Here is a 56,967-nt window from a genome sequence, read left to right on the forward strand (position 1 = left end):
GCGACCTATGTGTTCCCGCCGCGGGAGAACAACTGCCCCAACCCGGCCTGTGACAGCGACACCCTGGCGTTGGTCCCGCTGTCGCGGCGCGGCACCGTGTGGAGCTACACCGAAAACCGCTACGCACCACCCCCGCCGTATCCCTCCCCGGACCCCTTCGAACCGTTCGCCGTCGCCGCAGTCGAACTCGAAGAAGAAGGCCTCATCGTGCTCGGCAAGGTCGTCGAAGGCACCCTGGCCGCCGACCTCAAGGTCGGCATGCCCATGGAACTGACCACCATGGCCCTCTACACCGACGACGCGGGCGTCATCCGCACCACCCACGCCTGGAGGATCGCCCAATGAGTGAGCCCGTCTACATCCTCGGCGCCGGCATGCACCCCTGGGGCAAATGGGGACGCGACTTCACCGAATACGGCGTCGTCGCCGCCCGCGCCGCCCTGGCCGAAGCCGGACTGCACTGGCGCCAAGTACAACTCGTGGCCGGCGCGGACACCATCCGCAACGGCTACCCCGGCTTCGTCGCCGGCGCCACCTTCGCCCAAAAACTCGGCTGGAACGGCGTCCCGGTCACCTCCAGCTACGCCGCCTGCGCCTCCGGCTCCCAAGCCCTGCAATCAGCACGCGCCCAGATCCTGGCCGGCTTCTGCGACGTCGCCCTGGTCATCGGCGCCGACACCACCCCCAAAGGCTTCTTCGCCCCCGTCGGCGGAGAACGCAAAAACGACCCCGACTGGCAACGCTTCCACCTCATCGGCGCCACCAACACCGTCTACTTCGCCCTGCTGGCCCGCCGGCGCATGGACCTCTACGGCGCCACCGTGGACGACTTCGCCCAGGTCAAAGTCAAAAACGCCCGCCACGGCCTGAACAACCCCAACGCCCGCTACCGCAAAGAAGCCACCGTCGAAGACGTCCTGGCCTCCCCCGTAGTCTCCGACCCGCTGCGCCTGCTCGACATCTGCGCCACCAGCGACGGCGCCGCCGCACTCATCGTGGCCTCCAAATCCTTCACCGAAAAACACCTCGGCAGCCTCGCCGGTGTCCCCTCGGTACGCGCCGTCAGCCTGCAAAGCCCCCAATACCCCCAGCACCTCCCCGAACTACCCGATATCGCCACCGACTCCACCGCCGTGGTCCCCGGCCCCGAACGCGTCTTCAAAGACCAGATACTGGATGCCGCCTACGCCGAAGCCGGCATCGGACCCGAAGACCTCTCCCTGGCCGAGGTCTATGACCTGTCCACCGCCCTGGAACTCGACTGGTATGAACACCTCGGCCTGTGCGCCAAAGGCGAAGCCGAACAACTGCTGCGCTCCGGAGCCACCACCCTCGGGGGCCGCATCCCGGTCAACGCCTCCGGCGGGCTGGCCAGCTTCGGCGAAGCCATCCCCGCCCAAGCCATCGCCCAAGTCTGCGAACTCAGTTGGCAGCTCAAAGGCCAAGCCACCGGCCGCCAAGTCGAAAACGCCACCGTCGGCGTCACCGCCAACCAAGGCCTCTTCGGCCACGGATCCTCAGTCATCGTCGCGCGGTAGCGCTTGCGGGACAGGTGGTTNCTCAGTTGGCAGCTCAAAGGCCAAGCCACCGGCCGCCAAGTCGAAAACGCCACCGTCGGCGTCACCGCCAACCAAGGCCTCTTCGGCCACGGATCCTCGGTCATCGTCGCGCGGTAGCGCTTGCGGGACAGGTGGTTACGTGATCACACCGGGTCGAGCGCTGAGATCAGCCACTTTCCGTCGACCTTGGTCACGCTCACGACCACGCTGCTCGCAACAAGTGAAGGCTCAGGGCGGTCGCGACTGATCGTTTCCTGGTTGAGGAACACCAGTACTTTGGCGTTGTCGGGCTGCATCTCCATTACCGCCGAGTTCATCACCTGCGCGCTGGCCTTGATTCCTTTGTCCCGCACCGCCGGCGCCACCACATCGGTGGTGAACTTGCCGTAGTAGGTCAGGAATTCACCCGTCATCAAGGACTGCGCGCGTTCCATATCCCGGTCGAGCGTTTCGGGCGAGTAGGACAGCAGCGCGACCGTCGCCGATGACGCTTCATCCACCACAACCTGTTCAACCGCTGCACCCGTCTGCATGATCGGACGGAAGTCGTTGACGTACAGCGCCGCCGTCAGAACCGAAGCGATGAGTACCAATCCCCCGACGGCAATCCCTCTCCAGCGCACGACGACTCTCGATACGAGCGGTGCCGTATCAGCTTTCTTTCCAGCCGTTTCCGGGTCGTCGGCCACCTCAACCGTCATGTCACTGATCGTCACGGAACAAACTCCACCTTCGCCATCTTGATCTGATCACCCTCCCGCTGCAGGTCCACAGTGAGGCGCCAGCTTCTCGGTGCCTCGTCTGCGCCCGCCGCGTTGGTCACGGTGGATGAGACAGACACCAGCGCCACGGCAGAATCCACAGTGATCGACTCGACTGCCGCCGCGGTAGCGGTTGCCTTGGTGGTGACCTTGGCGTCTTTCGCCATCTTGATGAAATCGTCTGCCGCGCCTTCGAACTCCTGGCGGAACGAACCGGTCGAGTTGTCGACGATCCGCTGCACGCTTTCTTGAGGATTGTTGAAGTCGATGGACATCAGGGTCACCGCGGCCTGCCGTGCCGCGGCGACGAACTCGGCGCGGTTGCGATCGCCGGCCTGCACGTTGTGCCCCTGCTGGATCATGTATCCACTCGCGGTGAACAAGGCAACGCTGCCCAGCACAGCCAGGACGGTGGCGATCCGCGCCCATCGCAGCGTGGACAGCCGCAACCGGGCACGTGTGCGCCACGACGCGTCCGACGTGCCGCCGCGCTTATGCTGCAGCTGATCTACGCGAGCTCGCGCCTCGGCCGCCCGCCGCTCTGCTTCAACAACCTCGAGCTCGGCCTGGTCGGCCGTGAGGTCCGACGACGCTTCGGTTACCGACATACCGGCACGCTATTCCGAAGACCCGGCCGCCCCGGGGCACGTTCCCATCCAGTGGGCCACGTCACAGATCTGCCGGTCACCAGTGACGTATGGCGCAGAGTGCGCCTTTGGCGCCTTCTGCAGTCGCGACAACGACACCGTCGATCGCCAGCTCGCATCGAAACATCGGGTCCACGGGGTGCCGTCCGCTGGTGGCCGAGACCATGGCCCACCTGTCCGGATCGACCAATGCGGCTCGCAGGACCCAGGGCCGGTCGGGCCCCAGCTCGACGCTGACCTTCGGACTGAACATGTATGGGTTGTGGCTGTAGTCCGCCCAATTCGGCGGGTCGACATCGCGGAAATAGATGTCTGCAGACACTGGATTCGCGGTGGTCACGGTGTAGGTGACAGCACGAAGAGTCGGCGGGTCGGATTGGGCGGGAACGGCTGTCGCGAGCGCGGCGGCCCCGGCACACAACGCCGCGATGAATCTCCTATTCATCCCCGCGACCCCACAGTGCGCTCCCGTTCCGGGCATGGCAGCTGAGGAACAGGCCATCGGGCGCTTGCGCCACCCAGTTCTCGTAACCGGCGCAGCTGGCGCCGAGTTCCTTCACTCCGGCCATCGACGGCGAACGGAAGTATCGGGGCTCGTATCGGCGCGGTGAGCCGCAGAACACCATCCGGCCCCACGAGGTCGTTCCGAAGACGAAGGTGGCGGTGTCCGAGCAGGTCGCGCCGAGAATCACGCCGGGAGTGATACCCGGTGTGCATGTCGGACCGTCGCAGGTTGGTATGTCCGCCTGAGCCGGGGCGGACATCATCAGCCCAGCGGCCAGCGATACCGCCGCCAGCACCGCACTCTTTCGCACGTTCGGCACTCTGTCAGGAAGTGGGCAGCGTCGGACGAAGGTGGCCCACTCAGCGGACACGTTGGCGGCCGCCGTCTCGAGGCGGGTATTTACTTTGTGCGCTGCTGATTCCGGGCAGCAGGCCAGTCATAGGAGCAGGCAATGCTGCGTGTACCCGCAATCGTCCTCGCCGCCGCCATCACCGGCGCGGCGACGACGCCCACCGCACACGCCGACAATCCGGACTGGGGCCTCAACGGCACCTACACCGCGACCTCGAACGGGGAGTGGGCGCGTAAGAACGAGGTCTTTTACGACCAGGCCAGCCTACGCAGCACCTGGACAGTCGAGACTCAGTGCAGCTACCCCGGCGAGTGCACCGGCACCGTCGAAAGTGATTGGGGCTGGGCGGCGCCGATCTATCAAAAAAGCGGCGTCTGGTACGTCAAGCACACCGTCGACGGGTGGATCCCCTGCCCCGACGGCAGCACGGCACCCGGGCTGCAGGTGTTCCGCTTCAAGCCGATGACGCCCGAGGGCGCCAACTTCGATCTCACCTCGACCACTCTCGTGGGCGAGGACGTCACCACCGGGCCCAGCGGTGCCTGCGGCGTGAACAAACCGGTGTACATCAACATGCCGTTCAAGCTGGTCAAGATCACCTGACCAGCGAGATCATTTGGGCATCAACTCTTCCCAGCTCTGCGCGGCCGGCTGAACCAGATCTGGCTGGCTGTAGACCTTGCCGTCGGGGGCGGCGTACTGCCCGGTCGCAGTGTTGTAGGTCGCGAAGGCCACCGAGGGTCCGTCATCTCCTGTGGAGTGCGCGCTACTGGGAACCGCCGGTGCGGCACCTCCCTCGACAGGCGGGGGCACGACTTCGGCTGCCGCCGGTGGCGGCATCGGGGTTCCCGCCACGGGCCCGAAGATCTGCTCGTCGAGGGTGATTCGATCATCGGGGGGAACGCCCTGAGCGATCAGGCTGGGATCGATCGGGTACGGGCCGGTGGCGTGCTGACGCATGGCAAGCGGTTCATACGGGCGGTCACTCTCACAGATCTCGACCGTTGGCGCGCGCTTCCCGGGCTTGTCCATGCACGGGAAGTTCCTCGCCCCGCGCACGCCGATCGGGGAATCCTGGGGAAGCTTGCAGTACAGCCCGTCCGGGGTGTCCACATCGGTCAGGTCCGACGGCGAGCGCCACGAAGAGGGTGGCAGGAAGCCCACCGAACAGGCCGGAGGATCACCAAGGGTCAGGGTGAACTCCGACAATGCCATCCCGGTCGGGTTCTGCAGGGATGACCCGTAGGACTGGGTGGCTGCCAGATACGGCGGCAGAAGTACCAGGAGTTGCTCGATCGAGGGATGATAGGTGACGGCGATCTGGCCGACAGTGGTGAGATTGGCGAGCAGCACCGGCAGCGTCGGCTTGATCTGATTGAGCAGCCGCGACGCCTCATTCGCGGCACCCGAACCGGTCTGCAGGATTGTGCGCACTTCCTGGTCCCGGTCGGCGATCTGACCGGTGATGCCGGCCAGGCTCCGTGCCCATAACCGGATCGAATCGACCTTCTCGGCCTGACCGTCCAGCAACGGGCGGCCGTCCTCGATCAGGTCGCGGGCGTTGCCCGACGCATCGTTGAGCCCGGCCGCCAGCTCACCCGAGGCGTCGAACAGGGCGCCGAGATCATCGCCGGTTCCGTTGAGCGCCTTGAATGATTCATCGAGCAGGTCGCCGAGTTTTCCCGTCGGGACGCTGTCGACCAAGGCACTCATCTGATCGAGCATGGGCCCGACGGCTTGGGGCAGCGACGCATTCTCCACGGTGATGACCGAGCCGTCCTCCAGGTAGGGCTCGTCCTCGGTGCGGGGCACCAGATCCACGTACTGCTCACCGACGGCCGACACACTGCGGACATTGGCCTGAAGGTCGGCGGGGATCTTCGGTGACCGCTGCAGCGACATCGTCACCTCGGCGCCGGCGCGGGTGGGCCGGACCTCGGTGACCTTTCCGACCTCGACGCCCCGATAGGTCACGTTCGAGAATTGGTAGAGGCCGCCCGTCGCGGGAACCTGCAACGTGACCCCGATCCGCCCGAGACCGAGCAGCATCGGAGCCTGCAGGTAGACGAAGATCATCGTGCCGACGCCGATCACCGAGGCGATCGTGAAGATGATCAACTGGTTTCGGACGAAGCGTGTCAACATCAGTTGCCCCCTTCGATCGGCGCCATGGCATGGTCGACCGGCGCGGACTGGACCGGATCTGTCGGCGCGGCGTCGATCAGCGGCGGAATGGCGGCCACCTCGTTCGGAATCGGGGTGAAGGGCGCCGTCAGCGGATCGCGGGTATACGTCGAATACCAGGGATCGCCGGGGGCCGGAACCAGCGACGCATCAGGGTCTCCCCACCTGGTGCCCAGGAGCATCCCCTTTTTCAGTCGCGGAATCGTGAAGTCGAACACGATGAACTGATTCATGTAGTCGCCGCGGATACCGCGATCGATGAATTCCTGGGTGTAGGGGTAGGTCGGCAGGTAGGTCAGTGCCGTCGCCAGGTCGGGTCCCACATCGGCCAGTGCGCGCACCGTCGGTTCGAGGTTCCGGAGGTTGCGCACGATATCGGCCTGCGACTCGTCGATCAGTTGTGAGGCGGTATCGCTGAAGGTGCCCAGCTTCGTCAATGCACTGGTGATTCGGGGTCGCTGTTCGTTGAGTACGTCCAGTGCCGCCGGGATGCGGTTCAGTGCGTTTGTGAGCACACCACGCTGGCCGGCGAACGTCCCCGCGAGTCGATTCAGCGCCGAGATCGTCGCGATGATGTTGTCTTTCTGGCTGTCCAGCAGACCGATCACCGTGTTCATCCGGGTGAGCAGGTCGCGGATCTGGACTTGGCGGCCGTCGAGTGCAGCGTTGAAATTGCGGACGATGTCACCGATCTGAGTGAGTCCGCCACCGTTCGCCACCACCGACAGGGAGGAGAGCGTCTCTTCGGTCGAAGGGTAGGTCGACGCCCTGTTCAAAGGAATCGTGGCGCCCGGCTCCAACCGGCCCGCGGGCTCCTGGCCCAACGGCGGATCGAGCGCCAGATGCATCGACCCGAGCAGGCTCGTCTGGCCCACGGTGGCTATGGCGTTCGCCGGGACCACTGCGCCGGGCTTGACGGAGATCTCGACGTTGGCAGTCCAGTTGTCCACCGTCATCCTGCGGACCGTTCCGATGACGACATCGTCGACCATGACAGGCGAATTGGATTCAAGAGTAGCCACATTGGCGATCTGCACCCGGTAGGTCGTCGCGTCCGACGCGGTACCCACGGTGCCGGGCAAGGGCAGTGAGTTGATGCCGTCAAACGAGCACCCGGACGTCACCAGCACCGCGCAACAGGCGATCGCGGCTGACCTGCGCGTTGCCTTCGGTGTCATCACGGAGTGCCTCCTGGATGGGGTGCCGCGACGCCGGCCTCGGCGGGGAGCAGCAGTTCCGTCAGGTTGGACGCAGCAGGTGCCGGCGGCGGCACGGGCACACCGGGCGGGACGGGCGCACCCGGATAGAGCGCAGGCGTGCGGGCAGCCGGAAGTCCGTTCGGGGCATACGCGCCCGGCGGCTGCGGTGGATCGCTCCAGCCCGGCGGTGGCGGCACATCGCCGGCGCCGGTGTAGGCCGATACGGCAGGTGCTATCTCGGCCGGGAGGGGGGCTGCACCGCTACCGCCGGGCGCCAGGTTCGGATCGGAATAGATCACGTTCTTCGGCGCCGGCCCCAGATAGGCGTTGAACGGGAATGGCAGATGGTTGAAGTTCATCAGCCGCAGCGCGGGCCCCAGATACTGCGCGCAGGCCTTGCCCGACTCTGCGGCGGTGACGTTCTCGACGGCCGCGATCGCCGAACAGACCGTCGCGACGGGGTTGGAGAAGTTGTTCATCGCAAACGATCCGCGGGGGCCGCCGGAATCGGGGTTGTAGATGTTGTAGCCGTTGACCAGAGCGTTCGGCGCCGCGTGCAGAATGTTCTTGACCGCCATGCTGTTGTCGGAGAGCACCTGCGTCACATTTGCGAGACGTTCGATCTGCTCCGCGGTCTGGTCACGCGACCCGGCGACAAAGCGCTGGACTTTACCGACGGCCGTGGACAGCTCCTTGATGGCCGAATCCAGATCGCCACGACTGCCGTCGACCACACTGGTCACGTCGGCGAGACGATCCTGAAATTGCACGATCTGGGTGTTGCTGTCACGCAGGGCGGTGACGAACACCTGGAGGTTCTTGATGACATCGACGATGTCTCCGCTGCCCTCACCGAGAATTCTGCCGACATCTGACAGCTGGGTGATGGTCTCGCGCAGCCGATCCCCGTTGCCCGCCATGGCATCTGCCGTGCTGTCGATGAAGCGTCCCAACGAGGTGTCCGCTACGCCGCTGGCCGGGCCGAGTTCGGCTGCGAGCCGGGTCAGTTGCTCCTTGATGTCGTCCCACTCGACCGGGATCGCCGTGCGGTCCTCGCCGATCTCGGCACCATCTGACATGGTGGCACCGCTGGACTCCGGTGACGCGCCGTAGGCGGGTGTCAGCTGCACATAACGGGCAGAGACGAGGTTGGGCGCCACGATGATGGCGTTGGCGTCCGCCGGCACCGGGACATCGCGGTCGACCTTCAGCGTGACCCGGGTCCGGGTGCCCAGCGGTTCGATCGCGTCGATGGTGCCGACGCGGACGCCGACGACACGGACCTCATCGCCGGGGTAGATGGCGGTCGCGGACGTGAAGTAGGCAGTGATCGTCTTCGGGCTCAGGAACTGCCGATAGGCAACGAAGCCGAGGCCGGCTACCAGGGTCGCGACAATCGCGACGACGGTCACCTTTCTGGTCCGCGGACCGAGAGCCATCATCGCGAACCTCCGGGGATGCCGTTGTAGGGGAACGGGAATTCCGCGCGGGGGCCGGCGTTGTCCGGTGGTTGCCCCGCGTCGACACCGCGACGGAACCCGAGTGCGTAGTCGAGAAACGGCTGAATAGCCGGTCCCGGCAGCAGGTTGGATGCGAAACCGTAGTAGTAGAACCCGTTGTTGACCGCTTCACCCTGGGTCAGCTGGTACTTGGCCAGGCCGTTGAGCGATTTGGTCAGATTGTCCCGATTGCGTTCGAGCACCTCCGAGACACGGTTGAGCTGTTCGAGGGTCGGTGCAAGTTCCTGCTCGTTCTCGTCGACCAGGGCGGATAACTGCTGAGCCACTGCTGTGGTGTTGGCGAGCAGGTTGACGATCGCGTACCGACGATCCTGCAGCACGCCGAGCAGATCGTTGGCGTTCAGTAGCAAGCTGTTCACCTGTTGACTTCGTTCCGAGAGTATTCCGGTGACATCGGCAGCGGTGGAGAGCAGACCGCTCAGCGACTCGTTGCGGCTGTTCAGCGATTTCGACAGCCGGCTCACACCGTCGAACGTCGGGCCCAGCTGCGGCGCAAGACGTTCGACGGTCTCCGACAGCACATCCAGCGATTGGTTGATGGCAGCAGTATCGGTCTCGGCGGTATTGGCGGTGAACTCATTGAGCGCCTCCGTCAACGAGTACGGAGACGACGTGCGCGCCAACGGAATCACTCCGAGGGCCCGCATGCGGTCGTTGCCACGCGGCTCGACCACCAATACCCGCTCGCCGAGCAATGTGCCGATGCCGATCTGCGCGATGGTGTCTGTGCCGAGTCGAACCTTGCTGTTGACGGCGAAGGTCACCAACGCCGCTCCCTTGTCGAGTTCGACATCGGACACGGTGCCGACGGTGACACCGGAGATCTTGACGTTGTTACCGGCGGTCAGTCCGCCTGCTTCGGCGAAGACGGCCTGGTACCGAACCGAGGTGGCCATGGCCACCAACTGCTGGGGCTGTAACCCAACAGCGATGATCAGCACGATCAGCACCAGTCCGATGAATCCTGAACGCACCAGGGATGATTGACGATATTTCAGCATCAGGGTTCCCCGCACCTTCCGGTGTTCTGGATGACCCATGGGAAGTGGGCTGTACGTCCCTGCAGATCGGACACTCGAATCGAGATTCCACAGAGATAGAGATTCAGCCAGCTCCCATAGGAGCCGAGCCGGACCAGTTTCCGGTAGTTCTGCGGGGTCTTCTGCAGGACGAGGTCGAGACGGGCCAGGTCGGTGTCGTTGGCCAGCAGCGGGGCAAGTCGGGTGAGCTGGTCCACGGTGCCCGACAACGGCGGGCGCGCCTCGGTGAGCAGGCCTGCCAGCGAGGCTGTCCCGTTGTCCAGTGCGGTGACGGCCTCACCGATCGGGTCGCGCTCCTGCGCGAGGCCCGTGACCAGACGCTCCAGCCCGTCCACCGCGCCGGAGAACTTCTCGCCGTCCTTGGACAGCACGGTCAGTGTGTCATTGAGATTGTCGATGAGGCTCTCCACGGTCTGCCCGTTGTCGGCCAACGCGTTGGTGAATGACGATGTCCGAGCGAATAACGACTCCAGGTCACCGCCCTGGCCCTGCAGGATCTGGATCAGCGAACTGGTCAGCGCATTGACATCGTCGGGGTTGAGTCCTTGGATGACCGGTTTGAGACCGCCGAGCAGAAGATCGAGGTTCAGCGCCGGTTCGGTCTGATCGACCCCGAATCGCGTGCCGGGTGGCCGGATTCTGGTCGATCCAGGTTGATCGAGGAGTTCCAGGTAACGGTCACCGACCAGGTTCAGATAGCGCACGGCCACCTTGGTGTTCTCGGTGAGGCGGATGTTGTCATCCGCGTCGAAAGCGACCAGGACAGTGTTGTCCGACTGCAGGTCGACATCTTGCACCGTGCCTACCCGAATCCCGGAGATCCGCACCGAGTCACCGGATTTGAGGCTCGATGCATCCCGGAACAGAGCCGAGTAGCCCACGGTGGATCCTGATCGATATTGACTGAAGATGGCGAAGAGCCCTGCGGTCAACACGACCATCGTGAGGGCGAATGCTCCGAACTTGATTGCCGTCCTGGTCATTGCACTCATCCGGGTTGTCCGACCTGCGCGGAGTTGCGGGGAGGCCCGTCAATCGGGCCGAACAGTGCCTGTTTGAGGCCGTCGGAGTTCAGCAGGATCCCTTCATTGCCGTACTGGGCAGGGTTGGCGTTGACATCGGCGATCACGAACGGCGGGCTCTTCTGGAAGGGCACCTTGGGGAGGTCGGTGCACTGCGGTCCGCCGGTGGCCGCCACCTTGGGCAGGTTCTGCGGATAGCGGTAGCGTTCCTGACCGAGGACGATCGTCTGGAGGAGCACGCCACCGGGCAACGGCGTACCTGGTGCTTTGGCCAACTGCACCGCGCCGCCGAGCCCGCAGGTCAACGCCGGGTTGTATTCGTTGGTCAAATCGGTGGTCGGGACGAGCAGGTGCATGACGTCGGTGATCGCCTGTCGGTTGACACCGACCACTTCGGTCCCGGTGTCGGCCAGGCCGATGACGCTCACCAGCAGCGCGTCGAGGTTTTGCCGTTCGTCGACCAGCGTGTCGCTCATCTGCGTTGCGGCGTCGACGGTGGTGATCAGATCAGGGGATGCATCGGCGTAGGCGGTGATGACCTCGGGTGCCGTGCCGATCTCGTGCTCCATGGTCGGCAGACTCGGGTCGATCTTGGCGAGAAACCCGTCGAAATCCGCCAGCATCTGGCCGATCTGGTCGCCCCGGCCGTCCAGCGCGGTGGCCAATGCACCCAGGGTCTCGTTGAGTTTGGTGGGTTCGATCTTCTTCAATACGGTCGACAGCTGTTCGAAGACCGTGTTGATCTCGACGGTGACATGGCCGGCGTCGAGCACTTGTCCAGGACGCAGCGCCTGCGCCGAGGGGTCTGGCGGAGACACCAGTTCCACGAATTTCGAGCCGAAGACCGTGGTGGACGAAATGTCCACCCGAACGTTGGCGGGGATGATCTCCATATACGACGGATCCATGGCCAGGTGCAGCGCGGCACGGCCGTCGTTGAGAGATTCGATCGATTGAACCGAACCTACCTGCGCACCATTGAGTTTGACCTTGGCATCGGCGTTCATCACCAGACCCGCGCGTTCGGACAGCACGGTGACCGGAACCGTCGTGGTGAAGCTCCCCCGGAACAATCCGACCGAGAGTGCGACGACAGCCAGGCCCACGCCCACCGTCACCAGGCCCACGAGGGGACGTCTGACTTTCGAACTGATCGCCATCTGCGTTCCGCCCTATCCCGACAGGTTGAAGTTGCCGTGGGAGCCGTAGATCGACAGGGACACCAGCAATGTCACGGAGATCACGACGATCAGGGATGTTCGGACGGCGTTGCCCACTGCGACGCCGACACCGGAAGGTCCACCGCTGGCGAAGTACCCGAAGTAGGTGTGCACCAGCAGCACCGCGATCGCCATCAGGATCGCCTGCAGGAAAGACCACAGCAGATCAACCGGGTTGAGGAACGTCGAAAAATAGTGGTTGTACAGGCCCGCCGACTGCCCGAACAACCCCACCGTGGTCAGCTTGCTGGCCATGAACGACAGAATCACCGCGATCGAGTAGAGCGGCGTGATGGCGATCATGCCGGCGATGATGCGGGTGCTCACCAGGTACTCGACGGGACGAATTGCCATGGCATCCAATGCGTCGATCTCTTCATTGATCCGCATGGCACCCAATTGGGCCGTGACGCCGGCGCCGAATGTGGCAGCCAGGCCGATGCCGGCGACGACGGGCGCCGAGATCCGGACGTTGATGAATGCCGCCAGGAATCCGGTCAGAGCTTCGATCCCGATGTCACCCAACGAGCTGTAGCCCTGCACGGCCAGGGTGCCGCCGGCGGCCAGGGTGAGGAACCCGACGATCACCACCGTCCCGCCGATCATCGCCAGCGTGCCTGCGCCCATGCTGATCTCGGCAACGAGACGGATGACCTCACGCCGGTAATGGACAACTGCATGCGGCACACCGGCCAGCGAGCGGCCGTAGAACATCGTGTGATCACCGATTCTCCCCAGGGTGCTCACGGGTCTGTTCAGTTCCCGCGCAAGGTGCGGGCGGAGCGTTCGTGTGGGGGTCATCGGCTAGTCCGATGTCATCTGGATGCCGATGGCCGTGACCAGAACATTCACCACGAACAGCGCCATGAAGGCGTACACCACGGTCTCGTTGACGGCGTTCCCCACTGCTTTCGCTCCCCCGCCACTGATCATCAGACCGCGGTAGCAGGCCACCAGGCCGGCGATCAGCCCGAACAACCCGGCCTTCACGCACGAGATGATCACCTCGGGTACACCTGTCAGCAGCGTGATGCCGGCAGCGAACGCACCCGGGTTGACGCCCTGGATGAAGATGGAGAAGACGTAGCCACCCAGGATTCCGATGATGACGACGAGACTGTTGAGCAGCAGCGCCACCAGTCCCGAGGCGAGCATCCGGGGTGTGACCAAACGCTGCACGGGGTTGATGCCCAGCACCTCCATGGCATCGATCTCCTCGCGCACCGTTCGCGATCCGAGGTCGGCGCACATCGCCGTCGCGCCGGCACCGGCGACGATCAGCACGGTGACCATGGGTCCCACCTGGGTGACGGCGCCAAAAGCCGCACCCGCTCCCGACAGGTCCGCCGCTCCCAATTCGCGCAACAGGATGTTCAGCGTGAAGCTGACCAGCACGGTGAACGGAACCGCGACGAGGATTGTCGGCATCAACGACACCCGGGCCACGAACCAGGACTGCTCCAGGAATTCCCGGCCCTGAAAAGGGCGCTGGAACAGAAACTTGACGGCATCGGCGGACATGGCCAGCAGACCGCCGATGGCGCGCATCGGTCCCGGAGCGCCCGCTCTGAAGACCGGCAATCCGGAGGACCAGCGGTCCTGAGTCTTGCTCACCATGTACCGAAGGACCCTCCACGACTGGCTCTGACGAACCTCACAAGCGACCTGTCGGCACGCTGACCACAGAACGGTGACAGCCATGCATGATGTGGGACACACCGCGTCCCATCCACCGGGAACCATCACACCGGCCGAGGCCAGTTGCACGGGAACGTGATTCCTGTCGATACGTGTAAGCGTTCATCCACCCGCAAGGAGCTGTGCTGTGTCTGTATCCACCCCACCGTCGCCCGACCTCTCGCGTTATGCCGAGCGGCGCGTCCTGATCACCGGTGGCGGTTCGGGTATCGGTCAGGCGTGCGTGCTGCGGATCCTCGCCGAGGGTGGCCGCGTGGTCGCCGCCGATATCAGTGCAGAGGGCTTGAGCGACACCATCGACAAAGCGGGCGGATCTGCGGCGCGGCTTTCGCCTCTGGTGATGGATATCGGCGACGAAGCATCGGTGCGGACCGGCGTCGCGGAGGCGATCTCGGTTCTCGGCGGACTGGATACTGTTGTCAACGCGGCAGGCATCCTGCGGTCATCGCACCTTGCAGAGACCACGCTCGCAGACTTCGAGCAGGTGCTCCGCGTCAATCTCGTCGGGACTTTCCTGGTCACGCGAGAGGCCCTCGGGGCGTTGCGGACGGGCAACGGCCCGGCAGTGGTCAACTTCAGTTCGACCTCAGCCCACTTCGCGCACCCGTACATGGCGGCCTATGCGGCTTCCAAAGGCGGCGTGCTGTCGATGACGCACGCCTGGGCATCGGAGTTCGCCAAGGCCGGCATTCGGTTCAATTGCGTTCAGCCCGGATCGATCTCATCCGGGATGACTGACGGCACGGGTGCCGCGAGGCAGAGTATCGGCCCTGGTCTGCCCGAGGACGCCGACTTCGGCCTGTTCGGCAAGGTCGCACCGATGTTGCCGCTGGCCGACGGCGCAATCTTTGCCAAGCCGGATGCAGTCGCCGGAGTCGTGGCGATGTTGGGAAGCGACGATGCGTACTTCATCACGGGCACGGAGGTCCGGATCGACGGCGGATCGCACATGTAGCGCGCCTGTTTCGGACGGCGTCGCGAGGAAAGGGATCGGTATGAAGGTCGCGAGAATGGTGTACGTATGTGCTGCGCTGGCGGTGGCCACCCTGGTGGGTCCGCCCGCAAGCCAGGCAGAGGCGTTCTTCGCCAACTATCAACTGATCATTCCGGAGCGATACGATTTTCACACGTGGACCTGGGCAATTACACACTGCATCCCAGCTGCGGAGAATTGCGCCACTGTCAACGCGATCCCGATGCCGGTCGCCAAGGCGTTCGAGTACATCGGCGATGCCCGATTGGCCGACGGCCGGTACACGCTGACCGTCGACGTCCCGGACGGATTACGTTGCGGCAACCTGTATTACGGTCCGGTCGTCCCCACGCGGGATGTCTACTTCTGGGATGCGGTGACGCTACAGGGCATCCTCACATCGTCATTCGCGGAGGGCTGCGACGGGGCGCCGGGTGGCCCGTTCACCTACCCGTTCTCACTGGTGCGGCTGTGACGACGGACAACGTCCATTCACCGGAACATGCAGTGCACTAAGTCGTTTCAACACTTCATTGTGGTGGTGATCACACCTCACACTGAAGGGTCCTCGATGATGCCACGAGCCATATCCACTCAGACGCAGACCGAAGGTAGAACGACACGGTCGCAACAGATGTCGCGCATCACCAAGACCACCGCTCGGGTCGGTGGATACGGGGGCGCCGCGGTGTCCGCGTGGCTGGTAGCCGCGGTGGCCACCGGATACGGCATCTCTGCCGCCGACGACTCGTCGTCGGCTACATCCTCCGACAACACGTCAGCCTCCTCGACCGCCGAGCCGGCGCCATCGGCGACCAGCACCACCCAGCGGAGCGGGCCGAAGCGGCCCATGACGGCTTCGACTCGAAAGACGCACCCCAGGTCGGCGACGACGGGCTCACCATCATCGCGGACCGGCGTCGCCGCATCGGTGACGAGCCTGCAGGAGCCAGCCGACTCGGAGCCGAACCCGGCGCCGGCCGGCGATCCGGTCACTTCGTCGGCCTCGCCGGTCACCGGCAGGACTGAGCCCGCCACGTCTCGGCGGTCAGCGATGACGGCCCGTTCCTCGGCGGCCGCCGGAGCTGCACGCCGCCTGACCGCGGTTCCGACTCCTTCGGCACCGCTGGAGAGCAACACGAGCGCCATCACCACCTCGGTCGCAACCTCCCCCGGGTCGCCCGCGGCCCAGTCGACAGCTCCTGTCGCGTTGTCCACCACCACGACAACGAAACTCGCGCTGCCCGCGGCGCTCCCGACATCGGGACCGCTGGCCATCATCAACAAGATGGTGACCGGATTCTTCAACGCGGTCCTGGGCCCCGTCATCGGTTCGTCGCCGACGACCCCGTCCGGGCAATCGCCGTTCGCCTGGGCCCTGTTGGCCTTCGTGCGGCGCGGATTCTTGAACAAATCACCGGTCATCACGTCCGTGCAGATCGGCGAGCAGAGCGCCACCGGTGTCATCACCGGCAACATCGACGCCGTCGATCCCGATGAACTCGGCAAGACGGTCCAGATTCGCTCGAGCGTCTATGCCGGGGCCGCCGTACCGACCGACTGCGGCTGCGCGCCGGAACCCGGCCTGATCGGACTGTCGTTCACCAACCCGGCGATCCTCGGCGGAGCGCCGGGCGACAACTGGCATGCTCCAGCCGCGGTGGACAATACCTGCGCTTACCTGAACCCCGAGGACTACAGCGTCGCCTTCTACCGCGGAACCGAGACGGGTGAGGTGACCATCGACGGCCTCGGAACCGGTGTTGTCGCCCTCAGATTCGAGGGCACGCTGCTGGAAGGCGGCGCAAGCGAGCAGTCTTTCGCGACATTGGTGCCAGAACTCGGTACAGGCGACCTCAGGGGCGTGACCGGAACAGTGACCAGCGTGAGCAGCTTCAACCCTGACGGCTCACTCAACGGCGTACTCACCGGGACCGTTGTCCGGCCCGAGGTGCGCTATATCGTCGTCGGATCGCCCACACACGGGACGGTGACAGTCGACGAGCTCACCGGATCGTTCACCTACACGCCCGATTCCGAGTTCGCCGCGCAGGGCGGGACGGATTCGTTCAAGGTGGTGGCGACCGACAATCGGCTCAACCTGCTGAAGTTGTTCACGCCCCACAACGGCGATCCCGTGAAGACGATCAATCTCAACGTCGTCGGCACCGTGGTCTGAGCTGTCGCCACCTGGGCCAGTGCTCGGTGGCGACGGTGTTCTCATGTCGAAAATGCAGAACCACCCACAGCGAATTGCCAGTGCCGCGTTCTAGCGTCGGCGCGATGAGCGAGGGGCAAGCGCCACGACCGGCCCTGCGTCCGATCCTGCTCGGAGTTCTGCTCGATATCGGGCCGCCGCTGGGCGCCTACTACGGTCTGCGTGCCGCGGGGTTGTCCGATTACATCGCACTGCTGACCGCGACGGTGCTGGCCGGGATCAAGGTGAGCGTCGACGCCATCAGAGCCCGCCGGCTCGACCCGTTCGCCGGCTACCTGATGCTCAACTTCGGCCTGAGTCTGGCGGTGGGACTGGTGACGTCCGACGCCCGGATGCTGATGGTGGGCGACACGCTGGTCGGCGGGATCGGCGCGTTGATCTTCCTGGGCAGCTGTGTCGTCGGTAGGCCGCTCACCCAGGTGGTGGCCGAACGCCTGCACGGCGCACCGGAACCCGGCGAGCAGGACTTCACCCGCCGCGTCCACATTCTGCTCTCAGCGATGTGGGGAGTCGGCCTGCTGTTCGGCATGTTAGTCAGTCTGGCGATCATCTTTTCGCTGTCCGTGGACGTCGGGAAGGGCGTGAACACCGTGGTGTCCCTGGCGTTGACCGGGTTGCTGATCCTGGCGACGGCGGTGGTGGCCAGGCGGGCGCAGGCGATGCGGACGACTCTTGAGGAACAAAAGACCGCCCCCCTGAGTTGAGTGCATCAGAATCAACTTTGGAGGATTGATGTCTGAACCCATCTCCGTCCCGGTCTTGTTCGTCAGCGAGCCCATCCTGCTGCCTGGAATGGTGGTGCCCATCGAGCTCGACGACGCCGCCCGGGCCGCGGTCGACGCTGCCCAGTCCAGCGACTCGGGCCAGCTGCTGATCGCCCCTCGCCTGGACGACCGGTACCCCACCTATGGTGTGCTCGCCTCGATCGTGCAGGTCGGGCGCATTCCCGGCGGTGGCGCGGCCGCCGTCGTCAAGGGCGAACGACGCGCCCACATCGGCACCGGGACCACCGGACCGGGTGCGGCGCTCTGGGTCGAGGTCACCGAGGTGGCCGACGCCGAGTCGACCGAGGAAACCCGCGCACTGGCCGCCGAGTACAAGAAGCTGCTGCTGGCGATGCTGCAGCGGCGCGAGGCCTGGCAGATCGTCGACGTGGTCAACAAGATCACCGACCCGTCCGCCGTGGCCGACACCGCCGGCTACGCGTCGTACCTCACCGATGTGCAGAAGCGTGAACTGCTGGAGACCGAGGACGTGTCGCAGCGGCTGCGCCAGCTCATCGAATGGACCGGCGAGCACCTGGCCGAGGTCGAGGTCAACGACAAGATCGCTGAGGACGTCCGTTCCGGTATGGACAAGCAGCAGAAGGAATTCCTGCTGCGCCAGCAACTCGCCGCAATCCGCAAGGAACTGGGCGAGGGTGAACCGGAAGGGTCGGACGACTACCGGGCCCGCGTCGAGGCGGCCGACCTTCCCGAGAAGGTCCGCGAGGCTGCCCTGCGTGAGGTCGGCAAGCTGGAACGCTCCAGCGACCAGAGCCCCGAGGGCGGCTGGATCCGTACCTGGCTGGACACCGTCCTGGAGCTGCCGTGGAACGTCACCACCGAGGACTCGGCCGATCTGAAGGCGGCCCGCGAGATCCTGGATGCCGATCACCACGGGCTGGACGACGTCAAGGACCGCATCGTCGAGTACCTGGCCGTGCGGGCCCGACGGGCGCAGCGCAACATGTCGGTCGTCGGCGGCCGCGGCTCCGGCGCCGTCATGGTGCTCGCCGGTCCGCCCGGTGTCGGTAAGACCTCGCTGGGTGAATCGGTGGCACGGGCTTTGGGCCGCAAGTTCGTTCGCGTCGCCCTCGGCGGTGTGCGCGACGAGGCCGAGATCCGCGGTCACCGGCGCACCTACGTCGGCGCGCTGCCCGGCCGTATCGTGCGGGCCATCGGCGAGGCGGGTTCGATGAACCCCGTCGTGCTGCTCGACGAGATCGACAAGGTCGGCTCGGACTACCGCGGCGACCCGTCGTCGGCCCTGCTCGAGGTGCTGGACCCGGCGCAGAACCACACGTTCCGGGACCACTACCTGGAGCTGGATCTGGACCTCAGCGATGTGGTGTTCCTGGCGACGGCCAACGTCATCGAGAACATCCCGTCGGCGCTGCTGGACCGGATGGAACTGATCCAGATCGACGGCTACACCGAGGACGACAAGGTGGCCATCGCGCGGGATTACCTGCTGCCCAGGCAGGCCGAACGGGCGGCGCTGACCTCTGACGAGGTGACGCTGACCGATGCGGCACTGCGCAAGATCGCCGCGGACTACACCCGCGAACCGGGCGTGCGGCAGTTCGAGCGGTTGCTGGCCAAGGCGTTGCGCAAGGTCACCACGAAGCTGGCTTCGTCGACCGAGGCGTTGACCATCGATGAGCCCGATCTCGTTGAGTACCTGGGCCGTCCGCGGTTCACGCCGGACTCCGACGAGCGCACCGCGGTGCCGGGCGTGGCGACCGGACTGGCCGTGACCGGGCTGGGTGGCGACGTGCTCTACATCGAGGCCGGGGCCGTGGATGCCGAACCGGGGTTGAAGCTGACCGGCCAGCTGGGCGATGTCATGAAGGAGTCCGCGCAGATCGCGCTGTCCTACGTGCGGGCCCACGCCGAGCAGTTGGGTGTCGACCCGAAGGCCCTGGACCGCCAGATCCACGTGCACGTGCCCGCGGGTGCCATCCCCAAGGACGGTCCGTCGGCCGGCGTCACCATGGTGACGGCCCTGGTCTCGATGGCCACCGGGCGACAGGTCCGCGGTGACGTCGGCATGACCGGTGAGGTCACGCTGAACGGCCGGGTGCTGCCGATTGGCGGGGTCAAGCAGAAGTTGCTTGCCGCGCAACGGGCAGGGCTGAAGACGGTGTTCATCCCGCAGCGCAACGAACCGGACCTCGACGAAGTCCCGGCCGAGGTGCTGAAGGCCCTGGAGGTCAGGCCGATGACCGATGTCGCCGAGATCGTCGCGCTGGCACTGGAGCCGGCGGCTGAAGCGGCGACCGTCGCCGCCTGACAACCAAATACCGCGAGCAGACACAAATGGCCCCAGATCCAGTGGATTTGTGGGCCATTTGTGTCTGCTCGCGCAGAGAAAGGTGACGCCCGATGCCACGACGCGGTGAACGGCTGCGCAAGCTCGGTTTCCTGACCATCGGCCGTTTCGACGCCGACAATCCACGGCCCGGCATCGAGGAGACCCTGCAGGTCATCGAGCACGCCGAGGACCTCGGCTTCGACAGCGTGTGGCTGCGATGCCGGCATCTGCAGCCGGGCATCTCCTCGCCGGTGACCATCATGGCCGCCGCCACGCAGCGCACCTCGCGCATCGAGCTCGGCACCGCGGTGATTCCGCTGGGCCTGGAGAACCCGCTGCGGCTGGCCGAGGACCTCGCCACCGTCGACCTGCTCTCCGGCGGGCGGATCAATCCCGGCGTATCGGTGGGCACCCCGATGCTCTACGACCACTACAAGACCGCCCTGTACCCCGACACGCACATGAGCGAGGACTTCTCCAAGGAGCGGGTGTCCCGGCTGCTGCGCGCCCTGCGCGGCGAACCGGTCAGCGACTTCGAAGGCACCGTCGGTATCGAGCAGTTCACCAACCGGGTCCAGCCGCACTCCCCCGGGCTGGCCGGACGCCTCTGGTACGGCGGCGGACGGGAGTCGGCGGTCTGGGCCGGCCGGCAGGGCATCAACTATCTGACCAGTTCGGTGGTCAGCACGGAGGGCACCGAATCCCGCGATTTCGCCACCATTCAAGCCGAGCAGATCGACGCCTACCGCGCCAGCCATCCCGACCCCGAAAAGGCGCGGGTGTCACAGGGTTTGGTGGTCATCCCGACCGATTCGGCCAGCAACGACCAGGTGCAGCGCTACCGCGACTACGCCGCGAGCCGGTTCGAGCGGACCACGACACCCCAGGGTCCCCGCGGCATGATGTTCTCCCCCGATTACGTCGGCCCCTCCGACGAACTCGCCGACCAGCTGTTCGCGCACGCCGGTTTCCAGCGCGCCGACGAGATCACCTTCGCGTTGCCATTCACGTTCGCCGCCGAGGACTACACGCAGATCATCGGCGATATGGCCGCCCGACTCGGACCCGCCCTGGGGTGGGCTCCTACCGTGTGAACATGGCCGACAAGACCCATCACTACGAACTCGACATCACCTGGACCGGCAATACCGGCTCCGGCACCAGCGGCTACCGCGACTACGAACGCGCCCACGACATCAGCGCACCGGGCAAACCCACGATCCCCGGCACCGCCGACCCCGCGTTCCGGGGCGTGCCCGAGCGCTGGAACCCCGAGGAGCTCCTGGTGGCGTCGCTGTCGCAGTGCCACATGCTGTGGGTCCTGGCGTTGTGCGCCCAGGCCGGTGTCACGGTGACCGGCTACACCGACCAGCCGTCGGGCACCATGGCCCAGACCGCTGACGGCGGAGGCTATTTCACCGAAGTCGTGCTGCGCCCGACCGTGCACATCACCGATGCGCACCAGGCCGAGACACTCACCGAGATCCACGAACGCGCGCACGAACTCTGTTTCATCGCCAACTCGGTCAATTTCGAGGTCCGCTGTCAACCGCGGGTCGTCGCCCAGGTCTGAGAGTCGGCCACCGCCTAAACTCGACTGACCAGCGACCCGGGGAGCCCGATGACCGACTTCAACACCGCCAAGCGCCGCGTCGTGCACGCGGTGCAGCGCCGCGTCGTCAACCCGATCGGGCGCAAGCTGCCCGTCACCATGCTGGAGACAACGGGCCGCAAATCCGGTCTGCCACGGCGCACCGCGGTCGGCGGACGGGTCATCGACGGCCAGTTCTGGATGGTATCCGAGCACGGTGAGCACTCGCACTACGTGCAGAACATCAAGGCCAATCCGGCTGTCCGGGTACGTATCCGCGGACGGTGGCGCACCGGCACCGCGCACCTGCTGCCCTCCGATGACCCCATTGCCCGGCTGGCCCATCTGCCCCAGCTCAACAGCTCCATGGTCCGGGTGATGGGCAGCGACCTGCTCACCGTTCGCGTCGATCTGGACTAGGCCGATGGCCTACGACGAAGACCTCGCCGAGCGGATCCGGGAACTGCTCGCGACCACCGCCGGCATCGACGAGAAACGCATGTTCGGCGGTCTGGCCTTCCTCGTGCACGGGCATATGGCCGTCTGCGTGTCCGGCCACGGGGGTCTGATGGTGCGCGTGCCAGCCGAGGAGACCGCCGCGCTTCTCACCCGCGCGCACGTCGAACCGATGGTGATGGCGGGCAGGGAAACTCGTGGCTGGATCCGGGTCGCGGCGGCCGGTGTGACCACCAAACGCCAACTACAGCCGTGGGTGACCCGCGGCCTCGGGTACGCATCGGGCCTGCCGCCCAAGTAGGACCGGTTAGCCCTCGAAGCCCCGGGGTATGCCCACCCCATGGCAGGCTCCTCCACATCGATCAGCCGCCTGCTCAAGCAGGCGGGCACCACCTACGCCGACGAGGCCGGCATCACGCTGGACAACAAACCCAAACCGCTGTTCCAGCTGCTGAACCTGACCATGCTGGCCAGCAAGCCCATCGCCGCTTCGGTCGCGGTGGCCGCGGCACGCGAACTGTTCGGCAGCGGACTTCGCACGCCCGCAGACGTGCTGCGCGCCGACCGGCCGACCATGATCAAGGCCTTCGGCCGTGCCGGTTACGCCCGGTACGACGAGAGCTCGGCGACCCGGCTCACCGAAATCGCCACCGCGGTGCAGGACCGCTACTCCGGTGACCTGCGCAATCTGGCCGACGAGGCGGGGCACGACGTCCGCGCCGCTGCTCGGGCCCTGCAACAATTCGACGGTATCGGCCCCACCGGAGCCGATATCTTCCTGCGGGAAGCGCAGAACGTGTGGCCCTGGGCGCAACCGTATTTCGACAAGCGGGCGCTGAAGACCGCACGCGAGCTGGGATTGCCCGGCGAACCCGACGAGTTGCTCGCGCTGTCCAAGGGAAGGCCGGCCGAACTGGCCGCCGCACTGGTGCGCGTCTCTCTCGACGACGAACTACGCGAACAGGTGTCCGCGTAAACCCTTGACCAGGGTCGTCGCAGCGCCCGCAGTGTCGTCGTCAGCCCAGCGTGGCGGTGCCGTCGGCGTGCACGGTGACCTTGGCACCGGCGATGTCCTCGGCGACGCTGGCCGCGGCCTCGGAGCGGTCGTTGAGTACCGCCAGGGCACGGGTGTCCGCCGGTGTCCAGACCGCCAGGTAGGCCTTTTCCGGCGCCCCTTCGCGGTCGAACGGTGTCGTCCAGGTTTCGACGGTGCCGACACCTTCCCATTCGACCTCGGCGGCGCGGGTCGGTTCGGCGTCGACGCTGGATTGCACGTCTTCCCAACGGAACCCGTCGGTGGGCGGCTGGGTGCCGTAGACGCCGAAGCTGTGTTTGGTGAGGTAACCGCCGTTGGCCGTGATCAGGCCGACCGCCCCGGGCGCCGCGGTCAGACGCTCGGCCATGGTGGCGATGGAATGGGTGACGTAGTTGTTCCACGGTCCGCCGGCGAAGGTCAGGCCACCGGTCACGGTCAGCGGGCGCTGCGGATCATCGAGTGCCAGGCCGAGTTCGTTGGCCGCCACCTGCACCGCGGACGGGAAGCACGAGTAGACGTCGACCAGACCGATGTCGTCGACGCCCAGCCCGGCGAGTTCCAGTGCCCGCTTGCCGCCGATGCGGATGGCCGGCGACCCGTGGAACTCGGCGCGGTGGCTGATCTCGTAGGTGTCGTGTGCGTCGGTGCCCGCGTACGGGAAAACCCAACGCTCCTGCGGGATCTGAAGATAGGTGGCCTTCTCCGCCGACATCAGGATCAGGGCCGCGCCCTGATCGACCATGTTGTTGGAGTTCATCAGCTTGGTGTACGGGGCGCTGATCATCCGGTTCTTCGGCCCGGGCTGAGCGATCTCCTCGGCGGTGAGCGCCTCCTGGTTCCAGGCGTGCGGATTGCCGGTGGCGACCGCGCTGAACCGGGACCACAGCGCACCGATGCGCTGCTGGTGGTCCTGCGGGGTGGCGCCCGCCGCGATCCGTAACGCCTGCTCGAACATCGGGTACACGAACGCCGGTCGGTCCAGATGGATGCGCAGCTCGCCCGGTCCGGCCAGCTGGAATTCGTCGTCGGAACCGGGCGCCGGCGGAACCGACTCGTCCTGCTTGGTACCGACCAGCTTCTCACCGCGCGCACGCAGCCGGGTGCGCGAGCGCCACGTCTCGCCGCCGCTGATGAGCACCACATCGTTGCGGCCCTGCTGGATATCCAGGCAGGCCTGGTTCACCAGCGACTGCGGCACGTTGCCGCCGATCGGTGTGTACCGGGTGGCCGCGTCCTGGGCGCCGATGCGCTGCGCGAGCAGCAGACCCGGATCGCGGTAGCGCCAGGACAGCAGGTTGACCACGCGCACCGAGTCCACGGCGGCGAGCACCCGGGGGTCGGCGGCGGCGCGGGCGGCGGCCTCCATCAGATCCACGGGTTCGGTCGTCGAACTCTCGTCGCGCTGGTTGACCTGTCCGTACCCGACGAGCACCGGGGTTCTGGGGTCGATGGTCACTGTGTGGTCCTCTCCACGAGCGTGCGGAAACTTGGTGTCGCGCGCGGCGTGTCAGGCAACAGACACGCACGCTCGCGCCGGGTCAGGCCGGTCCGACCCGGTAGATCGATTTGAGCGTCTGATAGGCGGCCAGCCCCTCGGGGCCGAGTTCGCGGCCCAGTCCGCTGGCCTTCACGCCACCGAACGGGGCGTTGACATCCAACTGGTATTCGTTGACGCCGATCGTGCCGGTGTGCACGGCGCGGGCGATATCGGTGGCGCGATCCACATCGGGTGACCACACCGTGCCGCCCAGGCCGAACTCACTGTCGTTGGCGATGTCGACGGCTTCTTGATCCGTGCCGTAGGGAATCACCGTCAGCACCGGGCCGAAGATCTCCTCCTGGGCGATACGCGACGAGTTGTCGACGTCGGCGAACACCGTCGGGGAGACGAACCAGCCGCGCGGCTGATCAGCCGGGATGGTGCCGCCGGCAACCAGTTTGGCCTCGGACTTACCGACTCCGATGTACTCGAGCACCCGCTCCTGCTGGCGGCGGCTGACCAGGGGCCCGATATCGGTGGATTTCTGCAGTGGGTCACCCACCACCAGACCGTCTGCCAGCGCCGCCACCGCGTCGACCACTTCGGCGTAGCGCGACCGCGGTGCCAGGATCCGTGAGCTCAGGTGACAGGTCTGCCCGTTGTTGACGAACGAGGCCGACCGTAGCCCTTTGACGGTGGCGTCCAGATCCGCGTCGTCGAGGATGATCGCGGCCGACTTGCCACCGAGTTCCAGGGTCACCGGCCGCAGTAGTCGGCCGCAGGTCTCGGCGATGATGCGTCCGGCGACCGTCGACCCGGTGAAGGCCACCTTGTCCACCCCGGGATGTGAGACCAGATGGGCACCCGCCTGTGCGCCGCCCGCGATGATGTTCAGTACGCCGGCCGGCAGCCCGGCCTCCTCGGCCGCTTCGGCGAAAACCAAGGCGTCCAAGGCGGTCTCGGGTGCTGCCTTGAGCACCATGGCGCACCCTGCGGCCAGCGCGGGCGCGATCTTCATGATGGCAAGTGCCTGCGGGTAGTTCCACGGGGTGATGGCGGCGACGACGCCGACGGGCTCGCGGCGCACGATGGTGTGGCCGATCGCGGCCGGGCGCACCTCCTCCTGGTCGGTCTTGTCCAGCAGGTCGGCGTAGTACCGCAGTAGCACTGCGGGGAACATGCCGTTGGCGCCCTTGGACAGCCGGATCGGCATACCGTTCTCGCGCGAGCAGAGTTCCAGGGTGCCGGCCGCCCGTTTCTGCAGCGCATCCGCCATCAGCCGCAGCACGCCCGCGCGCTCGGCGGCCGGAGTCGCCGCCCAGCCCGGCAGGGCCGTCCGGGCCGCGGTCACAGCGTCATCGATCTCGGATTCTGTTGCCGCGGCGCCCAGCCCGAGCTGCTCCTCGGTGGCGGCCTCGATGACAGCGATGCTGTCGGACGCGGGACGGAACTGTCCGGCAATGAAGACTGATGCGGTGCTCACGGGGCGCTCCTCTGGTCGGTGGTGCTCTCGGAAGGCACGCTGCTGGTGAACGGAACGTCGCTTTCGAACAGGACACCGTCGGCGATGAGCCGGTCGATCTCGGCGTTGTCCAGTCCGAGTGCCCGGTGTGCGATATCGCGGGTGTGCTCCCCTGCCACCGGCGCCGGGCGGAGTTCGCCGCGCGGAATCGTGCGGTAGGGCGCCGGACCGGTCTCACTGGGCATCGGCTCGTCGAAGAGCGGATGTTCCAGATCGGTGTAGAGCGAACGGAACTGGAGCTGAACATCGTCGAGCACGTCGCCCGGCCGGTTCATCGGCCCGGCCGGGATGCCGACGCCCTGGAGTTCCTCGGTGATGACGTGCTTGTCCCGGCTGCTGGTGTAGGCCCCGAGGATGGCGGTCAGTGCGGTGCCGTCGGCGGGCAGGTCGATACCGATGAGCGCCGCCAGTGCGTCGCGGTCGGCCTGGTGGCGCACCGAGACGACGCACCATTCGTCCTCTCCGGCGCACGGGCAGACCGCGTGCACGGCCGGATCCTCGGTGAGCGGCAGACCGGCCTGCGCCGCGGCCTCGGCGACGTATGCCACAGCAAGTTGATTGACCGCGACCTCGGCCTGCGAGATGTGCACGTGCGCACCGGTTCCGGTGCGTTCCCGGCGAATCAATGCGGCGAGGGTGGCGATCGCGGTGATCCTGGCTGCCACGTGATCGGGGAAGATCGTGGTCGCATCGAAAAACTGCGAGAATTGGTCCTTCTCGGCGCCCACGCCCCGCCACAACCGCGTGACGCCGGTGGTGGCACGCACCAGTGGGCCGTAACCCATCCGGTCGCTCCATGGGCCGGTGTCCCCGAAGGCGCTGCTCTCGGCCAGCACCACCGTGGGATTCAACGCGCGCAGCGCGTCGTAGGAGAAGCCCAGTGCAGCAAGTGTTCCCGGCTTGAAGTTGGCGAACACCGCATCGGTCCTGCGCACCAGCCTGCCGAAGATCTCGGCACCTTCTGGCCGGCGCAGGTCCACCCCGAAGCTCAGTTCGTTGCGGTGGGTCAGCGCCCAGGACGAACTCATCGCCTGCCCCGGCGCGGTCTGGCGCAGCCCGTCGGGGTAGGCCGCGCTCTCCACCTTGACGACCCGGGCTCCCAGATCGGCGAACAACCGGCCGAGTTCACCGCCGGCGACGATCACCCCGAGATCCAGGATCCGCAGTCCGTCGAACGGCCGCCGCCCGTTTTTCTGCGGCCGGCCCAGCGCGTTGCTCGGGCCCAGCCACTCCGGGGCCGCGCCCGCGGCCGGCGGTGCGGTCACACCGCGGTGGGCGCCGTCGACGACGAACGGGCCGACCGGCACCGTCACGGTGTCGCCGCCGGCCACCGGCAACGGTGCCAGGGCGCCCACGGCGCGGAAGTGGTCGGAGGCCAGCGCTTCGGCCGGCGTCTGCACCGCGGCGATCGGCACGCCCCGCGACTGTCCCTGCGCCACCAGATCGGCCATGGACTCGGCGGCGAACAATGCCCCGATCGCCGCGTTCAGCTGTGTGGATGCGGCGAATCGCGCCGCGATCGAATCGAATTCGGGCCCGCTGAACTCCTCGGGTTCACCGAGCCAGGCCCGCATCCCGCGCCATTGCCGCGCCGAGAGCAGACAGATGCGCACGTACCCGTCGCGGCACGGGAACGTCGGGTAGATCTGCTGGTTGCGCGGGCGGCCGCGCCAACCGCCGGAGCGCTTCAGCCCGGACGCCGCCTGTCCCTGCGACCCGAACGGCGGATCGAGGGCCTGCACCACGGCCTCGAACCGGGAGAAGTCGATGTAGTCACCGCCGCCGTGACGCAGCCGGTGGTAGTAGGCGGCCAGCACCGCCCACGCCGCCTGCGCCGCCGCCGTGGCCGACGCGATACCGATCGGCGGCAGCACCGGTGTCCCGGCGGCCGGGCCGGACCGCGACAGCGCGGTGGACATCGCGTAGAACACTGCGTCGGTGCCCAGCCAGGACCGGTAGGGGCCGTCCGTGCCGAAATCGGTGACCGACAGCGCCACCAGGTCGGGATGACGGTCGGCGAGGTCGGCGCAGGAGGTGCCGAAAGCACCGGTCAGTTGATTCCCGTCGGCGACGAGGATGTCGGCGCCGGCGACCAGTTCGTCGAACCGGCGCCGGTCGGCCTCGTCGGCCGGATCCAGCGTCGCGCAGCGCTTGTTGGCATTGTCCAAGGTGAACGGCACGCTGGTGGCACCCACCAGCGGCGCGGTGTGCCGGTCGCGGTCGTCGCCGGGCAGCGCGATCTTGAGCACATCGGCACCCAGATCGGCCAGCAGCCGGGTGATCGCCGCGCCATCGGCACCCGTGAGGTCGAGCACCCGCACGCCACCCAACAGGGGCCCCTGCGCCGTCACCGCATCATCCTCAGCACGCTCGACACCATAGCGTGTCAGTTCGCTAACTTAGGTAGACAACCACGGCACGTACACTTACAGACAATGTCTGACGCCGGCGCGGTGGCTGCACCGCTCGAAATGCCTGCCCATCCCCTGGTTGGGCAGCTGTCGGCGTTGCACCATTTCCGGGTCTACGTCGATGTGGGCATCGTGGTGGTGGTGCTCGCGCTCACCAATCTGGTGGCACATTTCACCACGCCGTGGGCCAATGTCGTGATCGTGCCCGCCGCCGCGGTCGGCCTGGTGATCCTGGTGCGCTCCCGCGGGCTGGGCTGGTCCGAACTCGGCCTGGGCCGGGAGCAGTGGCGCTCGGGTGCCGGCTACGCCGCCGTCGTCGTAGGAATCGTGCTGATGGTCATCGCGATCGGCGCGCTGCTGCCGTGGACGCGCCCGATGTTCATGAACAACCACTACGCGACGCTGTCGGGCGCGCTGATCGCCTCGATGGTGATCATCCCGCTGCAGACGGTCATTCCGGAGGAACTGGCCTTCCGCGGTGTGCTGCACGGTGCGCTCGACCGCGCCTGGGGGGTCCGCGGTGTGGCCGCCGCCGGCTCACTGCTGTTCGGCCTGTGGCACATCGCCAGCTCGTTCGGACTCACCAGCGGCAATGTCGGGTTCTTCCGCATCCTCGGTGGCGGTGTTTTCGGCATGGTGGCCGGTGTCGTCGGCGCGGTGATCGCCACGGCCGCGGCCGGATTCGTGTTCACCTGGTTGCGGCGGCGCAGTGGCAGTCTGCTCGCGCCGATCGCGCTGCACTGGTCATTGAACGGCATGGGCGCACTGGCCGCCGCGCTCGTGTGGCACGCGTCCACCTGAGCGCGGCGCCAATGTGCCGGTAGCCGCTAGACCTTCTTCCTGGTCACCAGGCCCACAATCCACAACAGGATCACCGAGCCCAGCACCGCGGTGAACAGCGTGAACCACCAGCCGCCGCCCGCGGTGTCCAGGAAGAAGCTGAGCAGGAAACCACCGATCAACGCACCCACGATGCCGATGACGATGTTCATCAAGATGCCGGATCCACCGCCCTTGACGATCTTTCCGGCGATCCACCCGGCGATGGCGCCGATGATGATGTAACCGATCCAGCCCACGCTCGTCTGCGTGGAGGAGCGGGCGAGAAACTCCGTAGCGGCCAGCATGTCCATCAGTGAACTCCTGCCTAGGTGACCCGTGTGCGGGACTCCCGACCGTGCGGCCGGGATGTCATCCGGTGTACCCGGCCCGGGTAACGATCATGCCCAAGAAATGGGCACGATCGTCCATCGCCGCCACGACCATGACAACGCAATGTCGCCCCGAGGGAGCCGCTGCGGATATGTATCCGCGCTGCGGCGCTCAGGGCGACATGGCGATGGTTCGTGGCGATTAGGCCGGCAGCATCCCGGGGGCGCTGTTCGGATCGACCGGGACCGGAACACCGACTCCGGGCCGCGGCGGCGGCGCGTTGGGGTCGGGCGGAGGTGCGTTCGGGTCCGGCGGCGGCGGGGGTGCGTTCGGATCCGGCGGCGGCGGCGGGGGCGGCGGGCTCCACGGCTTGATCGACTGGGCCAGCGCCGTCGCAGCAGCCTTGTCCACCGGGTTGTTGGCGGTACCGAGCCACACCACGAACCAGCGCTCGGGTGCGCGCTGACCGCGAGCGGCCGCGGCGGGCGCACCGACCACACCGGCCCAGATCTGTCCGGTCGGCTTGGTGGTGTCGGTGAACTTCACCTCGTAGTAGGACGCGGTGCCGGTGAGATCGCCCGCTGTCAGCGGTGTGGTCTCCTGGCCGAGCCGGGTCCCCGGGAACGGCATGAAGAACTCGCCCATATCGGAGGCCAGCCGGGCGGCCGCCTTGGCGTTGTCGGCTTCGGAACCGGCGAAGAGCTTCATGTCGAGCCGACCCAGCAGCACGCTGGTGTCGTTCGGCGGCTGTTCGGTTCCCGGCGGCGGGATCTTGGTCAGCAGCGCCTGGCCGTAGGACAGCTGGGTGGCGTCGGCCACCTTCCACCCCTCGGGCAGCAGGTAACTGAAGCCGCCGGGAGCGTTGTTGACGCGGCCCGGCTCCGGAGCCGGTGGCGGCGGCGGAGCGTTCGGATCGACGGGCGGTGCGTTCGGGTCGGCCGGTGGGGGCGGCACCCCCGGAGGCAGGGGTGCACCCGGGGGCAGCGGGGCGGCCGGCGGCACGGGGGCGCCGGGCGGCAGCGGGGCCGGCGGCACCGTCGGCTCGGCGGGGGCGGGCACCGGTGCGGGCGGCACCGGCTCCGCGTGCGACACCGCGCCCGGCAGGGCCAGGGCCGCCGCGGACGCCACCGCTGCAGCGACCGAAAGCCTCTTGCCGAGCCGCTTGCGGTGTGAGGAATTCACGTCCGACTGATCCATGGTGAAGAAACTACCGTGTTACGGCCGTGACGCAAGTGTGAGTTGCTCATTGAGTGCAAACCTGAGAGGTTGCTGAACATCACAAAACCCTACGCAGCGACGGGTTCACAGCGTTGCTGATTTTCTGCACCCACGACGGAGTCCACCGGTGGCGTTCGGGTGTGCCGTGCGCGCCCTCGGTGGAGTTCTGCACCATACGTCGCCCCCGCCCTGCGTTGCGTTACCAGACGTTGCCGACCATCCCTGCCGATGGCGCGTCTGATTTCCCCCAGCTAGCTACTGTCCAGTAACATCAAGGTCACTCGCTGGCTTCAGCGCTGAACCAAGGAGGTCCCATGGAGTTGCTCGTCACCGGTGGCGATACCGAACTGGGTCGCGTCATTGCGAGCGGATTCCGCGACGAGGGCCACAGCGTGATGATCGCCGGAGCCCAGCGCGCCGAGCTCGAAGTCGCCGCCAAGGAACTCGACGTCGACTACGTGGTTTTCGACAACAACGACCCGGCCAGCCTCGAAGCCGCTCGCAGCGCCTTCCCCCAGCACCTGGACGGCATCATCAACGTGCCCGCCCCGCGCTGGGACGCCGGCGACCCGCGCACCCACACGCTGACCGACCGCGCGTCGGCCTGGCGCCACGCCCTGGACACGACGGTGTTGTCCGCAGTCCTGACGGTATCGGTGCTCGGCGACCAGCTGAGCTCGGGCGGTTCGATCATCAACGTGGTGGCCTCGAACCCCGCCGACGGCAGCGCGGACGCCGCCATCAAGGCAGCACTGTCGAACTGGACCTCGGGACAGGCCGCACACTTCGGCATCCGTGGTATCACCATCAACCTCGTCGCCGCCGGCCGCGGCGTCGACCCGGGATACGACGGCCTCGGCAGCTCCCCCACCACGACCGCCGACGAAATCACCCGTCTCGCACTGTTTCTCACGACGCCGTCGGCTCGGCACATCACCGGTGAGACGTTGCACGTCAGCCAGGGCGCGCTCGCCAGCTTCGGCTGAAATATTCCCGTGTTCGCCCCGAGCTAAAACGGGGTGACCGCTCCGCTTAGTTGTGGTTACGTGAGTCGCATGGCCATTCGACTTGGACTTCAGATCCCCAACTTCTCCTACGGCACCAGCGTCTCCGAACTGTTTCCGACCGTCATCGCCCAAGCTCAGGAAGCAGAGACCGCCGGTTTCGACTCGGTCTTCCTGATGGACCACTTCTATCAACTGCCCGGGCTCGGCGCGCCCGAAGAGCCGATGCTGGAGGCCTACACCGCGCTCGGTGCGCTGGCCACCGCCACCGAGCGGGTCCAGCTGGGAACCCTCGTCACAGGCAACACCTATCGCAATCCCACCGTGCTGGCCAAGGCCATCACCACGCTGGACGTCATCAGCCAGGGCCGCGCCATCCTGGGCATCGGCACCGGCTGGTTCGAGCTCGAGCACGACAGCCTGGGATTCGAGTTCGGCACCTTCACCGACCGCTTCAAGAAGCTCGACGAGGCCTTGCAGATCATCGTGCCGATGCTCAAGGGCGAGCGCGTCACCGTCGACGGGGCCTACTACAAGACCCAGGAAGCGTTCGCCAATCCCCGTTTCCGCGAACACATTCCGCTGATGATCGGCGGCAGCGGCGAGAAGAAGACCATCCCGCTGGCGGCGCGGCACTTCGACCACCTCAACATCATCGCCGGTTTCGACGAGCTGCCACGCAAGCTGGACGTGGTCCGTCAGCGGTGCGAGGAGATCGACCGTGACCCGGCCACCCTGGAAACCAGCATGCTGGTCGTGGCCATGATCGGCGAGCAGTTCACCGCGGACATGATTCCCGACGACTTCAAGCAGCAGGCGGCGTTCGGCACCCCGGAGCAGGTCGCCGAGCAGATCAAGGAAAAGGTCTACGACGCCGGTGTGGACGGGGTGATCATCAGCCCGGTGACGATGGGCGGATATGTGCCCGGCGGCGTGACCGCGGTGGCCGAGGCGCTGAAACCGGTTATCTCGGGGTAACCCCCTGCAGATGAACTTTCGGGTGGTGCGCCATCTCACCGCGCTGGTGGGATGGCCACCGACTACCCTAGGGTTGTATTAACAAAGTACTTCGCTAGGAGCAGAGATGAGCCACCCCGGAGCTACGGCATCGGATCGGCACAAGGTAGTCATCGTTGGTTCGGGTTTCGGTGGGCTGAACGCCGCACAGGCGCTCAAGCGGGCCGACGTCGACATCAAGTTGATCGCCCGCACCACCCACCACCTGTTCCAGCCGCTGCTGTACCAGGTGGCCACCGGAATCATCTCCGAGGGTGAGATCGCCCCGCCGACGCGACTGATCCTGCGCAAGCAGAACAACGCGCAGGTGCTCCTGGGCGACGTGACCCACGTCAACCTGGAGAAGAAGACGGTCGACTCGATCCTGCTCGGCCACACCTACAGCACGCCCTACGACACCCTGATCCTGGCGGCCGGCGCCGGTCAGTCGTACTTCGGCAACGACCACTTCGCGGAGTGGGCGCCGGGTATGAAGACCATCGACGACGCGCTCGAACTGCGTGGCCGCATCCTCGGTGCCTTCGAGCAGGCCGAGCGGTCCAGCGATCCGGAGCGCCGCAAGAAGCTGCTGACCTTCGTCGTCGTCGGCGCCGGACCCACCGGTGTCGAGATGGCCGGCCAGATCCAGGAGCTGTCCGACCAGACGCTCAAGGGCAGCTTCCGCCACATCGACCCCACCGAGGCGCACGTCATCCTGCTCGACGCCGCCCCGGCCGTGCTGCCACCCATGGGTGAGAAGCTCGGCCTCAAGGCCAAGGAACGGCTGGAGAAGATGGGCGTCGAGATCCAGCTCAACGCCATGGTCACCGACGTCGACCGCAACGGCATCACCGTCAAGAACCAGGACGGCACCCTGCGCCGCATCGAATCGGCCAGCAAGGTGTGGTCGGCCGGTGTGGCCGCCAGCCCGCTGGGCAAGGATCTCGCCGCGCAGTCCGAGACCGAGATCGACCGCGCGGGCCGCGTGGTCGTCAATCCCGACCTGTCGATCCCCGGACACCCCAATGTGTTCGTCATCGGCGACATGGCCTTCGTACCCGGCGTCCCCGGGATGGCGCAGGGCGCCATCCAGGGCGGCAAGTACGTCGCCGCGATCGTCAAGAACGAGGCCGCAGCGCGGGCGCACGGCACCAAGCCCAAGCCGCGGGTGCCGTTCAAGTACTTCGACAAGGGCTCGATGGCCACCGTGTCGAAGTGGAACGCCGTCGCCCAGATTCCGCTCGGCGAGAAGAACAAGTTCGAGTTCAGCGGTTTCTTCGCCTGGCTGGCGTGGCTGGGACTGCACCTGATCTACCTGGTCGGCTTCAAGACCAAGATCGCCACCCTGCTCTCGTGGGCGGTGACCTTCCTGAGTCGCCAGCGTGGTCAGCTGACGATCACCGAGCAGCAGGCCTACGCCCGCACCCGGATCGAAGAGTTGCAGGAGATCGCGGCCGCGGCGCAGGAGGGCGAGAAGGCGGCCAGTTAGCCGCCCAGTCGCCGGCCCTGCCACGTCGACAGGCTGCCGCCACCGGCCAATTCCAGAACGGTGCCGGCGCTGTCGAATCCGGTTTCCGGATAACGCAATTCGCTGACACACGCGCGCGGGGTGCCCAACTCGTCGTCGGCCACCGAGCCTTCGCCGAGTTCCACCCGGTGCCGCAGCAGCGGAGTGCCGTCGACGTCGGCGTACAGCGCCGAGGTCCAGAACCCCTGGTCCTCACCGGTTCTGCCGATCTGTGCGCTCTCTCGCACCCGCGCCGTGGCGGTCCGCCCCACCTGCAGCCGGGTGCTGGTGTGGTGGCGCGCTCCGCCCGCGACGACGGTGGGCTGGGGATCGAGGTCCAGTTCACCTGACACCTCAAGATCCCAGAAACTGTGCGACACCACGCTTCCCGCACCAGGGAGCGCGACGCTGGCCGCGACGCTGTGCACCCGCAAGCGGGCACCTTTCTCCACGACGATCCGCACCGAGATGACATCCCCGCCCAGCGGGGTCGCGGCGGCCGACAACAGATGCACGACATCGGGTTGGGTGCGGCGCGCGGCGAGCCCACCCGCACATTCGATGTGCGGGCCGCGGCCGGGCCGCGCCACCAGCAGGACGTCCGACCGCATCGTCAGCCCAGCACCGGCACCCGGAGTTGCTCGTGCACCCACTGCAGCACCGGGCCGGCGGTCGGGTCGTCGGTGAGCGAGACGAGTACGAAGGGCCGATCGCCCCGTACCGCGGTGGAGTCCCGCCGCATCACGTCAAGGTCGGCGCCGACCATGGGCGCGAGGTCGGTCTTGTTGATCACCAACAGATCCGAGAAGGTCACCCCGGGCCCGCCCTTGCGCGGCACCTTGTCACCGCCCGCGACGTCGACGACGAAGATCTGCACATCGATGAGGCCCGAGGAGAAGGTCGCGGTCAGGTTGTCCCCACCGGATTCGACCAGGATCAGGTCCAGACCCGGATTGGCGGCGACCAGATCGTCGATGGCATCGAGATTGGCGGTGATGTCATCACGGATGGCGGTGTGCGGGCAACCCCCGGTCTGCACCGCGGCGATGCGCTCATCGGGCAGTACCGCATGCCTGCGCAGGAAATCGGCGTCCTCGGTGGTGTAGATGTCGTTGGTCAGCACCGCCAGTGAGATCTCGTCGCGTAACTGACGACACAGCGCGGCCACCAGTGCCGTCTTACCCGAACCCACCGGTCCGCCCACCCCGATACGCAACGGTTCCCCCGGCTGACGTACCCGCTTGGGCCGGTCGGCGTGGGTGTGCGGTTCACCGTCGATGAAATGTGGTGGCATATCGGGACCTTTCGACTCAGCTCATGAACTTCAGGAAAAGAACAGCGGCCGCTCGCGTGCAGCGTGACCTTCGGCCAGCACGTCGAGCAGCGGATCGGACAGGTCGGCGAGTTCCTTGACGGCCTGCGCCGCGGTCTGCTCGCACAGCGGGGACAACTCGAAGGTCAGCACCGCCACATCGGCGGGATCCAGCGCCAGCAACCGCTGCGCCGCGGTGGCCGATCCGGTCATGGTGGTGTACACCACGGATAGCGCGGTGTGTTCGGGTGCCACCGCGCTGGCCGTCCCCACCGCACCGGCAGCCACCGCGAGATGCGGCTTGGACCCGAGGGTGCCCCACTGATGTTCCGGCCACACCCTCTTGGCCAGCCGGAGCAGCCCGCGGCCCTGCGCCCGAGAAGCGGCCCTCGCCGCCGGGGACGGTGTGCGGGCATCGGTTTCGGCATCGGCGGCGTCGATGGTGAGGCTGCCGGTGTGCACCGCGGCGGCCAGCGACGCACTCACCAGGCCCTGACTGCGGATCCGGCGGCACAGGTAGGCCCGCAGCGTCGCGACGCCGGTGACCCGGCCGGCGGTGATGGCCTCTTCGACGCCGCCGGAGTGCACGTGACCGCCGGTGGGGAGCCGGGAATCGGCCAGCGTGAGAAGTGTCGCCAGTGACCCGGGAGAGCGAAGCGACGGGGAGTTCGGCCCGGGCGAGCGAAGCGACGGGAAATTCGAATTCATCAGAACAAGAAGTAACGCTGCGCCATCGGCAGTTCGGTGGCGGGCTGCTCCTGCCAGACCTCGCCGTCGATACGCACGGTGAACGTGTCGGCGTCCACCTCGATACGCGGCAGTGCGTCGTTCAGCGGCATCTGGGCTTTGCCCACCTGCCGTACGTTGCCCACCGCCAACAACTTTCGCCTCACGTCGAGTCGGTCGGCCAGGCCGTCCTCGAGCGCTTGCGGTGACACGAAGTGCACCGACGTGGCCGCGGCGGCTGCGGGCGCGGCACCGAACATCGGCCGGGGCAGCACCGGCTGCGGGGTGGGAATGGAGGCGTTCGCGTCCCCCATCGCGGCCCAGGCGATCATGCCGCCCTTGATCACGGCATGCGGACGGACCCCGAAGAACGCGGGCTCCCACAGGACCAGATCGGCCAGCTTGCCGACCTCCACCGAACCGATCTCGTGATCCATGCCGTGCGCCACCGCCGGGCAGATGGTGTATTTCGCGACGTAGCGGCGGGCCCGGTTGTTGTCGGCCCGCACGTCGCCTTCCAGAAATCCCCTGCGGCGCTTCATGACATGCGCGGTCTGCCAGGTGCGCAGCACCACTTCGCCGATACGTCCCATCGCCTGGGCGTCGCTGCCGATCATCGAGATTGCGCCGATATCGTGCAGCAGATCCTCTGCGGCAATGGTCGAGGGCCGGATCCGGCTCTCCGCGAACGCGAGATCCTCGGGAATCCGGGGGTTGAGGTGGTGGCACACCATCAGCATGTCCAGATGCTCGTCGAGGGTGTTCACGGTGTGCGGGCGGGTCGGGTTGGTGGAACTGGGCAGCACGTTGGGTTCGCCCGCGACGGTGATGATGTCGGGCGCGTGCCCGCCGCCGGCGCCCTCGGTGTGATAGGCGTGGATGGACCGGCCCTTCACCGCGGCCAGGGTGTCCTCCACGAACCCCATCTCGTTCAGGGTGTCGGTGTGGATGTTGGCCTGCACACCGGCGGCCTCGGACACGGTCAGGCAGGCGTCGATCGCGGCCGGTGTGGTGCCCCAGTCCTCGTGCAGCTTGAATCCGGCTGCACCGCCGCGCAATTGCTCCCACAATGCATCGGAGCTGACCGTATTTCCCTTACCCAGCAGCGCGATGTTGAGCGGCCAGGTGTCCAGTGCTTCCAGCATCCGTGCCAGATGCCAGGAACCCGGCGTCACGGTGGTGGCCTTGCTGCCCTCCGCCGGACCCGTCCCGCCGGCGATGATGGTGGTGATGCCGCCACCCAGGGCCTCCTCCATGATCTGCGGACAGATCAGGTGGACGTGACAATCGATGGCGCCCGCGGTGACGATGCGGCCGTTGCCGGAGATGATCTCGGTGGACGGACCGACCACCAGGTCGGGGTGCACCCCGGACATGATGTCGGGGTTGCCCGCCTTGCCGATCGCGACGATGCGGCCGTCGCGGATCCCGATATCGGCCTTGATGATTCCCCAATAGTCGAGGATGACCGCCCCGGTGATGACGGTGTCAGGTGATCCGTCGGCCCGGGTCGCCCGGCTCTGGCCCATCGATTCGCGGAGCACCTTGCCGCCACCGAACACCGCTTCGTCACCGGCCAATCCCGGTCCGCCGCTGCGATCCTCGGTGATCTCGATGAACAGGTCGGTATCGGCCAGCCTGATCCGGTCGCCGGCAGTGGGTCCGTACAGCGCGGCGTAGCGATCGCGGGAGAGGTAGGTCACTGCGAGGAGTCCAATCTGCCCGGTGGATTCAGCGATAGCCCGTACACCTCGCGCGTCCCGCCCAGCGGCACCAGCGAAACGTGCTGAGCGATGCCGGGTTCGAAGCGCACCGCGGTGCCGGCGGGGATGTCCAGACGGTGCCCGTGTGCGGCCGCGCGATCGAATTCGAGGGCCGAATTCGCCTGCGGCAGGTGTACGTGACTGCCCACCTGCACCGGCCGGTCACCGGTGTTGACCACCTCCAGCGAGATGCGCGGCGCGCCCTCATTGAGGCCGATATCGCCGTCACCGAACACGATCTCACCTGGGTTCATGCCACGCCCTGTCACGGAATCGGGTGGTGGACGGTGACGAGTTTGGTGCCGTCCGGGAAGGTCGCCTCGGCCTGGACGTCGTAGAGCATCTCCGGGACGCCGTCCATGACCTGCTCACGGGTGAGGACCTCGCGGCCGCTGACCATCAGCTCGGACACCGTGCGCCCGTCGCGCGCACCTTCCAGGATGTGGTCGGTGATCAGCGCGATGGCTTCGGGATGGTTCAGCCGGAGGCCGCGTGCCTGCCGTCGCCGGGCGAGGTCGGCCGCGTAGGAGATGAGTAACCGCTCTTGTTCATGCGGCGTTAAACGCATAGTGCGCGATACTGCCACGCCTTGGGCGAATCAGCAGCGCTCACCGTCATTCGGCGACGTTCTGCAACCGCACCTGACCGCGCGCCACCGGGCGGTCGTCCTCGTCGGTGATGGTGATCAGCCACAGCTGCTGCCGCCGGCCGCGGTGGATCGGCGTCGAAACAGCCGTCACCGTGCCGGATTTGATGGCGCGCAGGAAGTCGGTGTTGTTGTTCACACCGACGACGGTGCCGCCGCCGTGCTCGGCGAGCCAGACGTGTCCGGACACGCTGGCGAGGCTTTCCACGATGGAGCAGTAGACACCGCCGTGGACGATCCCCCACGGCTGCTTGACCTTGTCGGTGATCTCCAGACGGGCACGTCCGCCGTCGGGGGTCACCTCCAGGTACTGCAGTCCCAATTCGCTGTCGAAGCCGGCGCCGAGGCCGGGAGGCAGAGGTGCGGTCACGAGATTTGTGTCTACACCTACTGAAGCGGGAATGCGGAAGGGCCCCACGCGTAATGCGTGGGGCCCTTCCTTCGAGTGGACCGGGGGTCTCTGCAGCCCTCAGGACTCCGGCTCGGTCCGTTAGCCTCGCGACTTTAGGATAGGCAAGGCTGCCCTAATATAGCAAGACCTTCCCCGCGGCAGTTCTGCTGGCGCCGCGAACCGGCAGGCCGAACCCGACCAACGCGTCGAGGATCGCCTGGCCGCGGCACATGCTCGTCAGCTCGCTGGACCCGGCGAGCAGGGGCACCTGGGTCGACGCGCCCACCACGGCCGCTCCCACGATGTTCCACATCGAGGCGATCGAGATCGCGCCGTCGCTGACCTCATAGAGCTTGGCGAACAGCGGAGCCAGGGCCCGATGGCTGCGATGCGCCACCCAGGTCGTCAACGCCGCCTCACTGGGCAGCGCCACGATGCCGTCGCGCGTGGTGCGCACCGTGCCGACAGTGGAACGTTGCGCCAGGTGCGGATCGTCCGGCAGGGCGCGCAGCGTCGGATCGACCACACCGACCCAGTCGATGGCGCCCTCGGAGTCGACGTGCACCCAGAGGTTCTCCAGCCCGGTATCCCAGGCGCGCCCCTCCAGCGCGACCAGTGGAGTCACGCGACCGATCACGACATGCGACAGCGTCGCCGCCAGCTGCTGCGCCACCGCGGCACGGCTGTCGGTCTCGGCGATTGCGGCGTCGAACATGGTGCGCAGGCGGTCGGTGGTCATCACCTCGACCAGCGGCCACCAACGTCGCCGGGACAGATCACCCATCACCGCCACGCCGTAGACCCGCGGGCATTCCGGGTAGAGCTCCCGCAGTCGCCGGCTGGATTCGTGCAGCGGCAGTGCCCGCCTAATCGACATGCGTGCAATCAGCGGATCGTCGACCACGACCGTCATCAGCACCTCCTTCTTCGGTTAGGTTAGCCTTACTATAGTCATCGTCGCCAACCGGACCAGTACCTGTGACTGGACTCACAGGTACCTCGGAAACGGGCCGTGACCGGCGCGGGAGAGTACGACTCCAGGTAAACGACCTGGTGCATAGATGGGATACGACGCACGGTAGTAACCGCGTAGTACCCTGATTCCATTGCTCAGGAGAGTGAACAGAACATGGCCAAGTTGACGCGGCTCGGGGAACTCGAGCGCGAAGTGATGGACCACCTCTGGATCTCGCGCGAACCGCAAACGGTGCGTCAGGTCCACGAGGCCCTTGCTGCGCGCCGTGACCTGGCCTACACCACGATCATGACGGTCCTGCAGCGGCTGGCGAAGAAGAACCTCGTCGTCCAGCATCGCGATGACCGTGCCCACCGCTATGCCCCGACCCATGGCCGCGACGAGCTCGTCGCCGGCCTGATGGTCGACGCTCTGGACCAGGTCTCGGACTCCGGAAGCCGCGAGGCCGCACTGGTGCATTTTGTCGAGCGAGTCGGCGCCGACGAGGCCGATGCCCTGCGTCGCGCCCTCGCCGAACTGGAGTCCAAGCACCGGGTTGTCCCACCGGCTGGTAATTCGGGTACCGACTGAGGGAGACTTACGGCGTGTCCGCGCTGGCCTTCTCCATAGTCGCGCTGGTGCTCGTCGGTCCGGTTCCCGCGCTCCTCGCGCGCGCATCCTGGCCACTACGCGCGCCGCGCGCCGCCATCGTGCTCTGGCAGGCCATCGCCCTCGCCGCGGTGCTCTCGGCGTTCTCCGCGGGTATCGCCATCGCCAGCCGGCTGTTCGTCCCCGGCCCCGACGGCCGCCCCACTGCCACTCTGACCAGCGAAATTGCCGTCCTCGGCTGGCCGCTGTGGGCGGTGTACGTCGTCGTCTTCGCGCTCACCCTGATGATCGGCGCGCGGCTGATCGTCGCCGTCCTGCTGGTGGCCGTCGCCACCCGGCGCCGGCGCGCCCATCACCGCATGGTCGTCGACCTGGTCGGTATGTCACGTGACGAAGTGCCCACTCCCGCCCGTCGCCCCAGTGGACTGCGCATCCTGGGCGTCGCCCAGCCGATGGCCTACTGCCTGCCCGGCGTCCGCAGCCGCGTGGTCGTCAGCGAAGGCGCCCTGACCACGCTCTCGGAATCCGAGATCTCCGCCATCCTCAGCCACGAGAGCGCCCACCTGCGGGCCCGCCACGATCTGGTGCTGGAGATGTTCACCGCCGTGCACGCCGCGTTCCCGCGGTTCGTCCGAAGCGGTAACGCACTCGACGCTGTGCGCCTGCTCATCGAACTGCTCGCCGATGACGCCGCCGTGCGGGTCGCCGGGCCCACTCCCCTGGCCCGCGCCCTGGTCGCCTGCGCCGGCGGGCGCACCCCGTCCGGTGCATTGGCCGCGGGTGGACCGACCACGGTGGTCCGAGTGCAGCGGCTCTGCGGCAAGGGCAATAGTCTTGGCCTGGCAGCGGCGGCCTACACCGCCGCGGCCGCGATCCTCATCATCCCCACGGTGGCGCTGGCACTTCCCTGGCTCACCGAGTTGCACCGCCTGTTCAGTCACTAGGGCATAAAACCCCGAGCCGGCGGCGATCTAACCATCGAAGACGTAGACGACACGAAAGGCTGCCGCATGACCAACTCGGGCAACACCGGCAAGGCACAGATCGGGGTCACCGGCCTCGCGGTCATGGGATCCAACATCGCGCGGAACTTCGCCCGCCACGGTTACACCGTTGCGCTGCACAACCGCTCGATCGCCAAGACCGACGCACTGCTGGCCGAGCACGGCTCCGAGGGCAACTTCGTGCGCAGCGAGACGATCGCCGAATTCCTGGACGCGCTGGAGAAGCCGCGCCGCGTCCTGATCATGGTCAAGGCCGGTGATCCGACCGACGCCGTCATCAATGAGCTCGCCGACGCGATGGAGGAAGGCGACATCATCATCGACGGCGGCAACGCGCTCTACACCGACACCATCCGCCGCGAGAAGGCGATCCGGGAGCGCGGACTGCACTTCGTCGGCGCCGGCATCTCCGGCGGCGAGGAGGGCGCGCTCAACGGCCCGTCGATCATGCCCGGCGGCCCCGCCGAGTCCTACGTCTCGCTGGGCCCGCTGTTGGAAGAGATCTCCGCGCACGTCGACGGCGTGCCCTGCTGCACCCACATCGGCCCCGACGGCGCCGGGCACTTCGTGAAGATGGTGCACAACGGCATCGAGTACTCCGACATGCAGCTCATCGGTGAGGCCTACCAGCTGCTGCGCGACGGCCTGGGCCTGGCGGCCGGACAGATCGCCGACGTCTTCACCGACTGGAACTCCGGAGATCTGGACAGCTACCTGGTCGAGATCACCGCCGAGGTCCTGCGCCAGGTCGACGCCAAGACCGGCACCCCGCTGGTCGATCTGATCCTGGATGAGGCCGAGCAGAAGGGCACCGGCCGCTGGACGGTGAAGTCCGCGCTGGATCTCGGCGTGCCCGTCACCGGCATCGCCGAAGCGGTGTTCGCGCGGGCCCTGTCGGGTTCGGTGGCCCAGCGCAAGGCCACCACCGGTCTGGCGTCCGGCGGTCTCGCTGAGCGGGTGCCCGCGGGAGGGGAAGCCGCAGCCCAGTTCACCGAGGACATCCGCCAGGCGCTGTACGCCTCGAAGATCATCGCGTACGCCCAGGGCTTCAACCAGATTCAGGCCGGCAGTGCCGAATACAACTGGGACATCACCCCCGGCGACATGGCCACCATCTGGCGCGGCGGCTGCATCATCCGGGCCAAGTTCCTCAACCGCATCAAGGACGCCTTCGACAACGACGCCGACCTGCCCACCCTGATCGTCGACCCGTACTTCCGCGAGGCCATCGAGGCCGCCATCGACAGCTGGCGCCGGGTCGTGGTCAAGGCCACCGAACTGGGCATCCCGATTCCCGGTTTCAGCTCCGCGCTGTCCTACTACGACGGACTGCGCACCGAGCGACTGCCCGCGGCGCTGACCCAGGGCCTGCGCGACTTCTTCGGCGCGCACACCTACGGCCGCATAGACACCGACCGCGACAAGCGCTTCCACACGCTGTGGAGCGGCGACCGCAGCGAGGTCGAGGCCTGAGCTTTTCCCGCGAGCAGACACAAACGGTCCAGAAAACGGCCGAATATGCGGCCATTTGCGTCTGCTCGCGGGATGTTCGGAGCCCACTAGACTTACGGACGTGCAGTTCCTCAACGGTCACACCCCGCCCTACGACCTGACCTACAACGACGTCTTCGTCGTGCCCGGACGCTCCGAGGTGGCGTCGCGCTTCGATGTGGACCTGTCCACCGTCGACGGATCGGGCACCACCATTCCGGTGGTGGTGGCGAACATGACCGCTGTCGCGGGCCGGCGGATGGCCGAGACGGTGGCCCGCCGCGGCGGCATCGTGGTGCTGCCCCAGGACCTGCCGCTGTCGGTGGTGCAGCACACCGTCGACTTCGTGAAGAGCCGCGATCTGGTCGTCGACACCCCGGTGATCCTCGGGCCCGACGACTCCGTCTCCGATGCGATGGCGCTGATCCACAAGCGCGCGCACGGCGCGGCCGTGGTGGTGTTCGAGGGCAGGCCGATCGGCGTGGTCACCGAGGCCTCCTGCGCCGCGGTGGACCGGTTCGCCAGGGTCCGCGACGTCGCGATCAGCGATTTCATCACCGCCCCCGCGGGCACCGAACCCCGCAAGGTGTTCGACCTGCTGGAGCACGCCCCCGTCGACATCGCCGTGCTCACCGATGACAAGGGCGAACTCGCCGGTGTGCTCACCCGCACCGGCGCCATCCGCGCGGGTATCTACACCCCCGCGGTGGACGCGGCCGGCCGGCTGCGCATCGCCGCCGCGGTCGGTATCAACGGCGACGTCGGCGCCAAGGCCCGTGGCCTCGCCGAGGCCGGCGCGGACCTGCTGGTGATCGATACCGCGCACGGCCATCAGGCCAAGATGCTCGACGCCATCGCCGTGGTCGCCTCGCTCGACCTCGGCCTGCCGATCGCCGCCGGGAACGTGGTGTCCGCCGAAGGCACCCGCGACCTGATCAACGCCGGTGCCTCCATCGTCAAGGTCGGCGTCGGCCCCGGCGCCATGTGCACCACCCGGATGATGACCGGCGTCGGCCGCCCGCAGTTCTCGGCCGTCGTCGAATGTTCAGCTGCGGCAAAGGAACTCGGCGGCCACGTGTGGGCCGACGGCGGGGTGCGTCACCCCCGCGACGTGGCACTGGCACTGGCCGCGGGTGCCTCGAACGTGATGATCGGGTCTTGGTTCGCCGGCACCTACGAATCGCCCGGCGACCTGCTGCGCGACCGCGACGGCCGGCCCTTCAAGGAGAGCTACGGGATGGCCTCCAAACGCGCGGTGGCCGCCCGGACCGCCGCCGACAGCGCCTTCGACCGGGCCCGCAAGGGTCTGTTCGAAGAGGGCATCTCCAGCTCCCGGATGGCGCTGGACGCGGCACGCGGTGGCGTGGAGGATCTGCTCGACCACATCACCTCCGGGGTGCGCAGCACCTGCACCTACGTCGGCGCGACGACGCTGCCCGAACTGCACGACAAGGTCGTCCTGGGCGTGCAGTCGGCCGCCGGATTCGCCGAGGGACACCCGCTGCCGACCGGTTGGTGATTCCGCACACCACATCTGGGCAGTTACCATGTACCGATTCCGTCGCCAATGACATCCGTCGCATGACAGAGAGGGACCCCGTGCCACAGGCACCCGTGGCAGCCCACGGAGATCGAGTGGGCTCCGGGATTCCGCTCGGCACACCGCCCCCGCCCAGCGATCCCGGTGAAGCCGAGCCATCCAGTAGCCGGCCGGGCACCAGGCCCGGCAGACCGGCGGTGAGAACACGATGAGTCTCACCGTGACGCTTCTCAGCCTGCTCGCGTTCGTCCTGCTGACCGCGGGCACCGCGCTGTTCGTCGCGGCCGAGTTCTCCTTGACCGCACTGGAACGCAGCATCGTCGAGTCCAACGCACGGACCGGCGGGCGGCGCGATCAGTTCGTCCTCAAGGCGCACCGCACCTTGTCCTTCCAGCTGTCCGGCGCGCAACTCGGCATCTCCATCACCACCCTGGCCACCGGTTACCTCGCCGAGCCGGTGGTGGCCCGGCTGCTCTACGCGCCGCTGACCGCGCTGCGCATCCCGGCCGACTGGGTCAGCCCGATCGCACTGGTGCTGGCGCTGCTGATCGCGACCTCGGTGTCGATGATCTTCGGTGAGCTGGTGCCCAAGAACCTGGCCGTCGCCAAACCGCTGCCCACCGCCCGTTTCGCCAGCGCGCCGCAGTGGTACTTCGCGAAGCTGTTCACCCCGGTCATCAAGGCCACCAACGGCACTGCCAACTGGATCCTGCGAAGGATGGGCATCGAACCGGCCGAGGAACTGCGCTCGGCGCGCTCCCCGCAGGAGCTGGTGTCGCTGGTGCGCACCTCGGCGCGCAGCGGCGCACTGGACGCCGACACCGCCGTCCTGGTCGACCGTTCCCTGCAGTTCGGCGACCGCTCGGCCGAGGAGCTGATGACCCCCCGGTCCAAGATCGAATCCCTGGAACTCGAGGACACCGTCTCCGACTTGTTGGACGCCGCGATCCGCACCGGCCACTCGCGCTTCCCGATCGTCGACGGCGATCTGGACCAGACCGTCGGCATGGTGCACGTGAAGCAGGTCTTCGAGGTGCCGCCGGAACGCCGTGCCACCACCCCGCTGTCCCGGCTGGCGGTGCCGGTGCCGACGGTGCCCGCCTCCCTGGACGGTGACGCGGTGATGACCCAGATCCGCGGCAACGGCATCCAGACCGCCATGGTCGTCGACGAATACGGCGGCACCGCAGGCATGGTCACCTTCGAGGACCTCATCGAGGAGATCGTCGGCGACGTACGCGACGAACACGACGACGCCACACCCGATGTGGTGCAGAGCCGCGCCGGCTGGCAGGTCTCCGGACTGCTGCGGATCGACGAGGTGGATTCCGAGACACCGTTCCGGGCCCCCGAGGGCGACTACGAGACGATCGGCGGCCTGGTCCTGGAGAAGCTCGGGCACATCCCCGACGTCGGCGAAACCGTGGAACTGACCGAATTCGACCCGGAACAGCCCGGCGATGACCCGGTGCGCTGGCAGGCCCGCATCCTGAAGATGGACGGCCGGCGCATCGATCTGCTGGAACTCGTCGAGACCGACGGCGCCGGCGCGTCAACCGCCGAGGGCAAGGAGCAGACCGATGGGCGGTGACCTCTTCGCGGTCGCACTGACCGTCCTGCTGCTGGGCGCCAACGCGTTCTTCGTGGGCGCCGAATTCGCGCTGATCTCGGCGCGGCGTGACCGCCTGGAAGCGCTCGCCGAACAGGGCAAGAAGCGCGCCGTCACGGTGATGCGTGCGGCGGAGAACCTCTCCCTGATGCTGGCCGGCGCGCAGCTGGGCATCACCATCTGCTCGATCCTGCTCGGCCGGGTCGGCGAGCCCGCGGTGGCCCACCTGCTGGAAAAGCCGTTCGCGCTGGTCGGGGTCGGTGACGCCGTCCTGCACACCGTGTCGTTCATCGTCGCGCTCGCGGTCGTGGTGACCATGCACGTGCTGCTCGGCGAGATGGTGCCGAAGAACATCGCGATCGCCGGCCCGGAGGCCACCGCGATGCTGCTGGTGCCGCCGTACCTGATGTACATCCGCGCGGTGCGCCCGCTGATCTCGTTCTACAACTGGGCCGCCAACACCACCCTGCGGGCCTTGCGGGTGGAACCCAAGGACGAACTCGACGTCACGGTCTCCACCGTCGAACTGTCCGACATGATCGCCGAGTCGTTGTCGGAGGGATTGCTTGACCGGGAGGAGCACACCCGGCTGACCCGGGCGCTGCAGATCCGCGATCGCAGCGTGGCGGACCTGGCCATCCCGCTGGACCGCATCCACGCGGTGCCGGCCGCGGCGCCGGGTTCGGGTCCCACCATCGCGGCCGTCGAGCAGGCGCTCTCCGAGACCGGGTACTCGCGCTTCCCGGTCACCAACGCCGACGGCAGCTACCTGGGTTACCTGCACATCAAAGACGTGCTGCCGGTGCTCCACGAGGAGCGCACGGCGCTCGACGCGGCGATGGTGCGCCCACTGATCCAGGTGGCGTCGACGCTGCCGCTGCCCGATGCGCTGACCCGGTTGCGGCGCAACAAGAGTCACCTCGCACTGGTCACCGACGGCGGCCGGGTCACCGCGATGGTGACGCTGGAGGACCTGGTGGAAGACCTGGTCGGCACCGTGCGTGACGGGACGCACCGGATCTGATGGTCGCGGTCCTCACCGAATCGGACTGGCTGGCTCGGGAGTCCGCACACCAGCGGCGGGTGCAGCGGTTCATCGCACCGCACCAGGATCGCGCGCAGCGCGGCGAGCCGCACCCGGTGTGGGATTTCCTGTTCACCTACTACAGCCTGCGGCCCCGCCAACTACGCCGCTGGCATCCCGGTTTCGGCGTCGCGTTGGCCGGACCCGCCGCCGACCGCTTCGCCACCCGCACCGGCTACCACCGCACCGAGGGCACCGTGTCGGTGACCGACGAGCTACTGGTGGCCCGGCGCGACACCGTGGCATTCATCGCCGATCTGTTGTCGCGTACCGCGCAGCGTCCCGCCCGTTTCAACTGTTTCGGGCTGCACGAGTGGGCGATGGTCTACCGCTCGCCGGAGGTACGGCACGGTCAGGTGCCGCTTCGGCTCGGGGCCTCCGGCACCGACGCCGTCGTCGATTCGATGCCGTTGCGATGCAGCCATTTCGACGCCTTCAGGTTCTTCACCCCGGCCGCCACCGTGCTCAACGGTGAGCAGTTGCGCCGCGACACCCAGCTGGTCACCGAGCAGCCGGGCTGCATTCACGCGGCGATGGACTGCTACAAGTGGGCGTACAAACTGGGGCCGCTGGTGCCCTCCGAGTTGGTGATGGACTGCCTGGAACTGGCCGCCGACGCCCGGGCGATCGACATGTGTGCCAGCCCATACGACCTGACCGACTATGGTTTCGAGCCGATTACCATCGAGACCGCTGCCGGCCGCGCCGAGTACGTCAAGGCGCAGCAGGGCATCACCGAACGGGCCGCGCCGCTGCGCGCGGAATTGGCCCGCCGGTGTGACGTGCTGCTCGCGCGCTCCGGCGGGCTGGGGCGTAGCGACCGGGGGGTGACTCCTGCCGCGGGATCACCGGTAGTTACCGGCGGGTAAACTAGTCCGACTGCTGAGGAGGAAACATGACCGAGCGCGTGACGGTGGGAAACCTGCGGGTTGCCAAGGTTCTGCACGACTTCATCACGACCGAAGCGTTGCCCGGCACCGGCCTGGACCCCGATACCTTCTGGGCGGGTGTGGACAAGGTCGTGACCGACCTGACCCCGCAGAATCAGGATCTGCTGGCGCGCCGCGATGACCTGCAGGCCCAGATCGACAAGTGGCACCGCGCCCGAGTCATCGGCGGTTTCGACGCCGCGGAGTACAAGCAGTTCCTCACCGACATCGGGTACCTGGCGCCCGAGCCCGCCGACTTCAGTGTCACCACCTCCGGCGTCGACGCCGAGATCACCAGCACTGCAGGACCGCAGCTGGTGGTGCCGATCCTCAACGCCCGCTTCGCCCTGAATGCCGCCAACGCCCGCTGGGGCTCGCTGTATGACGCGCTGTACGGCACCGATGTGATCTCCGAGGAGGGCGGCGCCGAGAAGGGTTCGTCCTACAACCGGGTGCGCGGCGACAAGGTCATCGCGTACGCCCGCACCTTCCTCGACGAAGCCGTCCCGCTGGCCGACGGCTCCTGGGCCGACATCACCGAGGTGACGATCACCGACGGCGTGCTGGCCCCCGAGCTCGCCGATCCGTCCGCGTTCGTCGGCTACACCGGTGAGCTCGGTTCCCCGGCGTGGTCGGTGCTGCTGGAGCACAACGGCCTGCACATCGAGATCCTGATCGACCCGGACTCCCCGGTCGGCTCGACCGACAAGGCCGGCATCAAGGATGTCGTGCTGGAGTCCGCGATCACCACGATCATGGACTTCGAGGATTCCGTGGCCGCAGTGGACGCCGAGGACAAGGTCGTCGGCTACCGCAACTGGCTGGGCCTGAACCGCGGCGATCTCGCCGAAGAGGTCAGCAAGGGCGGCAAGTCGTTCACCCGGGTGCTCAACCCCGACCGGGTGTTCACCACCCCGAACGGCGAGGGCGAGCTCACCCTGCCCGGACGCAGCCTGCTGTTCGTCCGCAATGTCGGGCACCTGATGACCAACGACGCAATCGTGGATGCCGACGGCAACGAGATCCCCGAGGGTATCCAGGACGCGCTGTTCACCGGCCTGATCGCCACCCACGGACTCAAGGAGTCCGACGAGAACGGGCCGTACGCCAACAGCCGTACCGGCTCGGTCTACATCGTGAAGCCCAAGATGCACGGACCCGACGAGGTCGGGTTCACCTGCGAGCTGTTCAGCCGCGTCGAGGACGTCCTCGGCCTGCCCCAGGGCACGCTCAAGGTCGGCATCATGGACGAGGAGCGCCGCACCACGCTGAACCTCAAGGCCTGCATCAAGGCCGCCGCGGACCGGGTGGTGTTCATCAACACCGGCTTCCTGGACCGCACCGGCGATGAGATCCACACCTCGATGGAGGCCGGCCCGATGATCCGCAAGGGCGCCATGAAGAGCCAGCCGTGGATCAAGGCCTACGAGGACAACAACGTCGACGTCGGCTTGGCCACCGGGCTGTCCGGACGCGCCCAGATCGGCAAGGGCATGTGGGCCATGACCGATCTGATGGCCGACATGGTCGAACAGAAGATCGGCCAGCCCAAGGCCGGCGCCACCACCGCGTGGGTGCCGTCCCCGACGGCGGCCACCCTGCACGCCATGCACTATCACCAGGTCGACGTGGCCGCGGTGCAGAAGGAACTCGCCGGCAAGAAGCGCGCCACCATCGACGAGTTGCTGACCATCCCGCTGGCCGGTGAGCTGGCCTGGTCGACCGACGAGATCCACGAAGAGGTCGACAACAACTGCCAGTCCATCCTGGGCTACGTGGTGCGCTGGGTCGACGCCGGTGTCGGTTGCTCCAAGGTGCCCGACATTCACAATGTCGCGCTGATGGAAGACCGTGCCACGCTGCGCATCTCGAGTCAGTTGCTGGCCAACTGGCTGCATCACGGGGTCATCACCGAAGGTGACATCAAGGCCAGCCTGCGCCGGATGGCCGCGGTCGTCGATGAGCAGAACGCCGGCGATCCCGACTACCTGCCGATGGCCACCGACCCCGAGGCCAGCATCGCCTTCCAGGCCGCTCAGGAACTGATCCTGTCCGGGGCCCAGCAGCCCAGCGGCTACACCGAGCCGATCCTGCACCGCCGTCGCCGCGAGTTCAAGGCGCGTGCCGCGAGCCAGTGACTAGACTTCGGCGGGGCATTCGACACGACGAGTTAAGAGGGTAGGGATGGGCAGGCACAGCATTCCCGACCCCGACGAAGCCGACGACCGGACCGGGAACGGACAGGACGCCGGTTACGGGTCGGAACCCGCCGGGGACACTGACGCGGGACGCGGTGACTCCGGTTACGGCGCTGACGAATACGGTCCCGACGACTACGGGTCTGACGAGTACGGTTCCGACGACTACCAGTACGAGGTCGACGGCGGGTACGACGAACCCGACCCGGCGCCACGGGGTTTCCCCGCCGTCGCCGACGAGGATCAGCCGACCCAGGCGTTCTCGGTCACCGGCCGCCAGCGGGCCTTCGAGGACGGCGAGTGGACCGGCAGTCACCGTGCGGTGGAAACGGGGCGTCGCAAGGTCAGCCCCGTCGTCATCGGCGCGCTCATCACCGTCGTGGTGGTGGTCGGCGCCGTCATCCTGTGGCGCTTCTTCGGTGACGCACTGTCCAACCGCAGCCAGGCCTCGGCGGATCGCTGCGTGGAGGGCGAGGTGACCGTCGCGGTCATCGCCGACCCCGCCATCGCCGATCAGGTCGGCACCTTCGCCAAGCAGTACAGCGAGACCGCCGACCCGGTGGGTGACCGCTGCGTGCAGGTCGCGGTGAAGGCCGCCGACTCCACCGCGGTGATCAACGGTTTCGCCGAGACGTGGCCCGGTGACCTCGGTGACCGGCCCGCGCTCTGGATTCCGGCGAGCTCGATCTCCGAGGCACGGCTGGAAACGGCCAGCGGCGGCAAGACCGTCATCGACAGCCGCCCCCTGGTCAGCTCCCCCGTCGTGCTGGCCGTCCGGCCCGAACTCAAAGATGCGCTGGCCCAGCAGAGCTGGTCGAGCCTGCCGGGACTGCAGAGCAATCCGACCGGGCTGGACGGGCTCAACCTGCCGGGCTGGGGCGGCCTGAAACTGTCCCTGCCGCTCACCGGCAACAGTGACGCCGCCTACCTGGCCGCCGAAGCGGTGGCAGCCGCCTCCGCACCTGCCGGTTCCCCGGGCAGCGCGGGTGCCGGCGCCGCGCAACGCCTGCTCGCCGGGCAGCCCGAGCTGGCCGACGCCGCGGCCTCGACCGCGCTGGACGCCCTCGTCAACGCCGCCGACCCGGCAACCGCACCCGTGCACGGCGTCGTCACCACCGAACAGAAACTGTTCGAGCGCGGCGCGAACCTGGCCGATGCCGACAGCAAGCTCGGTGCCTGGATCCCGTCGGGTCCGGCCGCCGTCGCCGACTTCCCGGCGGTCCTGCTCAGCGGCGACTGGTTGTCCAAGGAACAGCTCGCCGCAGCAAGCGAGTTCGATCGCTTCATGCGCAAACCCGAGCAGCTCGCCGAACTCGCCAAGGCCGGGTTCCGGGTCGAAGGGGTGGCACCGCCGGCCAGTCCGGTCACCGACTTCCCGGCGCTCTCGGAGCCGTTGTCCTTCGGTGACGCCGAGTCCCGCTCCACGCTGGCCACCCGGATGACGGCCCCCGCCCAGAGCGGCACCGTCACCGTGATGCTCGACCAGTCGATGCCGGTCGACGAGGGCGGGCGCAGCCGGCTGGCCAATGTGAGCACTGCACTGAATGACCGGCTGCAGGTGCTGTCACCGACCTCGTCGGTGGGTCTGTGGACCTTCGACGGTGTGGCGGGCCGGTCGGTGACCACCACCGGACCGCTCGGCGACGATGTCGGCGGCGGGCCCCGTTCGGCGGCGTTGTCCTCGAATCTGCAATCCCAGGTGAGCTCCGGTGGCGGCGCGGTGTCCTTCACCACGCTGCGCCTGATCTACGCCGATGCGCTGGCGAACTTCCGCGCCGGTGAACCGAATTCGGTGCTGGTGATCACGTCGGGCCCGCACACCGACCGCAGTCTGGACGGCCCGGGATTGATCTCCTACATCCAGGGCGCGGTGGACACGGATCGGCCGGTCGCGGTGAACGTCATCAATCTCGGTGACGATCCGGACCGCGCGACGTGGGAAGAGGTGGCGCGGGTCAGTGGCGGCGAGTACCGCAACGTGCCCAGTTCCACGGACCCCGGCCTGGCCGACGCGGTGGCCGCTTTCCTGGGCTGAGCGCCCGCTTCAGCGCCGGCGCAGCACGCAGCGCACCCCGAAGTGGTCGGACGGGAACACCCGCGGCAGTGCGGCCGAAATCGGCTCGCGGCCCAGTAGTTCGATCGATTCGGGGGTCCAGCGGTCACCCTTGACGAGCACCCGGTCGAATCGGACGTGGCGGTGCTTGTCCTCCATGTCGTAGCGCATGTGGTTGATCGTGGTGTCCTCGGTGAAACCTGGTTCGCCGGGGCGCAACGCCGGCCACACGTCGCAGTAACCCGCGGGCAGGATCCCGTTCTCGGCATCGCGGAGGTTGAAGTCGCCCAGGATCACCGCGTCCCGGTCGTCGCGTACGGACCCGACGATCCTGCGTAGCTGCCGATCCCGCAATTGGACTGCCGCCTTGCCGCTTTCGAGGTGGATACCGAGCACGGTCAACGTGTGGCCACCGATCCGGTAGCGCGCCGTCAGATAGCCACGGGACCTCTGCGACGGTAGCCCCGTGTAGGTGACCTCGGTGACCGGCGGCCGTGATAGCAACAGCATCCCGTAGTTGCCGGCGTACCCGCCGGTCACCGCCGCGCTGTAATACCCCTCCCGGATCCACTGCTGCTCCAGCAGGACCCTGCGGGCTGTCTCGGTGACCTCCTGGAACATCATGATGTCCGGGGTGTGCTGGGACAGCAGACCGGCGATGGTGCGGTACCGCTGCTCAGCGTGCAAGCCGTCGCACCAGATGTTGTAGGTGGCCACGCTGATCCGGTCGGCCAGCACGTCGGCGGCGGTGACCCGACGCGATGTCCACAGAGTCCGGTCGAATCGCCGGACCGGAACCGCCGCCGGCCGACGGAACATGTCGAGCCACAGCGGTTGCATGCCGCCCAAGCTACGCGCAGGCGGCAGCGCATTCGCGCGGAGCGCGCCAAGCGCGCGGCAGGGTCACCGCGATACCGATGAGCCCGACGCCCAGCGGCACCAGCAGCGCCGCGCGGTACGAGTCGAGCAGATCGGCGCCGGACGCCAGGACGGCGACCTGCACGGCGGTGGTCACGGCGAGTCCGATCGCCGCACCGAATTGGAACGTGGTGTAGAGCAACCCCCCGGTCAGGCCCTGCGATGACTCCTCGACGCCGTCGGTGGCGGCAATGGTCAGCGGGCCGTAGGCCAGGGTGAACGCGATCCCGAGAGCCAGGAAGCTGGGCAGCATGCTCAGATACACCCAGTCCTCCTCGACACCGGTGAACAGCGCGAAGGACAGTGCCGAGAACGCCATCCCGGCCGCGATGACGCGCCACAGCCCGAACCGGCGGACCAGGATCGGGGTCAGGGTGGGGGCCAGCACGGCGTCGATCGCCACCACCAGCAGCGCCAGCGCCGTGGTCAGCGCCGACCAGCCGCGCAGTTCCTGCAGATAGAGCACCACGATGAACTGGAATCCCATGAATCCACCGGCCAGGCAACCGGCGCCGATGTAGGCGTTCACCAGGCTGCCGTTGCGCAGCAGGCCGGGCGGCACGAGCGGGTCGGCGGCGGTGCGCTGGCGGACGATGAATGCCGCGAACAGGATGACCGCGACAGCCCCGGTGGCTGTCGAGGCGAAAATGGAAGCGTGCGCGGCATTCTCGATCGCGGTGACGGTCAGGACCACCGCGCCGGTGATCAGGATCGCGCCGGGCAGGTCCAGCGACCTGTTCGCCCGGGGCGAGCGAAGCGACGGGGAATCGGGGCGCGTGGCGGTATCACGCGGGATCAGCGGGAAACCCAGCGCCAGCACGGCCAGCGCGAGGACGACGGGGGCGAAGAAGACCCAGCGCCAGCCGAAGGCGGTCAGCACACCACCGGCGACCAGCCCGAGCGAGAAGCCGGCGGCGCCGATGCCGGCGTAGATGAGCACCGCGCGATCCCGTTGCGGGCCTTCGGGAAAGCTGGTGGTGATGATCGCGAGCCCGGCCGGCATCAGGAACGCCGCGGCGATGCCCGTGATGACGCGGACCGCGATGATCATCGCCCCACTGGGTGCGATACCGCCCAGTGCCGAGACACCGATGAAGACCACCAGGGCGATCAGAAACACCCGCCGCCGCCCGTAGACATCGGCGGTGCGCCCGCCGAGCAGCATGAAACCGCCGTAGCCGATGACGTATCCGCTGACGATCCATTGGAGTTGGACGGTCGGCAGCGCGAGTGCCTCCCGGATCACCGGCAGTGCGATGTTGAACATCGCGATGTCGATGCCCTCCAGGAAGGCGGCCCCGCAGAGCGCCATCAGGAGCAGTGCCGAGCGCGCCCGCGAAGGCGTACCGGTGGGACGTGCCGCAACTGTGTCCATCTACCCCAACCTTAGGTTCCTATTGGTAACTGACCACATCATCAGGCACCATGGCGGTATGGCGGAAGAAGGCACTTTGAAGTCAGCCAGTACCCCTGAGGTAACCGACTGCTGCCCGGACGCCTTTCAGTGGGATCGCCGCGAGGACTGTGAGGTGCGCCAGATCCTGGACCGGATCGCGGACAAATGGTCGCTGCTGATCATCGCTCTGCTCGATGACGGCTCCATGCGGTTCACCGAGCTCAAACGCATGATCGACGGTGTCAGCCAGCGGATGCTGACCGTCACCTTGCGCCAGCTCGAACGCGACGGGCTGGTGCGCCGCACCGTGCATCCCGTCGTCCCGCCCCGGGTCGACTACGAACTCACCGATCTCGGGCGCACCCTGCACGAGACCGTCCAGTCACTGGTTCTGTGGACCGAACGCCACCAGGCCGATATCGCGGCGGCCCGGCAGCAGTTCGACGCCGCTCAGGCGAAGGCCTCCACCGGCGGGCACGAGCAGACCAGGTTGCGGTCGCCGTAGGCGGCGTCGATCCGGCGGACCGGCGGCCACACCTTCGGACGGAAGCCCTTGCCCAACGGGTAGGCGGCCTGCTCCCGGGTGTACGGGTGCTCCCACTTTTCGACCAGCAGCGAGTCCGCGGTGTGCGGGGCGCCGCGCAGCGGGTTGTCGTCCACCGGCCACTCCCCCGAACCGACCTTGTCGATTTCGGCCTTGATGGCGATCATCGCCTCACAGAACGCGTCGACCTCGGCCAGGCTCTCGCTCTCGGTGGGCTCCACCATCAGCGTGCCGGCCACCGGGAAGCTCATCGTCGGTGCGTGGAAACCGAAGTCCGCCAACCGCTTCGCCACATCGTCGACGGTGACGCCGGTGGCCTTGGTGATGCCGTTGAGATCCAGGATGCACTCATGGGCGACCATGCCGTTCTCGCCGGTGTAGAGCACCGGGAAGTACTCGTCGAGGCGGCGGGCCACGTAGTTGGCCGACGCGATCGCTGTCAACGAGGCGGCCCGCAGCCCCACCCCACCCATCATCCGGATGTAGGTCCAGGTGATCGGGAGGATGGAGGCCGATCCGTACGGGGCCGCCGACACCGTGTAGCTGTCGCCGAGTTCGTCGGCCAGCGGATGCCCTGGCAGGTACGGCGCCAGGTGGCTGCGCACCGCGACCGGCCCCACGCCGGGGCCACCGCCGCCGTGCGGGATGCAGAACGTCTTGTGCAGGTTCAGGTGGCTGACATCGCCGCCGAAACGACCGGGGCGGGCCAGCCCGACCAGCGCGTTGAGGTTGGCGCCGTCGACGTAGACCTGACCGCCGGCGTCGTGCACGGCCGCACAGATGTCGGCGACGTCGTGTTCGTACACCCCGTGGGTGGACGGGTAGGTGATCATCAGCGCGGCCAGCCGGTCCGCGTGCTGAACGACCTTGGCGCGCAGGTCATCCAGATCCACATCGCCGTTGGCCCGGCAGGAGACGACGACCACGCGCATCCCCACCAGCGCGGCCGAGGCGGCGTTGGTGCCGTGCGCGCTGGACGGGATGAGGCAGATGTCGCGGTCGGTCTGACCGTTGTCGCGGTGGTAGGCCTGGATGGCCAGCAGGCCGGCGTACTCCCCCTGCGATCCGGCGTTGGGCTGCAACGAGATCTCGTCGTAGCCGGTGATGCCGGTCAGCCAGTCCTGCAGGTCGGCGATCAGCCGGCGCAGGCCCGGGTTGTCCGACGCCGGTGCGAACGGATGCTGCTTGGCGAACTCCGGCCAGGTGATCGGCTCCATCTCGGCGGCCGCATTGAGCTTCATCGTGCACGAGCCCAGCGGGATCATGCTGCGGTCCAGCGCAATGTCCTTGTCCGCCAACGCCCGCAGGTAGCGCATCATCGAGGTCTCGGTGCGGTACAGGTGGAAAGCCGGGTGGGTCAGGAATTCCGATGTCCGGGTTGCGATATCGGCCACCGCGCGCTGCCCGGGCGCCACCGCGAACGCCTCCAGCACGGCGGCGACATGCGCGTCGG

General features: G+C 67.2%; 56 protein-coding genes and 1 pseudogene (1 of these 57 only partly in view). 28 read left to right on the forward strand and 29 right to left on the reverse strand.

Features of this window, described 5'->3' with window-relative positions:
* The 3 genes and pseudogenes from ASE48_RS05325 to ASE48_RS33790 form a co-directional block, all read left to right on the forward strand.
* The coding region (locus ASE48_RS05325) for a Zn-ribbon domain-containing OB-fold protein (protein WP_057166016.1) at positions 1–345 on the forward strand (345 nt) is incomplete at its 5' end.
* Entirely contained in the window at positions 342–1,538 is a 1,197-nt protein-coding gene (locus ASE48_RS05330) for a lipid-transfer protein (protein WP_057166017.1), read from the forward strand. The genes ASE48_RS05325 and ASE48_RS05330, both read left to right, overlap by 4 nt.
* Before the next feature lie 21 nt (positions 1,539–1,559).
* Positions 1,560–1,676 (forward strand): annotated as a pseudogene (locus ASE48_RS33790) (hypothetical protein); the annotation flags it as partial.
* A 26-nt stretch (positions 1,677–1,702) separates the two neighbouring features.
* Here ASE48_RS33790 and ASE48_RS05335 read toward each other — a convergent pair.
* From ASE48_RS05335 to ASE48_RS05350, 4 genes are all read right to left on the reverse strand, one after another.
* Positions 1,703–2,275: a hypothetical protein gene (locus ASE48_RS05335; RefSeq protein ID WP_057166018.1), complete on the reverse strand. Its 573-nt coding sequence runs from the start codon at positions 2,273–2,275 to the stop codon at positions 1,703–1,705.
* On the reverse strand, positions 2,272–2,928 hold the full coding sequence (locus ASE48_RS05340; protein ID WP_057166019.1) for a hypothetical protein: 657 nt from the start codon (positions 2,926–2,928) through the stop codon (positions 2,272–2,274). Before ASE48_RS05340 ends, ASE48_RS05335 begins: the two co-directional genes overlap by 4 nt.
* 76 nt (positions 2,929–3,004) lie before the next feature.
* On the reverse strand, positions 3,005–3,412 hold the full coding sequence (locus tag ASE48_RS05345) for a hypothetical protein (protein ID WP_057166020.1): 408 nt from the start codon (positions 3,410–3,412) through the stop codon (positions 3,005–3,007).
* Positions 3,405–3,734: a hypothetical protein gene (locus ASE48_RS05350; protein ID WP_057166181.1), complete on the reverse strand. Its 330-nt coding sequence runs from the start codon at positions 3,732–3,734 to the stop codon at positions 3,405–3,407. The genes ASE48_RS05345 and ASE48_RS05350 overlap by 8 nt, the downstream gene beginning before the upstream one ends.
* 189 nt (positions 3,735–3,923) lie before the next feature.
* Between ASE48_RS05350 and ASE48_RS05355 the strand changes: the two genes are divergently transcribed.
* Positions 3,924–4,427 carry a hypothetical protein gene (locus ASE48_RS05355; protein WP_057166021.1) on the forward strand — a complete coding sequence of 168 codons (504 nt, stop codon included), beginning with the start codon at positions 3,924–3,926 and terminating at the stop codon, positions 4,425–4,427.
* Between the two features lie 9 nt (positions 4,428–4,436).
* On the opposite strand, the gene ASE48_RS05360 is transcribed toward ASE48_RS05355, so the two are convergent.
* From ASE48_RS05360 to ASE48_RS05395, 8 genes are read right to left on the reverse strand one after another with little or no spacing between them, the layout of a single operon-like run.
* Positions 4,437–5,969, reverse strand: a complete 1,533-nt coding sequence (locus ASE48_RS05360) for an MCE family protein (protein ID WP_057166022.1) — start codon at positions 5,967–5,969, stop codon at positions 4,437–4,439.
* Positions 5,969–7,186, reverse strand: coding sequence for an MCE family protein (locus ASE48_RS05365; protein WP_057166023.1), 1,218 nt, complete (start codon positions 7,184–7,186; stop codon positions 5,969–5,971). The genes ASE48_RS05360 and ASE48_RS05365 overlap by 1 nt, the downstream gene beginning before the upstream one ends.
* The gene (locus ASE48_RS05370; protein WP_057166182.1) at positions 7,186–8,646 is read right to left on the reverse strand and encodes an MCE family protein; all 1,461 of its coding nucleotides are present in this window, start codon (positions 8,644–8,646) and stop codon (positions 7,186–7,188) included. The genes ASE48_RS05365 and ASE48_RS05370 overlap by 1 nt, the downstream gene beginning before the upstream one ends.
* Complete coding sequence (locus ASE48_RS05375; protein WP_057166183.1) at positions 8,646–9,728, reverse strand: MCE family protein; 1,083 nt, start codon at positions 9,726–9,728, stop codon at positions 8,646–8,648. Before ASE48_RS05375 ends, ASE48_RS05370 begins: the two co-directional genes overlap by 1 nt.
* A complete protein-coding gene (locus ASE48_RS05380) occupies positions 9,728–10,759 on the reverse strand; it encodes an MCE family protein (protein WP_057166024.1) in 1,032 nt (343 codons plus the stop codon). The genes ASE48_RS05375 and ASE48_RS05380 overlap by 1 nt, the downstream gene beginning before the upstream one ends.
* Positions 10,756–11,949, reverse strand: a complete 1,194-nt coding sequence (locus ASE48_RS05385) for an MCE family protein (RefSeq protein ID WP_057166025.1) — start codon at positions 11,947–11,949, stop codon at positions 10,756–10,758. The genes ASE48_RS05380 and ASE48_RS05385 overlap by 4 nt, the downstream gene beginning before the upstream one ends.
* A 12-nt stretch (positions 11,950–11,961) precedes the next feature.
* A complete protein-coding gene (locus ASE48_RS05390; RefSeq protein WP_057166026.1) occupies positions 11,962–12,810 on the reverse strand; it encodes an MlaE family ABC transporter permease in 849 nt (282 codons plus the stop codon).
* 3 nt (positions 12,811–12,813) lie between these two features.
* Complete coding sequence (locus ASE48_RS05395; RefSeq protein WP_057166027.1) at positions 12,814–13,626, reverse strand: MlaE family ABC transporter permease; 813 nt, start codon at positions 13,624–13,626, stop codon at positions 12,814–12,816.
* Positions 13,627–13,834: 208 nt separating this feature from the next.
* On the opposite strand from ASE48_RS05395, the gene ASE48_RS05400 reads away from it, so the two are divergent.
* Both ASE48_RS05400 and ASE48_RS05405 read left to right on the forward strand, forming a co-directional pair.
* On the forward strand, positions 13,835–14,662 hold the full coding sequence (locus ASE48_RS05400) for an SDR family NAD(P)-dependent oxidoreductase (RefSeq protein WP_057166028.1): 828 nt from the start codon (positions 13,835–13,837) through the stop codon (positions 14,660–14,662).
* Positions 14,663–14,717: 55 nt separating this feature from the next.
* Positions 14,718–15,155 (forward strand): hypothetical protein, encoded by a 438-nt coding sequence (locus ASE48_RS05405; protein WP_156409061.1) that lies wholly within the window; start codon positions 14,718–14,720, stop codon positions 15,153–15,155.
* Between the two features lie 119 nt (positions 15,156–15,274).
* On the opposite strand, the gene ASE48_RS05410 is transcribed toward ASE48_RS05405, so the two are convergent.
* Entirely contained in the window at positions 15,275–15,961 is a 687-nt protein-coding gene (locus tag ASE48_RS05410) for a hypothetical protein (RefSeq protein WP_156409062.1), read from the reverse strand.
* A gap of 7 nt (positions 15,962–15,968) precedes the next feature.
* Between ASE48_RS05410 and ASE48_RS05415 the strand changes: the two genes are divergently transcribed.
* The 8 genes from ASE48_RS05415 (at position 15,969) to ASE48_RS05450 (ending at position 22,996) form a co-directional block, all read left to right on the forward strand.
* On the forward strand, positions 15,969–16,859 hold the full coding sequence (locus ASE48_RS05415) for an Ig-like domain-containing protein (protein WP_156409063.1): 891 nt from the start codon (positions 15,969–15,971) through the stop codon (positions 16,857–16,859).
* A gap of 104 nt (positions 16,860–16,963) precedes the next feature.
* Positions 16,964–17,602: a VC0807 family protein gene (locus ASE48_RS05420; RefSeq protein WP_057166032.1), complete on the forward strand. Its 639-nt coding sequence runs from the start codon at positions 16,964–16,966 to the stop codon at positions 17,600–17,602.
* A 28-nt stretch (positions 17,603–17,630) separates the two neighbouring features.
* Positions 17,631–19,952 (forward strand): endopeptidase La, encoded by a 2,322-nt coding sequence (lon, locus tag ASE48_RS05425; protein ID WP_057166033.1) that lies wholly within the window; start codon positions 17,631–17,633, stop codon positions 19,950–19,952.
* A gap of 92 nt (positions 19,953–20,044) precedes the next feature.
* Positions 20,045–21,067, forward strand: coding sequence for an LLM class flavin-dependent oxidoreductase (locus tag ASE48_RS05430; RefSeq protein ID WP_057166034.1), 1,023 nt, complete (start codon positions 20,045–20,047; stop codon positions 21,065–21,067).
* Between the two features lie 2 nt (positions 21,068–21,069).
* A complete protein-coding gene (locus tag ASE48_RS05435) occupies positions 21,070–21,546 on the forward strand; it encodes an OsmC family protein (protein WP_057166184.1) in 477 nt (158 codons plus the stop codon).
* 48 nt (positions 21,547–21,594) lie between these two features.
* Positions 21,595–21,984: a nitroreductase family deazaflavin-dependent oxidoreductase gene (locus ASE48_RS05440; protein WP_057166035.1), complete on the forward strand. Its 390-nt coding sequence runs from the start codon at positions 21,595–21,597 to the stop codon at positions 21,982–21,984.
* Between the two features lie 4 nt (positions 21,985–21,988).
* Positions 21,989–22,321, forward strand: coding sequence for a TfoX/Sxy family protein (locus tag ASE48_RS05445; protein ID WP_057166036.1), 333 nt, complete (start codon positions 21,989–21,991; stop codon positions 22,319–22,321).
* Between the two features lie 39 nt (positions 22,322–22,360).
* On the forward strand, positions 22,361–22,996 hold the full coding sequence (locus ASE48_RS05450) for a hypothetical protein (protein ID WP_057166037.1): 636 nt from the start codon (positions 22,361–22,363) through the stop codon (positions 22,994–22,996).
* 40 nt (positions 22,997–23,036) lie between these two features.
* Here the strand turns inward: ASE48_RS05450 and ASE48_RS05455 are convergent, their stop codons facing one another.
* The 3 genes from ASE48_RS05455 to ASE48_RS05465 all read right to left on the reverse strand — a co-directional run bounded on the left by ASE48_RS05455 (position 23,037) and on the right by ASE48_RS05465 (position 28,409).
* Entirely contained in the window at positions 23,037–24,512 is a 1,476-nt protein-coding gene (locus ASE48_RS05455; RefSeq protein ID WP_057166038.1) for an acetyl-CoA acetyltransferase, read from the reverse strand.
* Between the two features lie 82 nt (positions 24,513–24,594).
* Positions 24,595–26,019, reverse strand: a complete 1,425-nt coding sequence (locus ASE48_RS05460) for an aldehyde dehydrogenase (RefSeq protein ID WP_057166039.1) — start codon at positions 26,017–26,019, stop codon at positions 24,595–24,597.
* Entirely contained in the window at positions 26,016–28,409 is a 2,394-nt protein-coding gene (locus tag ASE48_RS05465; RefSeq protein WP_057166040.1) for a CaiB/BaiF CoA-transferase family protein, read from the reverse strand. The genes ASE48_RS05460 and ASE48_RS05465 overlap by 4 nt, the downstream gene beginning before the upstream one ends.
* An 84-nt stretch (positions 28,410–28,493) precedes the next feature.
* Between ASE48_RS05465 and ASE48_RS05470 the strand changes: the two genes are divergently transcribed.
* Positions 28,494–29,270, forward strand: coding sequence for a CPBP family intramembrane glutamic endopeptidase (locus ASE48_RS05470; RefSeq protein WP_057166041.1), 777 nt, complete (start codon positions 28,494–28,496; stop codon positions 29,268–29,270).
* Between the two features lie 26 nt (positions 29,271–29,296).
* Here ASE48_RS05470 and ASE48_RS05475 read toward each other — a convergent pair whose 3' ends face one another.
* A complete protein-coding gene (locus ASE48_RS05475; RefSeq protein WP_057166042.1) occupies positions 29,297–29,602 on the reverse strand; it encodes a GlsB/YeaQ/YmgE family stress response membrane protein in 306 nt (101 codons plus the stop codon).
* Positions 29,603–29,822: 220 nt separating this feature from the next.
* Complete coding sequence (locus ASE48_RS05480) at positions 29,823–30,818, reverse strand: APA family fibronectin-binding glycoprotein (RefSeq protein ID WP_057166043.1); 996 nt, start codon at positions 30,816–30,818, stop codon at positions 29,823–29,825.
* Between the two features lie 335 nt (positions 30,819–31,153).
* Between ASE48_RS05480 and ASE48_RS05485 the strand changes: the two genes are divergently transcribed.
* The 3 genes from ASE48_RS05485 (at position 31,154) to ASE48_RS05495 (ending at position 34,328) form a co-directional block, all read left to right on the forward strand.
* Positions 31,154–31,825 carry an SDR family oxidoreductase gene (locus ASE48_RS05485; RefSeq protein WP_057166044.1) on the forward strand — a complete coding sequence of 224 codons (672 nt, stop codon included), beginning with the start codon at positions 31,154–31,156 and terminating at the stop codon, positions 31,823–31,825.
* 69 nt (positions 31,826–31,894) lie between these two features.
* A complete protein-coding gene (locus ASE48_RS05490; RefSeq protein WP_057166045.1) occupies positions 31,895–32,821 on the forward strand; it encodes an LLM class F420-dependent oxidoreductase in 927 nt (308 codons plus the stop codon).
* Between the two features lie 106 nt (positions 32,822–32,927).
* The gene (locus tag ASE48_RS05495) at positions 32,928–34,328 is read left to right on the forward strand and encodes an NAD(P)/FAD-dependent oxidoreductase (RefSeq protein WP_057166046.1); all 1,401 of its coding nucleotides are present in this window, start codon (positions 32,928–32,930) and stop codon (positions 34,326–34,328) included.
* Here the strand turns inward: ASE48_RS05495 and ASE48_RS05500 are convergent.
* The 8 genes from ASE48_RS05500 to ASE48_RS05535 all read right to left on the reverse strand — a co-directional run bounded on the left by ASE48_RS05500 (position 34,325) and on the right by ASE48_RS05535 (position 40,097).
* Positions 34,325–34,957, reverse strand: a complete 633-nt coding sequence (locus ASE48_RS05500; RefSeq protein ID WP_057166047.1) for an urease accessory protein UreD — start codon at positions 34,955–34,957, stop codon at positions 34,325–34,327. The two genes, ASE48_RS05495 and ASE48_RS05500, sit on opposite strands and share 4 nt — an antisense overlap.
* 2 nt (positions 34,958–34,959) lie before the next feature.
* Positions 34,960–35,640, reverse strand: a complete 681-nt coding sequence (gene ureG / locus ASE48_RS05505; protein ID WP_057166048.1) for an urease accessory protein UreG — start codon at positions 35,638–35,640, stop codon at positions 34,960–34,962.
* A gap of 30 nt (positions 35,641–35,670) precedes the next feature.
* Entirely contained in the window at positions 35,671–36,366 is a 696-nt protein-coding gene (locus tag ASE48_RS05510; protein ID WP_082614020.1) for an urease accessory protein UreF, read from the reverse strand.
* Positions 36,366–38,087: an urease subunit alpha gene (locus ASE48_RS05515; RefSeq protein WP_057166049.1), complete on the reverse strand. Its 1,722-nt coding sequence runs from the start codon at positions 38,085–38,087 to the stop codon at positions 36,366–36,368. Before ASE48_RS05515 ends, ASE48_RS05510 begins: the two co-directional genes overlap by 1 nt.
* Positions 38,084–38,401, reverse strand: coding sequence for an urease subunit beta (locus tag ASE48_RS05520; RefSeq protein WP_057166050.1), 318 nt, complete (start codon positions 38,399–38,401; stop codon positions 38,084–38,086). The genes ASE48_RS05515 and ASE48_RS05520 overlap by 4 nt, the downstream gene beginning before the upstream one ends.
* 11 nt (positions 38,402–38,412) lie before the next feature.
* The gene (locus ASE48_RS05525) at positions 38,413–38,715 is read right to left on the reverse strand and encodes an urease subunit gamma (RefSeq protein WP_057166051.1); all 303 of its coding nucleotides are present in this window, start codon (positions 38,713–38,715) and stop codon (positions 38,413–38,415) included.
* A gap of 46 nt (positions 38,716–38,761) precedes the next feature.
* The gene (locus ASE48_RS05530) at positions 38,762–39,163 is read right to left on the reverse strand and encodes a PaaI family thioesterase (RefSeq protein WP_057166052.1); all 402 of its coding nucleotides are present in this window, start codon (positions 39,161–39,163) and stop codon (positions 38,762–38,764) included.
* Positions 39,164–39,317: 154 nt separating this feature from the next.
* Complete coding sequence (locus ASE48_RS05535; RefSeq protein ID WP_057166186.1) at positions 39,318–40,097, reverse strand: hypothetical protein; 780 nt, start codon at positions 40,095–40,097, stop codon at positions 39,318–39,320.
* Positions 40,098–40,313: 216 nt separating this feature from the next.
* Between ASE48_RS05535 and ASE48_RS05540 the strand changes: the two genes are divergently transcribed.
* The 9 genes from ASE48_RS05540 to ASE48_RS05580 all read left to right on the forward strand — a co-directional run bounded on the left by ASE48_RS05540 (position 40,314) and on the right by ASE48_RS05580 (position 52,638).
* Complete coding sequence (locus ASE48_RS05540) at positions 40,314–40,730, forward strand: BlaI/MecI/CopY family transcriptional regulator (protein WP_057166053.1); 417 nt, start codon at positions 40,314–40,316, stop codon at positions 40,728–40,730.
* Between the two features lie 14 nt (positions 40,731–40,744).
* The gene (locus tag ASE48_RS05545; RefSeq protein WP_057166054.1) at positions 40,745–41,692 is read left to right on the forward strand and encodes a M56 family metallopeptidase; all 948 of its coding nucleotides are present in this window, start codon (positions 40,745–40,747) and stop codon (positions 41,690–41,692) included.
* Positions 41,693–41,758: 66 nt separating this feature from the next.
* Positions 41,759–43,225 carry an NADP-dependent phosphogluconate dehydrogenase gene (gene gndA / locus ASE48_RS05550; protein ID WP_057166055.1) on the forward strand — a complete coding sequence of 489 codons (1,467 nt, stop codon included), beginning with the start codon at positions 41,759–41,761 and terminating at the stop codon, positions 43,223–43,225.
* Between the two features lie 100 nt (positions 43,226–43,325).
* Positions 43,326–44,762, forward strand: a complete 1,437-nt coding sequence (locus ASE48_RS05555; protein ID WP_057166056.1) for a GuaB1 family IMP dehydrogenase-related protein — start codon at positions 43,326–43,328, stop codon at positions 44,760–44,762.
* Positions 44,763–44,991: 229 nt separating this feature from the next.
* Positions 44,992–46,374 (forward strand): hemolysin family protein, encoded by a 1,383-nt coding sequence (locus tag ASE48_RS05560; RefSeq protein ID WP_057166057.1) that lies wholly within the window; start codon positions 44,992–44,994, stop codon positions 46,372–46,374.
* Positions 46,364–47,416 (forward strand): hemolysin family protein, encoded by a 1,053-nt coding sequence (locus ASE48_RS05565; RefSeq protein WP_057166058.1) that lies wholly within the window; start codon positions 46,364–46,366, stop codon positions 47,414–47,416. Before ASE48_RS05560 ends, ASE48_RS05565 begins: the two co-directional genes overlap by 11 nt.
* A complete protein-coding gene (locus tag ASE48_RS05570; RefSeq protein WP_235570822.1) occupies positions 47,416–48,345 on the forward strand; it encodes a 3-methyladenine DNA glycosylase in 930 nt (309 codons plus the stop codon). Before ASE48_RS05565 ends, ASE48_RS05570 begins: the two co-directional genes overlap by 1 nt.
* A 26-nt stretch (positions 48,346–48,371) precedes the next feature.
* The gene (locus ASE48_RS05575) at positions 48,372–50,543 is read left to right on the forward strand and encodes a malate synthase G (protein WP_057166059.1); all 2,172 of its coding nucleotides are present in this window, start codon (positions 48,372–48,374) and stop codon (positions 50,541–50,543) included.
* A 46-nt stretch (positions 50,544–50,589) separates the two neighbouring features.
* Positions 50,590–52,638 (forward strand): substrate-binding domain-containing protein, encoded by a 2,049-nt coding sequence (locus tag ASE48_RS05580; RefSeq protein WP_057166060.1) that lies wholly within the window; start codon positions 50,590–50,592, stop codon positions 52,636–52,638.
* A 9-nt stretch (positions 52,639–52,647) separates the two neighbouring features.
* On the opposite strand, the gene ASE48_RS05585 is transcribed toward ASE48_RS05580, so the two are convergent.
* Entirely contained in the window at positions 52,648–53,496 is an 849-nt protein-coding gene (locus ASE48_RS05585; protein WP_235570824.1) for an endonuclease/exonuclease/phosphatase family protein, read from the reverse strand.
* A gap of 10 nt (positions 53,497–53,506) precedes the next feature.
* Positions 53,507–54,949 carry an MFS transporter gene (locus ASE48_RS05590; RefSeq protein ID WP_057166061.1) on the reverse strand — a complete coding sequence of 481 codons (1,443 nt, stop codon included), beginning with the start codon at positions 54,947–54,949 and terminating at the stop codon, positions 53,507–53,509.
* Between the two features lie 58 nt (positions 54,950–55,007).
* Between ASE48_RS05590 and ASE48_RS05595 the strand changes: the two genes are divergently transcribed.
* Complete coding sequence (locus ASE48_RS05595; RefSeq protein ID WP_442928694.1) at positions 55,008–55,475, forward strand: winged helix-turn-helix transcriptional regulator; 468 nt, start codon at positions 55,008–55,010, stop codon at positions 55,473–55,475.
* Here ASE48_RS05595 and gcvP read toward each other — a convergent pair.
* Positions 55,421–56,967: the 3' portion of an aminomethyl-transferring glycine dehydrogenase gene (gene gcvP / locus ASE48_RS05600; RefSeq protein ID WP_057166062.1), read on the reverse strand. The gene runs 1,282 nt beyond the window's last position; 1,547 of the gene's 2,829 nt are visible here — the last part of the coding sequence; its start codon lies off the right edge, out of view; its stop codon occupies positions 55,421–55,423. The two genes, ASE48_RS05595 and gcvP, sit on opposite strands and share 55 nt — an antisense overlap.

The sequence above is a fragment of the Mycobacterium sp. Root265 genome (assembly GCF_001428895.1).
Lineage (GTDB): Bacteria > Actinomycetota > Actinomycetes > Mycobacteriales > Mycobacteriaceae > Mycobacterium.

Coding starts and splice junctions, on each gene's coding strand:
- ASE48_RS05330 (WP_057166017.1), top strand. CDS start 342: ATGAGTGAGCCCGTCTACATCCTCGGCGCCGGCATGCACCCCTGGGGC.
- ASE48_RS05340 (WP_057166019.1), bottom strand. CDS start 2,928: ATGTCGGTAACCGAAGCGTCGTCGGACCTCACGGCCGACCAGGCCGAG.
- ASE48_RS05345 (WP_057166020.1), bottom strand. CDS start 3,412: ATGAATAGGAGATTCATCGCGGCGTTGTGTGCCGGGGCCGCCGCGCTC.
- ASE48_RS05350 (WP_057166181.1), bottom strand. CDS start 3,734: ATGATGTCCGCCCCGGCTCAGGCGGACATACCAACCTGCGACGGTCCG.
- ASE48_RS05355 (WP_057166021.1), top strand. CDS start 3,924: ATGCTGCGTGTACCCGCAATCGTCCTCGCCGCCGCCATCACCGGCGCG.
- ASE48_RS05360 (WP_057166022.1), bottom strand. CDS start 5,969: ATGTTGACACGCTTCGTCCGAAACCAGTTGATCATCTTCACGATCGCC.
- ASE48_RS05365 (WP_057166023.1), bottom strand. CDS start 7,186: ATGACACCGAAGGCAACGCGCAGGTCAGCCGCGATCGCCTGTTGCGCG.
- ASE48_RS05370 (WP_057166182.1), bottom strand. CDS start 8,646: ATGGCTCTCGGTCCGCGGACCAGAAAGGTGACCGTCGTCGCGATTGTC.
- ASE48_RS05375 (WP_057166183.1), bottom strand. CDS start 9,728: ATGCTGAAATATCGTCAATCATCCCTGGTGCGTTCAGGATTCATCGGA.
- ASE48_RS05380 (WP_057166024.1), bottom strand. CDS start 10,759: ATGAGTGCAATGACCAGGACGGCAATCAAGTTCGGAGCATTCGCCCTC.
- ASE48_RS05385 (WP_057166025.1), bottom strand. CDS start 11,949: ATGGCGATCAGTTCGAAAGTCAGACGTCCCCTCGTGGGCCTGGTGACG.
- ASE48_RS05390 (WP_057166026.1), bottom strand. CDS start 12,810: ATGACCCCCACACGAACGCTCCGCCCGCACCTTGCGCGGGAACTGAAC.
- ASE48_RS05395 (WP_057166027.1), bottom strand. CDS start 13,626: ATGGTGAGCAAGACTCAGGACCGCTGGTCCTCCGGATTGCCGGTCTTC.
- ASE48_RS05405 (WP_156409061.1), top strand. CDS start 14,718: ATGGTGTACGTATGTGCTGCGCTGGCGGTGGCCACCCTGGTGGGTCCG.
- ASE48_RS05410 (WP_156409062.1), bottom strand. CDS start 15,961: ATGATGGCCAGCGGTCCCGATGTCGGGAGCGCCGCGGGCAGCGCGAGT.
- ASE48_RS05415 (WP_156409063.1), top strand. CDS start 15,969: ATGGTGACCGGATTCTTCAACGCGGTCCTGGGCCCCGTCATCGGTTCG.
- ASE48_RS05420 (WP_057166032.1), top strand. CDS start 16,964: ATGAGCGAGGGGCAAGCGCCACGACCGGCCCTGCGTCCGATCCTGCTC.
- lon (WP_057166033.1), top strand. CDS start 17,631: ATGTCTGAACCCATCTCCGTCCCGGTCTTGTTCGTCAGCGAGCCCATC.
- ASE48_RS05430 (WP_057166034.1), top strand. CDS start 20,045: ATGCCACGACGCGGTGAACGGCTGCGCAAGCTCGGTTTCCTGACCATC.
- ASE48_RS05435 (WP_057166184.1), top strand. CDS start 21,070: ATGGCCGACAAGACCCATCACTACGAACTCGACATCACCTGGACCGGC.
- ASE48_RS05440 (WP_057166035.1), top strand. CDS start 21,595: ATGACCGACTTCAACACCGCCAAGCGCCGCGTCGTGCACGCGGTGCAG.
- ASE48_RS05445 (WP_057166036.1), top strand. CDS start 21,989: ATGGCCTACGACGAAGACCTCGCCGAGCGGATCCGGGAACTGCTCGCG.
- ASE48_RS05450 (WP_057166037.1), top strand. CDS start 22,361: ATGGCAGGCTCCTCCACATCGATCAGCCGCCTGCTCAAGCAGGCGGGC.
- ASE48_RS05470 (WP_057166041.1), top strand. CDS start 28,494: ATGTCTGACGCCGGCGCGGTGGCTGCACCGCTCGAAATGCCTGCCCAT.
- ASE48_RS05475 (WP_057166042.1), bottom strand. CDS start 29,602: ATGGACATGCTGGCCGCTACGGAGTTTCTCGCCCGCTCCTCCACGCAG.
- ASE48_RS05480 (WP_057166043.1), bottom strand. CDS start 30,818: ATGGATCAGTCGGACGTGAATTCCTCACACCGCAAGCGGCTCGGCAAG.
- ASE48_RS05485 (WP_057166044.1), top strand. CDS start 31,154: ATGGAGTTGCTCGTCACCGGTGGCGATACCGAACTGGGTCGCGTCATT.
- ASE48_RS05490 (WP_057166045.1), top strand. CDS start 31,895: ATGGCCATTCGACTTGGACTTCAGATCCCCAACTTCTCCTACGGCACC.
- ASE48_RS05495 (WP_057166046.1), top strand. CDS start 32,928: ATGAGCCACCCCGGAGCTACGGCATCGGATCGGCACAAGGTAGTCATC.
- ASE48_RS05500 (WP_057166047.1), bottom strand. CDS start 34,957: ATGCGGTCGGACGTCCTGCTGGTGGCGCGGCCCGGCCGCGGCCCGCAC.
- ureG (WP_057166048.1), bottom strand. CDS start 35,640: ATGCCACCACATTTCATCGACGGTGAACCGCACACCCACGCCGACCGG.
- ASE48_RS05510 (WP_082614020.1), bottom strand. CDS start 36,366: ATGAATTCGAATTTCCCGTCGCTTCGCTCGCCCGGGCCGAACTCCCCG.
- ASE48_RS05520 (WP_057166050.1), bottom strand. CDS start 38,401: ATGAACCCAGGTGAGATCGTGTTCGGTGACGGCGATATCGGCCTCAAT.
- ASE48_RS05525 (WP_057166051.1), bottom strand. CDS start 38,715: ATGCGTTTAACGCCGCATGAACAAGAGCGGTTACTCATCTCCTACGCG.
- ASE48_RS05535 (WP_057166186.1), bottom strand. CDS start 40,097: ATGACGGTCGTGGTCGACGATCCGCTGATTGCACGCATGTCGATTAGG.
- ASE48_RS05540 (WP_057166053.1), top strand. CDS start 40,314: ATGGCCAAGTTGACGCGGCTCGGGGAACTCGAGCGCGAAGTGATGGAC.
- gndA (WP_057166055.1), top strand. CDS start 41,759: ATGACCAACTCGGGCAACACCGGCAAGGCACAGATCGGGGTCACCGGC.
- ASE48_RS05560 (WP_057166057.1), top strand. CDS start 44,992: ATGAGTCTCACCGTGACGCTTCTCAGCCTGCTCGCGTTCGTCCTGCTG.
- ASE48_RS05565 (WP_057166058.1), top strand. CDS start 46,364: ATGGGCGGTGACCTCTTCGCGGTCGCACTGACCGTCCTGCTGCTGGGC.
- ASE48_RS05570 (WP_235570822.1), top strand. CDS start 47,416: ATGGTCGCGGTCCTCACCGAATCGGACTGGCTGGCTCGGGAGTCCGCA.
- ASE48_RS05575 (WP_057166059.1), top strand. CDS start 48,372: ATGACCGAGCGCGTGACGGTGGGAAACCTGCGGGTTGCCAAGGTTCTG.
- ASE48_RS05580 (WP_057166060.1), top strand. CDS start 50,590: ATGGGCAGGCACAGCATTCCCGACCCCGACGAAGCCGACGACCGGACC.
- ASE48_RS05585 (WP_235570824.1), bottom strand. CDS start 53,496: ATGCAACCGCTGTGGCTCGACATGTTCCGTCGGCCGGCGGCGGTTCCG.
- ASE48_RS05590 (WP_057166061.1), bottom strand. CDS start 54,949: ATGGACACAGTTGCGGCACGTCCCACCGGTACGCCTTCGCGGGCGCGC.
- ASE48_RS05595 (WP_442928694.1), top strand. CDS start 55,008: ATGGCGGAAGAAGGCACTTTGAAGTCAGCCAGTACCCCTGAGGTAACC.